This window comes from Streptomyces poriticola (assembly GCF_036689765.1).
In the GTDB taxonomy this organism is placed as follows: Bacteria; Actinomycetota; Actinomycetes; order Streptomycetales; family Streptomycetaceae; genus Streptomyces; species Streptomyces poriticola.
The window spans coordinates 56,528-111,364 of sequence record NZ_JBAGKH010000012.1 but is presented as its reverse complement, the minus strand read 5'-3'; the positions used below and the strand labels follow the sequence as shown (position 1 = coordinate 111,364).

The 54,837-nt window shown below is 73.0% G+C and carries 54 protein-coding genes and 7 tRNA genes (2 of these 61 only partly in view); 22 read left to right on the top strand and 39 right to left on the bottom strand.

What is annotated here, in order from left to right; translation table 11 throughout:
• Together V5O46_RS18025 and V5O46_RS18020 are read left to right on the top strand one after the other, a co-directional pair.
• A protein-coding gene (locus V5O46_RS18025; RefSeq protein WP_332885624.1) for an elongation factor G-like protein EF-G2 crosses the window boundary here: on the top strand, positions 1–1,317 show its 3' portion. It extends 882 nt beyond the left edge of the window; 1,317 of the gene's 2,199 nt are visible here — the last part of the coding sequence; the start codon falls outside the window, past its left edge; its stop codon occupies positions 1,315–1,317.
• Between the two features lie 250 nt (positions 1,318–1,567).
• Positions 1,568–3,229 (top strand): hypothetical protein, encoded by a 1,662-nt coding sequence (locus V5O46_RS18020; RefSeq protein WP_332885623.1) that lies wholly within the window; start codon positions 1,568–1,570, stop codon positions 3,227–3,229.
• A gap of 15 nt (positions 3,230–3,244) precedes the next feature.
• Here the strand turns inward: V5O46_RS18020 and V5O46_RS18015 are convergent, their stop codons facing one another.
• The 4 genes from V5O46_RS18015 to V5O46_RS18000 form a co-directional block, all read right to left on the bottom strand.
• Entirely contained in the window at positions 3,245–3,793 is a 549-nt protein-coding gene (locus tag V5O46_RS18015) for an HIT family protein (RefSeq protein WP_332885622.1), read from the bottom strand.
• A gap of 130 nt (positions 3,794–3,923) precedes the next feature.
• Entirely contained in the window at positions 3,924–5,900 is a 1,977-nt protein-coding gene (gene thrS / locus V5O46_RS18010; RefSeq protein ID WP_332885621.1) for a threonine--tRNA ligase, read from the bottom strand.
• A 126-nt stretch (positions 5,901–6,026) separates the two neighbouring features.
• Positions 6,027–7,247 carry a hypothetical protein gene (locus tag V5O46_RS18005; RefSeq protein ID WP_332885620.1) on the bottom strand — a complete coding sequence of 407 codons (1,221 nt, stop codon included), beginning with the start codon at positions 7,245–7,247 and terminating at the stop codon, positions 6,027–6,029.
• On the bottom strand, positions 7,244–7,810 hold the full coding sequence (locus V5O46_RS18000) for a DUF4365 domain-containing protein (protein WP_332885619.1): 567 nt from the start codon (positions 7,808–7,810) through the stop codon (positions 7,244–7,246). The genes V5O46_RS18005 and V5O46_RS18000 overlap by 4 nt, the downstream gene beginning before the upstream one ends.
• 168 nt (positions 7,811–7,978) lie before the next feature.
• On the opposite strand from V5O46_RS18000, the gene V5O46_RS17995 reads away from it, so the two are divergent.
• Entirely contained in the window at positions 7,979–8,707 is a 729-nt protein-coding gene (locus V5O46_RS17995; RefSeq protein ID WP_332885618.1) for a 3'-5' exonuclease, read from the top strand.
• Between the two features lie 73 nt (positions 8,708–8,780).
• Here the strand turns inward: V5O46_RS17995 and V5O46_RS17990 are convergent.
• The 4 genes from V5O46_RS17990 to V5O46_RS17975 form a co-directional block, all read right to left on the bottom strand.
• A tRNA-Val gene (locus tag V5O46_RS17990) sits at positions 8,781–8,852 on the bottom strand.
• 39 nt (positions 8,853–8,891) lie between these two features.
• The gene (locus V5O46_RS17985) at positions 8,892–9,338 is read right to left on the bottom strand and encodes an SRPBCC family protein (RefSeq protein WP_332885617.1); all 447 of its coding nucleotides are present in this window, start codon (positions 9,336–9,338) and stop codon (positions 8,892–8,894) included.
• A gap of 76 nt (positions 9,339–9,414) precedes the next feature.
• Positions 9,415–9,486 (bottom strand) — tRNA-Val (locus V5O46_RS17980).
• 99 nt (positions 9,487–9,585) lie between these two features.
• Entirely contained in the window at positions 9,586–10,038 is a 453-nt protein-coding gene (locus tag V5O46_RS17975) for a TIGR02611 family protein (RefSeq protein WP_332885616.1), read from the bottom strand.
• A gap of 191 nt (positions 10,039–10,229) precedes the next feature.
• On the opposite strand from V5O46_RS17975, the gene V5O46_RS17970 reads away from it, so the two are divergent.
• Complete coding sequence (locus V5O46_RS17970; protein WP_004002642.1) at positions 10,230–10,643, top strand: SsgA family sporulation/cell division regulator; 414 nt, start codon at positions 10,230–10,232, stop codon at positions 10,641–10,643.
• Positions 10,644–10,993: 350 nt separating this feature from the next.
• A complete protein-coding gene (locus V5O46_RS17965) occupies positions 10,994–11,554 on the top strand; it encodes a CGNR zinc finger domain-containing protein (protein ID WP_332885615.1) in 561 nt (186 codons plus the stop codon).
• A gap of 74 nt (positions 11,555–11,628) precedes the next feature.
• Here the strand turns inward: V5O46_RS17965 and V5O46_RS17960 are convergent, their stop codons facing one another.
• Together V5O46_RS17960 and V5O46_RS17955 are read right to left on the bottom strand one after the other, a co-directional pair.
• Positions 11,629–11,823, bottom strand: coding sequence for a hypothetical protein (locus tag V5O46_RS17960; protein WP_332885665.1), 195 nt, complete (start codon positions 11,821–11,823; stop codon positions 11,629–11,631).
• A 171-nt stretch (positions 11,824–11,994) separates the two neighbouring features.
• Positions 11,995–12,438, bottom strand: a complete 444-nt coding sequence (locus V5O46_RS17955) for a hypothetical protein (protein WP_332885614.1) — start codon at positions 12,436–12,438, stop codon at positions 11,995–11,997.
• A 207-nt stretch (positions 12,439–12,645) separates the two neighbouring features.
• Between V5O46_RS17955 and V5O46_RS17950 the strand changes: the two genes are divergently transcribed.
• On the top strand, positions 12,646–13,167 hold the full coding sequence (locus V5O46_RS17950; protein WP_332885613.1) for a DsbA family protein: 522 nt from the start codon (positions 12,646–12,648) through the stop codon (positions 13,165–13,167).
• A gap of 25 nt (positions 13,168–13,192) precedes the next feature.
• Here the strand turns inward: V5O46_RS17950 and V5O46_RS17945 are convergent, their stop codons facing one another.
• From V5O46_RS17945 to V5O46_RS17935, 3 genes are all read right to left on the bottom strand, one after another.
• Entirely contained in the window at positions 13,193–14,017 is an 825-nt protein-coding gene (locus V5O46_RS17945) for a GNAT family N-acetyltransferase (protein WP_332885612.1), read from the bottom strand.
• 73 nt (positions 14,018–14,090) lie between these two features.
• Positions 14,091–14,912, bottom strand: coding sequence for an aminotransferase class IV (locus V5O46_RS17940; protein ID WP_332885611.1), 822 nt, complete (start codon positions 14,910–14,912; stop codon positions 14,091–14,093).
• Positions 14,913–14,932: 20 nt separating this feature from the next.
• Positions 14,933–16,036: a chorismate-binding protein gene (locus V5O46_RS17935; protein ID WP_332885610.1), complete on the bottom strand. Its 1,104-nt coding sequence runs from the start codon at positions 16,034–16,036 to the stop codon at positions 14,933–14,935.
• A gap of 178 nt (positions 16,037–16,214) precedes the next feature.
• Between V5O46_RS17935 and V5O46_RS17930 the strand changes: the two genes are divergently transcribed.
• The 5 genes from V5O46_RS17930 (at position 16,215) to V5O46_RS17910 (ending at position 16,677) form a co-directional block, all read left to right on the top strand.
• Positions 16,215–16,287, top strand: a tRNA-Gly gene (locus V5O46_RS17930).
• A 37-nt stretch (positions 16,288–16,324) separates the two neighbouring features.
• Positions 16,325–16,398: transfer RNA gene (locus V5O46_RS17925), tRNA-Cys, on the top strand.
• A gap of 1 nt (position 16,399) precedes the next feature.
• Positions 16,400–16,471, top strand: a tRNA-Val gene (locus V5O46_RS17920).
• Between the two features lie 19 nt (positions 16,472–16,490).
• A tRNA-Val gene (locus tag V5O46_RS17915) sits at positions 16,491–16,562 on the top strand.
• 43 nt (positions 16,563–16,605) lie between these two features.
• Positions 16,606–16,677 (top strand) — tRNA-Val (locus tag V5O46_RS17910).
• 46 nt (positions 16,678–16,723) lie between these two features.
• On the opposite strand, the gene V5O46_RS17905 is transcribed toward V5O46_RS17910, so the two are convergent.
• The 3 genes from V5O46_RS17905 to V5O46_RS17895 all read right to left on the bottom strand — a co-directional run bounded on the left by V5O46_RS17905 (position 16,724) and on the right by V5O46_RS17895 (position 18,916).
• The gene (locus tag V5O46_RS17905) at positions 16,724–17,011 is read right to left on the bottom strand and encodes a TFIIB-type zinc ribbon-containing protein (RefSeq protein WP_332885609.1); all 288 of its coding nucleotides are present in this window, start codon (positions 17,009–17,011) and stop codon (positions 16,724–16,726) included.
• 81 nt (positions 17,012–17,092) lie between these two features.
• Positions 17,093–18,016, bottom strand: a complete 924-nt coding sequence (locus tag V5O46_RS17900; RefSeq protein WP_332885608.1) for a phosphotransferase — start codon at positions 18,014–18,016, stop codon at positions 17,093–17,095.
• A gap of 732 nt (positions 18,017–18,748) precedes the next feature.
• Positions 18,749–18,916 carry a hypothetical protein gene (locus V5O46_RS17895; protein WP_332885607.1) on the bottom strand — a complete coding sequence of 56 codons (168 nt, stop codon included), beginning with the start codon at positions 18,914–18,916 and terminating at the stop codon, positions 18,749–18,751.
• A 566-nt stretch (positions 18,917–19,482) separates the two neighbouring features.
• Here V5O46_RS17895 and V5O46_RS17890 point away from each other — a divergent pair.
• A complete protein-coding gene (locus V5O46_RS17890; RefSeq protein ID WP_332885662.1) occupies positions 19,483–20,976 on the top strand; it encodes a serine/threonine-protein kinase in 1,494 nt (497 codons plus the stop codon).
• A 114-nt stretch (positions 20,977–21,090) separates the two neighbouring features.
• Here V5O46_RS17890 and V5O46_RS17885 read toward each other — a convergent pair whose 3' ends face one another.
• The 8 genes from V5O46_RS17885 to V5O46_RS17850 all read right to left on the bottom strand — a co-directional run bounded on the left by V5O46_RS17885 (position 21,091) and on the right by V5O46_RS17850 (position 32,105).
• On the bottom strand, positions 21,091–21,909 hold the full coding sequence (locus tag V5O46_RS17885) for a TrmH family RNA methyltransferase (RefSeq protein ID WP_332885606.1): 819 nt from the start codon (positions 21,907–21,909) through the stop codon (positions 21,091–21,093).
• Positions 21,910–21,963: 54 nt separating this feature from the next.
• Positions 21,964–23,205, bottom strand: a complete 1,242-nt coding sequence (gene cobA / locus V5O46_RS17880; RefSeq protein WP_332885605.1) for a uroporphyrinogen-III C-methyltransferase — start codon at positions 23,203–23,205, stop codon at positions 21,964–21,966.
• Positions 23,206–23,370: 165 nt separating this feature from the next.
• Positions 23,371–26,988 (bottom strand): nicotinate-nucleotide--dimethylbenzimidazole phosphoribosyltransferase, encoded by a 3,618-nt coding sequence (cobT, locus tag V5O46_RS17875; RefSeq protein WP_332885604.1) that lies wholly within the window; start codon positions 26,986–26,988, stop codon positions 23,371–23,373.
• A gap of 346 nt (positions 26,989–27,334) precedes the next feature.
• Positions 27,335–28,555 carry a precorrin-6y C5,15-methyltransferase (decarboxylating) subunit CbiE gene (gene cbiE, locus V5O46_RS17870; protein ID WP_332885603.1) on the bottom strand — a complete coding sequence of 407 codons (1,221 nt, stop codon included), beginning with the start codon at positions 28,553–28,555 and terminating at the stop codon, positions 27,335–27,337.
• Positions 28,556–28,678: 123 nt separating this feature from the next.
• Positions 28,679–29,323: a GNAT family N-acetyltransferase gene (locus V5O46_RS17865; RefSeq protein WP_332885602.1), complete on the bottom strand. Its 645-nt coding sequence runs from the start codon at positions 29,321–29,323 to the stop codon at positions 28,679–28,681.
• Between the two features lie 155 nt (positions 29,324–29,478).
• A complete protein-coding gene (locus tag V5O46_RS17860; RefSeq protein ID WP_332885601.1) occupies positions 29,479–30,306 on the bottom strand; it encodes a MetQ/NlpA family ABC transporter substrate-binding protein in 828 nt (275 codons plus the stop codon).
• Between the two features lie 63 nt (positions 30,307–30,369).
• Entirely contained in the window at positions 30,370–31,044 is a 675-nt protein-coding gene (locus V5O46_RS17855) for a methionine ABC transporter permease (RefSeq protein ID WP_332885600.1), read from the bottom strand.
• A complete protein-coding gene (locus tag V5O46_RS17850; RefSeq protein WP_332885599.1) occupies positions 31,041–32,105 on the bottom strand; it encodes a methionine ABC transporter ATP-binding protein in 1,065 nt (354 codons plus the stop codon). The genes V5O46_RS17855 and V5O46_RS17850 overlap by 4 nt, the downstream gene beginning before the upstream one ends.
• Positions 32,106–32,704: 599 nt before the next feature.
• On the opposite strand from V5O46_RS17850, the gene V5O46_RS17845 reads away from it, so the two are divergent.
• Together V5O46_RS17845 and V5O46_RS17840 are read left to right on the top strand one after the other, a co-directional pair.
• Complete coding sequence (locus V5O46_RS17845) at positions 32,705–33,064, top strand: hypothetical protein (RefSeq protein WP_332885598.1); 360 nt, start codon at positions 32,705–32,707, stop codon at positions 33,062–33,064.
• Position 33,065: 1 nt separating this feature from the next.
• The gene (locus V5O46_RS17840) at positions 33,066–33,506 is read left to right on the top strand and encodes a hypothetical protein (RefSeq protein WP_332885597.1); all 441 of its coding nucleotides are present in this window, start codon (positions 33,066–33,068) and stop codon (positions 33,504–33,506) included.
• Positions 33,507–33,525: 19 nt separating this feature from the next.
• Here V5O46_RS17840 and V5O46_RS17835 read toward each other — a convergent pair whose 3' ends face one another.
• From V5O46_RS17835 to V5O46_RS17825, 3 genes are all read right to left on the bottom strand, one after another.
• Positions 33,526–34,023, bottom strand: coding sequence for a GNAT family N-acetyltransferase (locus tag V5O46_RS17835; protein WP_332885661.1), 498 nt, complete (start codon positions 34,021–34,023; stop codon positions 33,526–33,528).
• 57 nt (positions 34,024–34,080) lie between these two features.
• Positions 34,081–34,575, bottom strand: a complete 495-nt coding sequence (locus tag V5O46_RS17830; protein WP_332885596.1) for a sigma-70 family RNA polymerase sigma factor — start codon at positions 34,573–34,575, stop codon at positions 34,081–34,083.
• Between the two features lie 74 nt (positions 34,576–34,649).
• Positions 34,650–35,822, bottom strand: coding sequence for a glycerophosphodiester phosphodiesterase (locus V5O46_RS17825; protein ID WP_332885595.1), 1,173 nt, complete (start codon positions 35,820–35,822; stop codon positions 34,650–34,652).
• Positions 35,823–36,233: 411 nt separating this feature from the next.
• On the opposite strand from V5O46_RS17825, the gene V5O46_RS17820 reads away from it, so the two are divergent.
• Positions 36,234–36,908, top strand: a complete 675-nt coding sequence (locus V5O46_RS17820; protein ID WP_332885594.1) for a lysophospholipid acyltransferase family protein — start codon at positions 36,234–36,236, stop codon at positions 36,906–36,908.
• Positions 36,909–37,093: 185 nt separating this feature from the next.
• Here the strand turns inward: V5O46_RS17820 and V5O46_RS17815 are convergent, their stop codons facing one another.
• From V5O46_RS17815 to V5O46_RS17795, 5 genes are all read right to left on the bottom strand, one after another.
• Positions 37,094–38,626, bottom strand: coding sequence for an MFS transporter (locus tag V5O46_RS17815; RefSeq protein WP_332885593.1), 1,533 nt, complete (start codon positions 38,624–38,626; stop codon positions 37,094–37,096).
• Positions 38,623–39,174, bottom strand: a complete 552-nt coding sequence (locus V5O46_RS17810) for a TetR/AcrR family transcriptional regulator (protein WP_332885592.1) — start codon at positions 39,172–39,174, stop codon at positions 38,623–38,625. Before V5O46_RS17810 ends, V5O46_RS17815 begins: the two co-directional genes overlap by 4 nt.
• 83 nt (positions 39,175–39,257) lie before the next feature.
• On the bottom strand, positions 39,258–40,229 hold the full coding sequence (locus V5O46_RS17805; protein ID WP_332885591.1) for an aldo/keto reductase: 972 nt from the start codon (positions 40,227–40,229) through the stop codon (positions 39,258–39,260).
• Positions 40,230–40,294: 65 nt separating this feature from the next.
• The gene (gene argH / locus V5O46_RS17800; protein WP_332885590.1) at positions 40,295–41,722 is read right to left on the bottom strand and encodes an argininosuccinate lyase; all 1,428 of its coding nucleotides are present in this window, start codon (positions 41,720–41,722) and stop codon (positions 40,295–40,297) included.
• A 101-nt stretch (positions 41,723–41,823) separates the two neighbouring features.
• Positions 41,824–43,017: an argininosuccinate synthase gene (locus V5O46_RS17795; protein WP_332885589.1), complete on the bottom strand. Its 1,194-nt coding sequence runs from the start codon at positions 43,015–43,017 to the stop codon at positions 41,824–41,826.
• Between the two features lie 141 nt (positions 43,018–43,158).
• Here V5O46_RS17795 and V5O46_RS17790 point away from each other — a divergent pair, with 141 nt between their 5' ends.
• From V5O46_RS17790 to V5O46_RS17770, 5 genes are all read left to right on the top strand, one after another.
• Positions 43,159–43,746: a pyridoxamine 5'-phosphate oxidase family protein gene (locus V5O46_RS17790; RefSeq protein WP_332885588.1), complete on the top strand. Its 588-nt coding sequence runs from the start codon at positions 43,159–43,161 to the stop codon at positions 43,744–43,746.
• A 3-nt stretch (positions 43,747–43,749) separates the two neighbouring features.
• A complete protein-coding gene (locus tag V5O46_RS17785) occupies positions 43,750–44,454 on the top strand; it encodes a L,D-transpeptidase family protein (RefSeq protein WP_332885587.1) in 705 nt (234 codons plus the stop codon).
• A 102-nt stretch (positions 44,455–44,556) separates the two neighbouring features.
• On the top strand, positions 44,557–45,939 hold the full coding sequence (locus tag V5O46_RS17780; RefSeq protein ID WP_332885586.1) for a ferredoxin reductase family protein: 1,383 nt from the start codon (positions 44,557–44,559) through the stop codon (positions 45,937–45,939).
• A gap of 25 nt (positions 45,940–45,964) precedes the next feature.
• Entirely contained in the window at positions 45,965–46,717 is a 753-nt protein-coding gene (locus V5O46_RS17775) for an FMN-binding protein (RefSeq protein ID WP_332885585.1), read from the top strand.
• On the top strand, positions 46,710–47,510 hold the full coding sequence (locus V5O46_RS17770) for an FAD:protein FMN transferase (RefSeq protein ID WP_332885584.1): 801 nt from the start codon (positions 46,710–46,712) through the stop codon (positions 47,508–47,510). Before V5O46_RS17775 ends, V5O46_RS17770 begins: the two co-directional genes overlap by 8 nt.
• 88 nt (positions 47,511–47,598) lie before the next feature.
• Here V5O46_RS17770 and V5O46_RS17765 read toward each other — a convergent pair whose 3' ends face one another.
• The 5 genes from V5O46_RS17765 to argC are packed head-to-tail and all read right to left on the bottom strand — an operon-like array spanning position 47,599 to position 52,432.
• The gene (locus tag V5O46_RS17765) at positions 47,599–48,144 is read right to left on the bottom strand and encodes an arginine repressor (RefSeq protein ID WP_332885583.1); all 546 of its coding nucleotides are present in this window, start codon (positions 48,142–48,144) and stop codon (positions 47,599–47,601) included.
• A 7-nt stretch (positions 48,145–48,151) separates the two neighbouring features.
• Positions 48,152–49,357 carry an acetylornithine transaminase gene (locus V5O46_RS17760; RefSeq protein ID WP_332885582.1) on the bottom strand — a complete coding sequence of 402 codons (1,206 nt, stop codon included), beginning with the start codon at positions 49,355–49,357 and terminating at the stop codon, positions 48,152–48,154.
• Positions 49,354–50,259: an acetylglutamate kinase gene (argB, locus tag V5O46_RS17755; protein ID WP_332885581.1), complete on the bottom strand. Its 906-nt coding sequence runs from the start codon at positions 50,257–50,259 to the stop codon at positions 49,354–49,356. The genes V5O46_RS17760 and argB overlap by 4 nt, the downstream gene beginning before the upstream one ends.
• Positions 50,256–51,407: a bifunctional glutamate N-acetyltransferase/amino-acid acetyltransferase ArgJ gene (argJ, locus tag V5O46_RS17750; RefSeq protein ID WP_332885580.1), complete on the bottom strand. Its 1,152-nt coding sequence runs from the start codon at positions 51,405–51,407 to the stop codon at positions 50,256–50,258. Before argJ ends, argB begins: the two co-directional genes overlap by 4 nt.
• Positions 51,404–52,432, bottom strand: coding sequence for an N-acetyl-gamma-glutamyl-phosphate reductase (gene argC, locus V5O46_RS17745; protein WP_332885579.1), 1,029 nt, complete (start codon positions 52,430–52,432; stop codon positions 51,404–51,406). Before argC ends, argJ begins: the two co-directional genes overlap by 4 nt.
• Positions 52,433–52,589: 157 nt before the next feature.
• Here argC and V5O46_RS17740 point away from each other — a divergent pair, with 157 nt between their 5' ends.
• Together V5O46_RS17740 and V5O46_RS17735 are read left to right on the top strand one after the other, a co-directional pair.
• Positions 52,590–53,294 carry a DUF6215 domain-containing protein gene (locus V5O46_RS17740; protein WP_332885578.1) on the top strand — a complete coding sequence of 235 codons (705 nt, stop codon included), beginning with the start codon at positions 52,590–52,592 and terminating at the stop codon, positions 53,292–53,294.
• Positions 53,295–53,427: 133 nt separating this feature from the next.
• Positions 53,428–53,877, top strand: a complete 450-nt coding sequence (locus V5O46_RS17735) for a DUF6314 family protein (protein ID WP_332885577.1) — start codon at positions 53,428–53,430, stop codon at positions 53,875–53,877.
• Here the strand turns inward: V5O46_RS17735 and V5O46_RS17730 are convergent.
• Both V5O46_RS17730 and V5O46_RS17725 read right to left on the bottom strand, forming a co-directional pair.
• The gene (locus V5O46_RS17730) at positions 53,859–54,452 is read right to left on the bottom strand and encodes a histidine phosphatase family protein (RefSeq protein WP_332885576.1); all 594 of its coding nucleotides are present in this window, start codon (positions 54,450–54,452) and stop codon (positions 53,859–53,861) included. The two genes, V5O46_RS17735 and V5O46_RS17730, sit on opposite strands and share 19 nt — an antisense overlap.
• Before the next feature lie 73 nt (positions 54,453–54,525).
• On the bottom strand, positions 54,526–54,837 hold the 3' portion of the coding sequence (locus V5O46_RS17725; RefSeq protein ID WP_332885575.1) for an aminotransferase-like domain-containing protein. The gene runs 1,149 nt beyond the window's last position; 312 of the gene's 1,461 nt are visible here — the last part of the coding sequence; its start codon lies off the right edge, out of view; the stop codon is at positions 54,526–54,528.

Below are 54,837 nucleotides of genomic sequence, written 5' to 3'. Positions count from 1 at the left end.
ACGGTGGAGCTGCTGGAGCTGGTCACCCGCGGCTTCCCGACCCCGCTGGAGGGCGAGGCGCCCCGGGTGACCACGCCCGACGGCAAGCCGCGCGAGGTGGCGGCGTGCGACCCCGACGGGCCGCTGGTCGCGGAGGTGGTGAAGACCTCCTCCGACCCCTACGTCGGCCGGATCTCGCTGATCCGGGTGTTCTCCGGCACGCTGCGCGCCGACCAGACGGTGCATGTCTCCGGGCACGGGCTGGCCGACCGCGGCCACGAGGACCACGACGTGGACGAGCGGATCGGCACCCTGTCGACACCGTTCGGCAAGCTGCAGCGGCCGGTCTCGCACGTCATCGCGGGTGATCTGGCGTGCGTGGCCAAGCTGGGCCGCGCCGAGACGGGCGACACCATCTCCGCCAAGGACGATCCGCTGCTGATGGAGCCGTGGGAGATGCCCGACCCGCTGCTGCCGCTCGCCATCCAGGCGCACAGCAAGCCGGACGAGGACAAGCTCTCCCAGGGCCTGGCGCGGCTGGTCGCCGAGGACCCGACGATGCGGCTGGAGCAGAACCAGGACACCCACCAGGTGGTCCTGTGGTGCCTGGGCGAGGCCCACGCGGACGTCGCCCTGGAGCGGCTGCGCAGCCGGTACGGCGTCCAGGTCGACGTCGTCCCGCACCGGGTGTCCCTGCGGGAGACGTTCGGAGCCAGGGCGGAAGGGCGCGGGCGGCACGTGAAGCAGTCGGGAGGGCACGGCCAGTACGCGATCTGCCAGATCGAGGTGGAGCCGCTGCCCGGCGGTTCCGGCATCGAGTTCGTCGACAAGGTGGTCGGCGGCGCGGTGCCGCGGCAGTTCATCCCGTCGGTCGAGAAGGGCGTGCGGGCGCAGGCCTCCCGGGGCGTGGCCGCGGGCCATCCGCTGATCGACGTGCGGGTCACACTGCTGGACGGCAAGGCGCACTCGGTGGACTCCTCCGACGCCGCGTTCCAGACCGCGGGCGCCCTGGCGCTGCGGGAGGCCGCCGCCGACGCGAAGATCCATCTGCTGGAGCCGGTGGCCGAGGTGAGCGTCCTGGTCGGCGACGACTACGTGGGCGCCGTGATGAGCGATCTGTCCGGGCGGCGCGGCCGGGTCCTGGGCACCGAGCAGACGCCGGGCGGACGCACCCTGATCCGGGCCGAGGTCCCGGAGATGGAGATCGGCCGGTACGCGGTGGACCTGCGGTCCCTGTCCCACGGCACCGCGCGCTTCAGCCGCCGGTACGCGCGGCACGAGCCGATGCCGCCGCAGGTCGCGGAGCGAGTCCGGGAGGAGGCGCGCGCCGGCGCGTAGGGGCCGGCGCGGTACGCGCCCGCCCGCCGGTGCGCACGCCGCCTGCGCGTGCGGGCGGGCCGGCCTCGGCCGCGTCACCGGGGCCCCGGCCCCGTCGGTGGGGGCTTCGGCTCCGTCGGTGGGCGGCTTCGGCCGTCCGCCGACGTACGGCGGTGCCTGCCGATACGCTGATGACCTGATCAACAGGTGTGCGGAGCACGGAAGTCGGGAAGGCCGCCCTGAACGGGTGCGGCTGCGTTGGGGGGCGGGATTGACCGTGGGCAACGGTTACGCGGACTTCTTCGGGCCACAGGTGCCGCGTACGGGAGACACTAGCCAGACGGCCACGTTCGCGCTGGCTTCCGCGGCCTACCGGGACAACCCGGTCGAGGACATCAAGAAGGCCGACAACGAGTGGCACCGGACGACCGTCAACCCCGGCCGGTCCTGGGCCACGCTCTTCAGGCCCAATCTCGGCGAGGCCTTCTCCCGCGCGGTGATCGACCGCATGCTGGGCAAGGACCGCAGTCCGCTCATCCAGTCGTTCGGCACCGAGCCGCAGGTGGTCGTCGAGCACTGTCTGGCCGCCCACCGCATCCGCAAGGAGCGGGACAGCCGGCTGACCTTGGTGATGGCGGTGTGCGGCCTGCTGTTCCTGCCCGGCATGCTGGCCTGGCTGCTGGTCTTCCAGATCCGCGCCTTCGTCGTCAAGTCGGACAACAAGCAGGCCGGTGCGCTGGCCACCGCCCTGCTGGTCGGGGTCGGCGCGCTGGCGGTGCTGTTCCTGGTCAAGCTGCCCTTCTCCGGATTCGGGGGCTGGTACGTGCGCGCCGCGGTCGTCGTGCCGGTGATCGGCTGGTTCTGGGCCAAGCGGATCTGCGAACGCACCGCCAGGGACATGCGGGAGCGCTGGGACAGCCTGCTGACCGGCAGCAGTGTCGGCGCCAAGGTGCCCGAGGCCGTGCCGAGCAACCCCAACGAGACCGCGGCCGAACAGCTGCGCCAGTCCCTGGCCCGGCTGGGCGCGGAGCAGCAGTCCAACTCGGTCTTCTACGCGGGCCCGAAGGGCATACTCGGCATGGGCACCCGCTGGGGCAGCTGGCAGCTCGCCGAGGATCTGGTGCCGGCCGACCCCGACCGGGAGATCCACCCGTTCCGCAGCTGGGACGTGGTCCGGTCCATCCATGACCAGCTGGCGCTGCTGGAGCGCGGCCCGCTGAACACCGGGGGCTTCCCCAAGCCGTCCATCCGGCACTGGATCGTCACCCCGATCGGCGAGAACGCCAAGGCGGTCTCCCGGCCCGAGGGCACCGACGTCGAGGCGTACCAGGTGAAGCCGCACGCGATACAGGACATCTGCAACAAGCAGCAGTTCGGCGCCGGTGACCGGCACTATCTGGGCGTGCAGTGGACGCTGTGGGACGGACAGCTGGTGATCACCATGCTGATCACGGTGACGGTGCTGCACTCCACCCTGCGGATCGAGGTCACCGGGCATGCGCTGGGGCCGGTGAACCCGCTGTTCACCGGCAAGTCCGAGGCGCCCTCCAAGCAGGTGGCCAAGTCGTTCAAGCCGTGGGAGACGCGCACGGTGATGCTGCCGCTGGTGACCACCCAGGAGGTGGTGCGGCTCGCCGTGCGCGCCCCGCTCACCTGGTACCCGCCGCTGCTGAAGTGGCTCGGCGGCACCATCGCGCTGCCCGAGCCGTTCGGGCTGCGGCATGCCTGGGCCGACCAGCCCTGGCGGCACCGCTTCATGACCGACGACGCGCTGCGGGCGGCCACACCGGTGCTGCGCGTGGTACATGCGGCGGCGCTGCGGGTGCTGAAGGAGAACGGGGCGGACACCGAGAAGTTCGGGACGCGGTCGGCGGTGCTCAGCGGGCAGGTGCAGGACGTCTCGCCGAAGAAGGCGGACGTCTACGACGCCTAGGGCCGGTGCCGGCGGTCAGGCCGCCGGCCACGCCTCCGCCAGCATCTTGCGGGTGTCGCCCAGGAGCTGCGGCAGCACCCTGGTGTGGCCGACGACCGGCATGAAGTTGGTGTCGCCGCCCCAGCGGGGGACGATGTGCTGGTGCAGGTGGGCGGCGATGCCCGCGCCGGCCACCGTGCCCTGGTTCATGCCGATGTTGAAGCCGTGGGCTCCGGAGGCGGCACGGAGCGCGGTCATCGCCTGCTTGGTCAGCTCGGCCAGCTCCACCGTCTCCGAATCGGTCAGATCGGTGTAGTCGGCGACGTGCCGGTAGGGCACGGTCATCAGGTGGCCGCCGGTGTACGGGTAGAGGTTGAGCACCGCGTACACCTGCTCGCCGCGCCGGACGACCAGCCCGTCCTCGTCGGACTTGGCCGGGATCGAGCAGAAGGGGCAGCCGTCGTCGGCACCGGGGCCGCTCGGCTTGTTCTCGCCCTGGATGTACGCCATCCGGTGGGGCGTCCACAGGCGCTGGAAGGCGTCCTGCGTGCCCACTCCCGACTGCTGCTCCGGCTCACTCGTCATGCGTGCAGCATATGGCGTCCCGCGGGGCCGACGGGAAAGGCCCCCGCGATCTCCCGGGGGCCTTTCCCGACAGCTGCCGACGGACGCCGGTGATGCCTGTGATGCCTGTGATGCCTGTGATGCCTGTGGATCAGACCTGTACCCGCTCCTCGACGACCTTCGCGATCTTGGCGATGGCCTCGTCGACGGGGATGCCGTTCTCCTGGGAGCCGTCGCGGTAGCGGAACGAGACGGCGCCGTTGGCCATGTCCTCGTCGCCCGCGATGACCATGAAGGGCACCTTGGCACGCTGGGCGTTGCGGATCTTCTTCTGCATGCGGTCCGAGGAGGAGTCGACCTCGACCCGCAGCCCCTGCTTCTTCGCCGCCGCGGCGAACTGCTCCAGGTACTCGACATGGGCGTCGCCCACCGGGATGCCGAGCGCCTGGACCGGGGCCAGCCAGGCCGGGAAGGCACCCGCGTAGTGCTCGAGGAGCACCGCGAAGAAGCGCTCGATCGAGCCGAACAGTGCACGGTGGATCATGACCGGGCGCTGCTTGGTGCCGTCCGCGCCGGTGTACTCCAGGTTGAAGCGCTCCGGCAGGTTGAAGTCGAGCTGGATCGTCGACATCTGCCAGGTCCGGCCGATGGCGTCCTTGGTCTGGACGGAGATCTTCGGGCCGTAGAAGGCGGCGCCGCCCGGGTCCGGGACCAGTGGCAGGCCCTGCTTCTCGGCGACCTGGGCCAGCGTCTCGGTGGCCTCCTCCCAGGCCTCGTCGGAGCCGACGAACTTCTCCGGGTCCTTGGTGGACAGCTCCAGGTAGAAGTCGGTGAGGCCGTAGTCGCGCAGCAGGTTGAGGACGAAGGTGAGGGTCTTGTCGAGCTCCTCGGACATCTGCTCGCGGGTGCAGTAGATGTGCGCGTCGTCCTGGGTGAAGCCGCGGGCACGGGTCAGGCCGTGCACGACGCCCGACTTCTCGTACCGGTACACGGTGCCGAACTCGAACATGCGCAGCGGCAGTTCGCGGTAGGACCGGCCGCGCGCGTCGAAGATCAGGTTGTGCATCGGGCAGTTCATGGGCTTGAGGTAGTAGTCCACGCCCTCGTCGAGCTGCATGGGGGGGTACATGCCGTCGGCGTACCAGTCCAGGTGGCCCGAGGTCTCGAAGAGCTTCCCCTTCGTCGCGTGCGGGGTGTAGACGAACTCATAGCCGGCCTCTTCGTGCTTGCGGCGCGAGTAGTCCTCCATGACCCGGCGGACGATGCCGCCCTTGGGGTGGAAGACGGCGAGGCCGGAGCCGATCTGCTCCGGGACGGAGAACAGGTCCAGCTCGTGGCCCAGCTTCCGGTGGTCGCGCTTCTCGGCCTCGGCGAGGAACTCCAGGTGGGCCTTGAGCTCGTCCTTGGTCGGCCAGGCGGTGCCGTAGATGCGCTGGAGCATCGGGTTCTTCTCGCTGCCGCGCCAGTAGGCGCCCGCGTTGCGCATCAGCTTGAACGCCGGGATGTTCCGGGTGGTGGGCAGGTGGGGACCGCGGCAGAGGTCCTTCCAGCACAGCTCGCCGGTCCTGGCGTCCAGGTTGTCGTAGATCGTCAGCTCGCCGGCGCCGACCTCGACGTCCGCGCCGTCGTCGTGGGAGGCGGCGCCCTTGAGGCCGATCAGCTCCAGCTTGTACGGCTCGTCGGCGAGCTCCTCGCGGGCCTCCTCGTCGCTGACGATCCGGCGGGAGAAGCGCTGGCCGCGCTTCTGGATCTCCTGCATCTTCTTCTCGATGGCCTTGAGGTCATCGGGATGGAAGGGCTGGGCGACGTCGAAGTCGTAGTAGAAGCCGTCCTTGACGGGCGGGCCGATGCCCAGCTTGGCCTCGGGGAACAGCTCCTGCACGGCCTGCGCCATGACGTGCGCGGTGGAGTGGCGCAGGATGTCGAGGCCGTCCGGGGAGGAGATCTCGACGCCTTCGACGGTCTCGCCGTCCCTGACCTCGTGAGCGAGGTCCTTCAGCTCGCCGGCCACGCGCGCGGCGATGATCGAGCGCTCGCCGGCGAAGAGCTCGGCGGCCGTAGTGCCCGTCGTCACCACGCGTTCTTCCCGCTCGGAATCGCGTTGGATGATCACACGGACGTCTGACACCGGTCTCTCCTGACTGAAGGTGGGGCTGCGGCGCCGTACCGGAGCGCACGCTTGCATGGGATCGTACCGACCCGGGGCCACCGACCGCGAAATCATTCCCCTGGTCCGCGCACCGCCGCGGTCGCCTCAGTCCCCTCCGCAGGCCTCCTCGAAGAAGTCGAGGTCCTCCTGGAGGGCCTTCACCAGCCGGTCCCGCTCGGCGTCGTCGACCTGCACGGGGATCACCGGCCCGGCACCGGTCAGCCGCCGGAAGCCGCCGCGGCTCTCCAGCCGTCCGTGCACCCGCACCGGCAGTCCCACGAGGTGGGCGTGGCCGGCGATGCGGTAGGCCTCCTCGTCCAGCGCGATCCGCACATGCGGGATCTCGGCCCCGGCCAGCACCCGCAGCCGTACGGTGCCCGCGCCGCGCGGGCCGGACCTGCGCAGCCGCACCACGGCGCCGGTGATCCGTACCGGCACCGAGGGCTCGGCCTGCAGGTAGCGGACGCCGGCCTCGCGCAGGGCGGGCAGGTCGCCGGGGGTGAACTCGACGGGTTCGGCCGGGGCGGCGCAGCCCGCCGGGATTCCGGCGGCCGGGGCCCACTCGACCGCGATCCGCGCCCCCTCGGTGCCCCGGACCAGGGAGACGAGGGCCTCGGTGAGCTCGTGGCTGACGCCCGACTCGACGGCGGAGTCGAAGGCGTCCATGCCGCCGGTGGCCCGCCGGTAGTCGACGGCCTCGCGGGTGGCGTGCAGTGCCTGGTGGAGGCGGACGGAGAGGGGGCGGCCGGGCGCGACGGGGACGAATGCGGTCAGGTGGCGGCCGCCGGGGGCGGGGCCGACCAGGACGTTCTCCAGGGACGCGGTGGCGGCGCGGCGGTGCCGGGCGCCGAAGTACCCGGCACGCGCGCGTGTGGCGAGTGCGGCGGCGAGCAGCACGGCGCGGGCGGCGGTGCGCATCCCTTCCTCCACGGTCCAGGTCGTGGTGTCCCCGGGTCCGGCCGGGACGTCGCGCGACCAGTGGATCTCGTCGCTGGGTACGGCCAGGGCCAGGAGGACCTCGCGGGCGGAGGGGGTGCCGCTGCGGGTGAGGGCGAGGAGGGCCTCGCCGAGCAGGTCGTCGCTGTCGGGGAAGGCCCGGGTCTCGGGGACCAGCAGGCTGGTGCCGCCGCGGCCGGGTCCGGGCGGGGTCCAGCGGCCGTAGCGTCCGGGGGCGCCGCCGCGGCGCTGCCAGCCGTGCCGGTGCAGCAGGGCGGCGAGCACGGCGGGATCGACGTCGGCGGGCTCGGGCGGCGGGCCGTCCCAGGGGGTGTCGGCAGGGTGCGGGCGGGCGGGCCGCAGGGGCTCGTCGGTCGGTCGGTGCGTCATGGTTTCCCTCCCGTCCCGACCCGCGTCATGATCTCGCAGAGCGCCCGGTCGTCGAAGATGCGTGAGGTCGGTATGCGCACGGTGGTGCGGCGGCGGCCGGTGACGGGGTGTCCGGCGAGGTTGGTCCAGTAGCAGCAGTGTCTGAGGTCGAGCCGGTCGTGGCCGGCCCGGAGCCACTGGTCCCGGGAGCGGGGGACGATCATCACCACGAGGATCTTGTGCACGGAGACGGGGGTGCGGGCGAGCTTGGCCAGGTGGTCGTTGTCGAGTGTGAAGGAGAAGGAGCGGCCGGGCGGGCTCGGCGGAATCTGGTAGGTGGCCTTGAGCTGCACCTTGATCGTGACCTCGTCGTCGACCGTGTGGCCGGGCGCGCTGTGGCTGACGTGCCAGTCGATGCCGTTGTCCGGGAAGGGCTGGGACAGTGAGCAGCCTGCCGCGGCGGCGACCGCGTGGAGATAGCCGACCTGCAGAGTCTCCATGCAGGCGGTGGTTGCGAGAGAGCCGCGAGCGGACGCCGTGCGCTCGGGCAGCAGCCCGCCCCGCTCGGGCTGCGCTATGGCCATGGCCAACAGCCTTCCAGAACTGGTGATTCCCCGCTCGTCCCGCTGAACTGCGCGGAACCGTACTCCTGTTGTGTCCTTCCGGCGTACGGCGCAAACAGCCCGGGTATCACCGGATCGGGCAGCGGACGGTACGTCGACTGCCGAGGGTGAACGAGGGGTTGTGGGACCATGACGTGCTGGTTCGAGGGGCCGTTGGCCGCTTTCGACACGGAGACCACGGGTGTCGATGTCGAGACCGACCGGATCGTGTCGGCCGCCGTCGTCGTGCAGGACGCCCCGGGCCTGAGGCCGCGGGTGAGCCGCTGGCTGGTGAACCCGGGTGTGCCGGTGCCCGAGGCGGCGACGGCGGTGCACGGGCTGACGGAGGAGCACCTGCAGCGCAACGGCCGCTGGCCGGCGCCGGTGATGTACGAGATAGCGGAGGCGCTGGCGGAGCAGGCCCGTGCGGGACGCCCGCTGGTGGTGATGAACGCGCCGTTCGACCTGACGCTGCTGGACCGCGAGTTGCGCAGGCACCGGGCCTCGTCGCTGAGCCGCCGGCTGGAGCGGACGCCGCTGTGCGTGCTGGATCCGCGGGTGCTCGACAAGCATCTGGACCGCTATCGCAAGGGCCGCCGCACCCTCACCGATCTGTGTGCGCACTACGGCGTCCCGCTGGACGACGCGCATGACGCGGCGGCGGACGCGCAGGCCGCTCTGGAGGTCGTACGGGCGGTGGGGCGGCGTTTCACGGGGCGGCTCGAGCGGCTGTCCGCCGCCGAGCTGCACACGCTGCAGGCGGTGTGGCACGCGGCCCAGGCGCGGGGGCTGCAGGCGTGGTTCGCGCTGAGCGGTACGGAGGAGGCGGTGGATCCGGCCTGGCCGCTGCGTCCGGATCAGCCGGCTGCGGCCGCGTGAGCGCCCCGGGCACCGCCGGTGCCCGGGGCACAAGGAAAACCGGTCCGTCGTAGGACGGACCGGTCTCTCCGGGTGGGCGATACTGGGTTCGAACCAGTGACCTCTTCGGTGTGAACGAAGCGCTCTCCCACTGAGCTAATCGCCCGGGAACGCACTGAACCATACAGGTCCCCGCGCGTTCGGTTCAAACCGCGTTCAGACGGTGGGCCAGTCCGCGCCGGCCCGCCCGCATCATCAGCGTGTGGTTGGCGCGGAAGAACGCCCGTCCGGGTACGGCCAGCCGCCGCAGCAGCGGCTTGCGGACGTCGACCTCCTGCTCGTAACGGGCGAGGCTGCCGGAGGCGTGCGGGGTGACGGTCCATCGGGCCCAGCCGTCGATGTCGCCGGACAGGGCGACCTCCAGCACCCCGGCGTCCGGGTCCCGGCGCCGCTCGCGCATCGTCGAGGTGAGGTCGTACGGCAGGAGGGAGCGGATCCGGATCAGCCCCGCGGTGTCGCCGAGCCGGGTGACCTCGCGCACCTGGGGCCACCAGCGGGGGTAGTCCTCGATGCGTTCCAGGGCCTCGTACACGGTGGGGACGGGCGCGGGCAGGACCCACAGGCTGAGGAAGCGGTAGTGGTTCCAGTCCATGGCGACAGTGTGCCCCGCCGCATACACGAAGACGGCCCGCCTCACCATCGGTGAGACGGGCCGTCCTGCGGTCCGGTGGGCGATACTGGGTTCGAACCAGTGACCTCTTCGGTGTGAACGAAGCGCTCTCCCACTGAGCTAATCGCCCGGGCGCAGGAAGAACATTACCCCATGTCAGGGGCGCTCATGACCATGGACCGGAGCAGCGGCGCCCGGTGCCCGGGCCGGCGGTCGACCGGCCCGGGACTCACTGGTCCTCGATCTTCCACGGCATGACGAATCCGAACTCCCACAGATAGAAACCGGCCAGCCCCCCGAAGATCACCAGGCCGACGGCCGTGAGGATCATGTTCCGGCGGCGCACCCGGGGGTCGAGGGCGCGATGGGCGGCCTCGGTGACCTTGCGCTTGGTCCAGCGCAGCACCAGCTGGGCCCAGACGAACTCGGTCGCCCAGATCGCCATGCCGCCGAAGATCACGACCCAGCCGGGGCCGGGCAGGGGCAGCATGATCACACCGGTCACGACGACCGCGAGACCGATGATGAAGACGCCCACCTGCCAGCTCAGGTGGAGCATGCGGCTGGCCTTGATGAATTCCGGCGCCCGGGAGCCGAGAGCCCGCTCGCCCTCCGCCTTGTCCGCCCTGGTGTGGTCCGACGCCACGGCCACCTCGCCCGGCTCGCTACTCCCCGTGTTCATACGGCCAAACCCTACCCGAGCCGATCGAGTCACCGGAATGGCCGCACCGACACAACGATCCCTCCGCCGGAAGAGTTACGTAAACACACGCAAAACACTCAGAGGGGTTTACAACGGCACCGTAGGTGGCATGTCGATTTCGCCGACGTGCGAATCCCCGAGCGCACACTGAGCGAAAGGCCCTGGCGCTTATGAACACCACGGTCAGCTGCGAGCTGCACCTGCGCCTCGTTGTGTCGAGCGAGTCCTCCCTGCCTGTCCCCGCAGGCCTGCGGTACGACACGGCCGACCCCTACGCCGTGCACGCCACCTTCCACACCGGAGCCGAGGAGACCGTCGAGTGGGTGTTCGCCCGCGACCTCCTCGCCGAGGGGCTCCATCGCCCCACCGGCACCGGCGACGTCCGCGTCTGGCCGTCGCGCAGCCACGGCCAGGGCGTCGTGTGCATCGCCCTGAGCTCCCCGGAGGGAGAGGCCCTGCTCGAGGCCCCGGCGCGGGCCCTGGAGTCCTTTCTGAAGCGGACCGACGCCGCCGTGCCCCCGGGCACGGAGCACCGGCACTTCGACCTCGATCAGGAGCTCTCGCACATCCTGGCGGAAAGCTAGGGCGAGGCCCCCTCAGCAGCCCGGCGCCGTCGACTCGGGGTGACGGCTCGGGCCCGGACAACCGCACAGTGCACACACGGCGCCGCCACCGCGGATCCCCGCGGCGGCGGCGCCGTGTGTGCGGTCCGGACGCGCCCACGGGGAACCGGTGGCCGGCGCCCGCCGTTGTACCTGCATCCGCCGTACCTGCATCCGCGCGGCTGCACCGGCTCCGCGCAGCGTGACCGGAACCGCCCGCCGGCTGGGGCGAGTGTGATCAGGACGGGTCCGGCGGCCGGAGGGAGCCACTACCATCGGCCAGCACCGGCGGACGCCCGCCGGGGGACACGGCCGAGGCCAGGGAGTGAAACGTGCTGATCACCCACGACACCCGGTGCGCGCTCGACGCCGTGGTCGATCTGGTGAACACCGCACCGGAGGACGGGACGACGCCGGACGGACTGCCGGACGTAGCCGCTCTCGAGAATTTCGTACGAAGCCACGACATCAGTGATGTCGGCACCCTCTCGGAGTTCGACCTGTCCGCGGTGCGCAAGATCCGCGGCCGGTTCGCCGCGGTCTTCGCGGCTGCCGACACCCGGGTCGCCGCCGGACTGATCAACGAACTCGTGGCCGCCGCGGGCACCACCCCCCGGCTCACCGACCACGACGGCTACGACCTGCACGTCCACTACTTCGCCCCGGGCGCCTCCATCGCCGACCACCTGGCCGCCGACTGCGGGATGGCCCTGGCGTTCTTCCTGGTCGCCGGGGAGCGGGAGCGGCTGCGGCGCTGCGAGGCCCCGGACTGCCGAAGGGCCTTCGTCGACCTCTCACGGAACCGCTCACGGCGGTACTGCGACAGCCGGACCTGCGGCAACCGGCTCCATGTGGCCGCCTACCGCGCGCGCCGCAAGGAGGCCGCGGGCTGACCCGGGCCACACGGCGCGGGCGACACCGGTCCGACGCGCCCCCGACGGGTGGCGCCGGGGAACGCGGGTACGGCTCACAGCAACAGCAGGTCGTGCAGGGAAGCCATGAGCAGCAGACACCCGATCACCGCAAGGAAGATCATCAGCGGTGGCTGGGAAAGGGCGAAGAGGCAGCCGCGCGGCTCGTCCTTCGGCGGCGCGGCATGACTCTCTGTCGTGTCCGGCTGCGTCGTGTCCAGCATCTCGCGGGCGATGATGGCGCAGTCCATGCCCTCGGCGCGATCAACACACCCGGAATTCCGCGGAGTTCGCCGTAACGGTGATCTTCGGTTCGGGTTGTGATCACTTCCGGACGCGGCCGGACCCACTGTGTCGTTTCATCCGGCACGGGACGGCGCACGTGACCGCGCGCTACGACTGCCGTCCCCGGGGGACAGCCGTCAGATGCCGTGCTTCTTCAGAATCGCCTCGATGTCGCTGAAGTCCTCGTCGCCGCCCTGCTTGCCCGCGGGCTTCGCGGCCGGGCGGGACTCGGACCGGGAGCCCAGGGAGGGCGCCGAGGCCGCGGGAGCCACCGCCTCGCCCTGCGCGGCGGCCCGCGCCTGCTTGCGCTCCTTGCGGGTGCCACCCCGACGGCGCTCCACACCGCGGGTGGTCATGAACAGCGCCCAGGAGGCGCCCAGCACCCCGAAGCCCGCCCAGGCCATGGGGCTGAAGGCGGTGTCGGCGAGCCAGTCGATGACACCCGTCATCACCAGGCCGAGGGGGATCAGCGAGTAGGCGGCGATGCGGGTCGCGGTGAGAAAACGCCTGCGGTACGCGGTGATCGCCGCGATGCCCAGGCCCGCCGCGGCCACGGCAGAGCAGATGGTCTCGGCAATCATCCGGTCCTCCAGGCTGGGCTCGCTCGGACAGAGGGGTACTTCGTCCCTTCCATCCTGCACCGTCCACACCCTCCGGGGCCATGCCGCGGGTGGAGATCAGGGACATCTCCGGGTCGGCTCCTCCCCAGGTCCCGGTGGTGCCGTACGGCAGCGGCCGGTGCGAGGGCCGTCTTGGGCCGCCCCGGCCGGGGCTGGGAGACTGGCCCCATGAGCGACTCCTCCCCCGCCCGTCCCACCGCGGTCCTCGACGTCTGGTGCGAGCTGCAGTGCACCGACTGCCGCACCGCCCTGGACGACCTCCGCGCCCTGCGTGCCCGCTACGGCGACCGGCTCGAGCTGCGGCTGCGGCACTTCCCGCTGGACAAGCACAAGCACGCCTTCGCCGCCGCACAGGCCGCGGAGGAGGCCGCCGCCCAGGGCCAGGGCTGGCCCTACGTGGAGGCGGTGCTCGGCCGGGTGGCGGAGCTGGACCGGGCCGGCGAGCGCATGCTGGTCGACACCGCGCGGGAACTCGGCCTGGACGCCGAGGAGTTCGACACGGCGCTGATCGACGGCCGGCACATCCTGATCGTCGACGCCGACCAGGCCGAGGGCAAGGCGATCGGCGTCACCGGTACGCCGACGTACGTCATCGGCGGGGAGCGGCTCGACGGCGGCAAGAGCCAGGAGGGGATCCGCGAGCGCATCGAGGAGATCGCGGACCGTCTGCTGGCGGCCCCCCGGGCGTAGCACCCGCCCCGCTCGTCCGGCCCGCCTACAGCAGCGGCTTGGCGAAGCTGAACCGGGTGGTCCGGAAGCCCAGGGAGTCGTACAGCCGCTCGGCCGGGGTGTTGCCCGCGAACACGTTGAGGCCGAGGGCGCGCAGGCCGGCGCCGATCGTCTGCTGCTCCGCCAGCAGCATCAGGGCCCGGCCGTGGCCCCGCCCCCGGTGGGCCGCGTCGACCTCGACGTCGTAGACACGGGCGAGCTCCGCGTACCGCGCCAGCCACAGCACGCCGACCCGGGTCCCCTCCTGCTCCAGGACGCTGAACAGCATGTTCTCGGTGTCCGCGCCCCGCGGCAGGAGGGTCTCGTGGTCGCGCCGGGCCTTGGCGTGCGCGTCGGCCCCGGACACCCCCTGGGCGATCCAGGTGCGCGCGTACTCTTCGGTCTCATGGACCCGCCAGGTCTCGAACTCGGCCGGTGTCATCGGACGCGCCCGGCTGCCCGCGGGCAGCGGCGCCGGGGTGTCACCGAGCCGTTTGCGCATGCCGCGGGCGCGCAGGACGTAGCCGAGCGCCCGTGCGAGGTGCAGCGCCGCCTCGGCGTCCGCGGGCAGGCTCACCTCGATCATGCGGCAGCCCCAGCCGCGGGCCACCTCCTCCGCGGCGAGCGCGGCCACGGTGGCCCGGCCGCGCCGCCGGTCGGGTTCGTCGATGCGCAGGCTCAGGATCCGCGCCGCGGAGTCACCGAAGACCGGCGAGGTACCGAGGTGTACCGCGCCGACGGGCCGGCTGTTCACACACACCTGGTAGCGGCGTGAACGCGTCCCGTCGGCCGCGCGCTGGAGCGGCTCGGTCGGCCGCAGGGTCGTGGTCATCACCCGGTTTCTACCCGGCGGCGGGCCCGGCGTCAGCCTGATTTCCGTGGGCGGCTCGGGATCCCGGCTGCGGTCAGGGGTCCTGGTCGTCCCCGGCGCGCTCCTCGAAGATCCGCATCGCCTTGGCCGTGACGGGCCCCGGGGCGCCGGGCAGATCGCGGTCGTCGACCCGGTGCACGGCCTGTACATCGCGCAGCGTGGAGGTGAGGAAGACCTCGTCGGCCCGCTGCAGCACGTCCAGCGGCAGGTCGGTCTCCCTGGCCCCCGCCCACTCCACGGCCAGGGCGCGGGTGATGCCCGCGAGACAGCCGGAGGCGAGCGGCGGGGTGTGGATCTCACCGTCCAGGACCACGAAGACGTTCGAGCCCGTGCCCTCGCACAGCTGCCCCACGGTGTTGCCGAACAGGGCCTCGGAGGCACCGTGTTCGTGGGCACGGGCGAGGGCGACGACGTTCTCGGCGTACGAGGTGGTCTTCAGGCCGGTCACCGCGCCGCGCTCGTTGCGGGTCCAGGGCACGGTGACCACGGCCGTGGTGTCGGGCCGGCGGGCGGTCTCGCCGAGGGCGACCACGAGCGTGGGGCCCTGGTCGCCCCGGTCGGAGCCGAGCGGGCCGTGTCCGCCGGTGTAGGTGATGCGGAGCCGGCCGAGCGGCATCGGATTGGCCCCGAGAACGGCGGTGCAGGCGCGGCGCACCTCGTCCTGGTCGGGATCGGGCAGTCCGAGCCCGCGGGCCGAGCGGGTGAGCCGGTCGAGATGCCGGGTCAGCGCGAAGGGCCTGCCGCCGACCGCCTTCACGGTCTCGAACACGCCGTCGCCCACGGTCAGCCCGTGGTCGAACACGGAGACCCGGGCGGCCTCGACCTCCTGAAGTCCGCCGTCGAGCCAGAGTTTCACCGAACGCCACCTCACCTGAATCACCGGGGACGGCCGGGGGTCCGGAGCGCGTCCCCCGTTCCGGCAGCGTACGCCTGCAGTCCCTCGCCGCTCACCTCGTACGCCCCCGACGCTACCGCGAGCAGCCGCGACGCCTTCAGTTCCGTCTCGCGCCACTCCCCCTCGGGGTCGGAGCCCCAGGTGATGCCGGCCCCGGTGCCGAACCGGAGCAGCGCGCCGGCCCCGTCCGTCCGGTCGATCCAGAACGTACGGATACCGACCGCGAGCTCCCCCACGCCGCGGTCGGCGTCGACCCAGCCGATGCCCCCGCAGTACGGCCCCCGGGGCGCCGTCTCCAGCGCGTCGATGATCCGCAGCGCGCTGGACTTGGGTGCGCCGGTGACCGAGCCGGGCGGGAAGGCGGCGTCGAGCAGCTCCGGCCAGCCGGCGTCGGCGCACAGTTCACCGCGCACGGTGGACACCAGGTGCACCAGCCCCGGGTGCTTCTCCACCGCACACAGGTCGGGCACGGTGACGCTGCCGGTGGCGCAGACCCGCCCGATGTCGTTGCGGACCAGGTCGACGATCATCACGTTCTCGGCGTAGTCCTTCTCCAGGAGGTCCGCCTCGGTGCGTCCGGTGCCCTTGATCGGCCCCGACTCGACGGTCCGCCCGGCACGGCGCAGAAACAGCTCCGGCGAGGCGGTGGCCGTCTCCACCCCGTGCGCCGGCAGCCGCACCGTTCCGGCGTACGGCGCCGGGTTGCCGCGCGCCAGCAGGGCGGTCAGGGCGTCCACGTCGGCACCGGACGGCACGGGCGCCGACAGCACCCGGCAGAGGTTGGCCTGGTAGACCTCCCCGGCCGCGATGTGCTCGCGGATGCGGCGTACGGCGGCGGTGTACTCCGCGCGGTCGAGCGAGGACGTCCAGTCACCGACGGCCGGTCCCCGCCACCGGCCCGGAACCGGCGCGGGTACCGGCTCCTCGCGCACGTCGGCGAAGCGGGCGCAGGTCAGCCGCCCTTCGAAGTCGGCGCACACGGCCCAGAAGCCGCGGGAGTCCAGGGCCGCGGGGTCGTCCGTGACGTCGCGGAGACCGGTGGCGAGCCGGTCGCCGAAACGGGCCAGAGGGGGGAGGTCATGCACGCCGTCGAGTCTATGACCGAAGTCTCGACGGGCGCTCGAACGCACCCCTCCGCACTCCCCGACCAGGTCGGCGGCGGGGCGCACCGCAGCACGCTGCACAAACGCGTTTTTGTACTGGCCCCGGAATCCGCTAGAGTTCAACACGTCGCCGGGCCGCGGGAGCGGACCGAAACGACAAGCGGACGTAGCTCAGTTGGTAGAGCGCAACCTTGCCAAGGTTGAGGTCGCGAGTTCGAGCCTCGTCGTCCGCTCGAAGGAACAGGGGTCTTCCCGGTCCCCTACACTCCTGGTGGAGTGGCCGAGAGGCGAGGCAACGGCCTGCAAAGCCGTCTACACGGGTTCAAATCCCGTCTCCACCTCCAAGGACGATTAGCTCAGCGGGAGAGCGCTTCCCTGACACGGAAGAGGTCACTGGTTCAATCCCAGTATCGTCCACTGGTCCGCAAGGATCTCCGCGCGATTAGCTCAGCGGGAGAGCGCTTCCCTGACACGGAAGAGGTCACTGGTTCAATCCCAGTATCGCGCACGCAGTGCCCGTGATCCGCTCCATACGGTGATCGTGGCCCCGAGGACGATTAGCTCAGCGGGAGAGCGCTTCCCTGACACGGAAGAGGTCACTGGTTCAATCCCAGTATCGTCCACACCCCGAAGCCCCCGGCCGTCTCACGACCGGGGGCTTCGCCATGCTCAGCTGGAGAAGAGCATCCGCCCGAACCCCTTGTTCTTGCGGTGGCCGTGGTGATGACCGTGACCGTGGTGCGGAGCACCCCAGGCCGGTGCCGCCGGTGCCGCGGGGTAGCCCTGCGGGGCGGGCGGAGGCGGCGGGGCGGCCTGGGACCACTGCGCCTCCAGACGGGTCAGGGCCTCCAGTTCGCCGTAGTCGAGGAAGATCCCGCGGCAGCCGCTGCACTGCTCGATCTGGACGCCGTTGCGGTTGTACGTGTGCATCGGTGCACGGCACTTGGGACACTGCATCGTCGGCTCAACTCCTCGCCGGTCGGTCCTGCTTCGCGTATCGCCGGGACAGACTCCGTCCGGCCGCGGTCCGGTTGCACCCTACTGGGCAGAACTTCCGCCGACCATGCGGGCGCAGGCGTCGACCAGTGCGTCCTCCACGTCGTCCAGCGGCCGGCCGGCCGCATGCGCCTTGGTGAGGGCACGTGCCGCGGTCTGCACAGTGAGGGCGCGGGCGGGGACGTCCAGGGCGGCCCAGGGGTCGCCGTTCCGCGGAACGGCCGGGCCGCCCGCGGCACGGTAGGCGGCCAGGAGACGCGCCCACGCGTCCGCCGGGAGCAGCCCGCAGGCGAACCAGGCGGCGGGGCGTGCGAGGTCCCAGGCCGGTGGGCCCGTGCCGAGGTCGTCCACGTCGATCAGCAGCCAGGGGCCGTCCTGAACGGGATGGCGTATGAGCTGGCCGAGGTGGAAGTCCCCGTGGCACAGGGCGCGGCGGCCCGGCGCCGCTGCCTCGCCGCGCGCCCAGGCGGGCAGTGCCGCCCAGGCACACAGCACGAGGGCGGTACCGGGATGCCGGGGGCCGGCGTCACGGAGCCGGGCGACTGCTGCGGCGGCCTTCGCGGGGCCGCGCATGGGCGGTACGGACTGCAGGGCGGAGGCAGGGGTGCTGTGCAGCCCCGCGAGGAGAGCCCCGGCGGCCTCCCAGGGGGCGGCGGCGGGGTCGTCCGGATCGACGGGGCTGCCGTACGGCCAGAAGGTCACGGGGCGGCCGTGCAGCGCGGCGGGCGTCGGGGTGAGCGGAGGGAGGAGGCCGGGGAGGTGCGCGGCGAGGGTGAGGCGGAGGGCCAGCTCGGTCGGGTCGGTGCCCGGGGCGTGAGCCTTGGCGACGGTGTCCGCGTGCCGGACGAGGGTCGCGTCGGGGCGGTCGGCGAGGGTGCCGGTGGCGCAGGGGCAGGCGGGCGGGGCGGTGGCGCGGGGGTGGGCGGTGGACTTGGCCTGGCGGGCGAGGGCGGGGAGGAGGCTCACGGGGTGAGAGTACGAGGGGGTCGCCGGGGCCCGGGGGTGCGGTTCCCCTCGACGACTGCGCGATGGGGTGACCGCGGCCGGGCGGATCCGCGCGCCGGGCGGGCCGCCGTCCCGGCGACGTGAGCGGCTGCGGTTGGGCGGGTAGCAGGAGTGGGTTGCGCGGCCCGGCGCCGCCCGCGCCGCCCCTGGGGTACCTCCCGGGCCGTCCAGGCGCTGGGGGGGAGGCACGACTGTCCGCGGAGGGGCGGGTTCTGCCGCCCGCGTGGGTGGGTCGGTGCAGCGCCACCATCGCCGGCGGTCGGGTGGAGTGGGACGACTGCCCGCGGATGGTGCGGCCGGACGGGCCCGAGGACGCGTACGGCGAGCAGGGGTCGGGCCGGGGGGTGGCCACCCGCAGCGGTTGGCGCGTCCACACCCCTCAGATCCCGACCCACCGATTCCGCGCCGTTCCGAGGACGGCCACCCCCCGGCCCGGCCCCGACCCACGACACACCCGCACCCCCACCCAACCCGCACAGGCCACCGCAGGCACAACGCGCACCCCCGACCACCCGCACAGGCCGCCGCAGGCATCGCACCCGCCACGAACCGCCGGAGGCACCCCGCACAGCAATGCCGGCGCAGCTCCCCAGCTGCGCCGGCATCTGTGCCGTCCGCCGCACCCCCGTCCCCACGGGGTTTCATGGGTGGATGTCCCCGCCCGGACCGCTCTTCCGGGCCTGGGGTCGCCGCTCAGCGCCCCAGCATCACACCCACGGACGACGCCTGTGTGGCCACTGTCTCCCATCCGTCGAAGACGACGAGGAGCAGGGCCGCCAGGGGAAGGGCCATCACCGTCGCCACCAGCGGGTGGCGACGGCCCTGCCTACGGACCGGCGTCCGCGATGCCGTCCCGGCCATGGTCCCTCTCCCGACCTTGCGTGTTTGTCCTTGTGGTTTGCAGCGGCGGGTGCCTGACCTCGGGGGACGAGTGCTGCACCCACCGCTTGACCTCAAATCTAGGCGTCCGGCTCCCCCGGGACGTCATGCCCTCGTACCGATTGCCGGGCCTCCCGGAGGATGAGCCGCCCGCCGCCGAGTACTCCCCTGGGTGGAGACGACCGCCCACGCCTCGGGGTCTTCCCGGAGGGGAGCCCGCGTGACTTCCCTCACTGCAGCAGTCCCGCGGCACACCCGCCACCGCCCGCGCCCGCCCCTCCCCCGGCCTCTCCCCGACCGGACCGCCCTCGCCCCCGGCCTCCCCGGCGAACGGCCCGTGATCGTTCCGCCCGTAACCAATCCCCCCCGCACGACGGCCGGTTGACGCAGCTCCCGACACCAACCCACCGAGCCCCGAGGCGCCCTGAGCCCCCTTCAACTTTCCTGTCCGCCCCGGACAATCGACCGGGCCGAGAGGGCGCGGCCTCTGCGCGCAGGCGCCCGGGGAAACGTAAGCTGTGGCACGTCACAGGGACCGGGCAGCGGGGATGAACATGGCGATGATGCGCCTGAGGCGCGAGGACCCGCGCGTCGTCGGCTCGTTCAGGCTTCACAGGCGGCTCGGCGCGGGCGGAATGGGCGTGGTCTACCTCGGCTCCGACAAGAAGGGGCAGCGAGTCGCGCTGAAGGTCATCCGGCCGGACCTGGCGGAGGACCAGGAGTTCCGCTCCCGCTTCGCCCGCGAGGTCTCGGCCGCCCGGCGGATCAGGGGCGGCTGCACCGCCCGGCTGGTGGCCGCGGACCTGGAGGCGGACCGTCCGTGGTTCGCCACCCAGTACGTCCCCGGCCCCTCCCTGCACGACAAGGTCGTCGACGAGGGCCCCCTCTCCGCGGCCGACGTCGCCGCCGTCGGTGCCGCCCTCTCCGAGGGCCTGGTCGCCGTGCACGAGGCCGGTGTGGTCCACCGCGACCTCAAGCCGTCGAACATCCTGCTCTCCCCCAAGGGCCCGCGGATCATCGACTTCGGCATCGCCTGGGCCACCGGCGCCTCGACCCTCACCCACGTCGGCACGGCGGTCGGCTCCCCCGGCTTCCTCGCACCCGAGCAGGTGCGGGGCGCGGCCGTCACCCCGGCCACGGACGTGTTCTCGCTCGGCGCCACCCTCGCCTACGCCTCGATGGGCGACTCACCCTTCGGGCACGGCAGTTCCGAGGTGATGCTGTACCGCGTGGTGCACGAGGAGGCTCAGCTGCACGGCGTCCCGGACGCACTCGCCCCGCTCGTACAGGCGTGCCTGGCGAAAGACCCGGAGGAACGGCCCAGCACGCTGCAGCTTTCCCTGCGACTGAAGGAGATCGCCGCCCGCGAGGCGCAGGGTCTCACCGACGTCCGCCCGCCCGCGCCCCGCACCGCGGAGACCGACCGGCCCGCGGCACGGCTGGCCGACACCTACCCCGAGACGTACCCGGACACCTATCCGGACCGAGCCCCGCGCCGTCCGAACGGCCGACGCGGCGCGCCCGGCACCCCCGTCCCGCGCACCCCCGTCCCGCCCCGCACGGGCGGTGCCGACGGCCGGGGCGCCCCCACCCGTAACACTCCCGCGCGCAACACCCCCACCCGGGACCCGGCCTCCTCCCGTACCGGCGGTGCCGGCTCCCGCCCCGGCGTGCGCCCGACGGCCCGTCCGACGCCCGCCTCCCCCCGCCGCACCGGCGGCAGCAGCACGGGCCGGAACACCCGCCCGGGCAGCGGCAACGGCGGCCGAGCCGCACCGCACCGCAGCGGCCCCGGCCGACCCGCACCGCGCCCGACGGGGACCGGGCGCCGGCCCGCGAACCCCCGCCTGCTGCGCCAGCGGCTGTTCGTGTTCGTCGTGGTGACGCTGCTCGTCGCGCTCGGCATCGCCCTGGCGCAGGGCTGCCAGGGCCCTGCCCATGGGCTGGGCGGAGGCCGCGCCGACGTACGAGCGGAGCAGCACCACCCGATGTCACACCACCCGGTTCAGCACACCCCTGAGCAGCACACCCCTGAGCAGTAGCCGAAACAGGCTCAGCCGCCGAAAGCGGCAGGGCTCCGGGAACCGGCGAAGCACCCGGAGCCGGGAACCGGCGACCGGAGCACCACCCGGCGGCTCATCCGGCCGAAAGACCGCTCACCCCGCAGGCCGCCCCGTGGCGACCGCGTAGAAGGCGACCGCCGCCGCCGCGCCGACGTTGAGCGAGTCGACCCCGTGGGTCATCGGGATGCGCACCCACTCGTCCGCGGCGACCAGGGCCTGCGTGGACAGCCCGTCGCCCTCGGCGCCGAGCATCAGGGCCACCCGGTCCATCCGGTGCGGGGCTGCCTCGTCGAGCGCCCGGGCCTTGGCGTCGGGGGTCAGGGCGAGCAGCGTGAACCCGGCCTCGCGGACCGTCTCCAGGCCCTTGGGCCAGGTGTCGAGCCGGGCGTACGGCACGGAGAAGACGGCGCCCATCGAGACCTTGACGCTGCGCCGGTAGAGCGGGTCGGCGCAGTCCGGGGAGAGCAGGACCGCGTCCATGCCGAGGGCGGCGGCGGACCGGAAGATCGCGCCGATGTTGGTGTGGTCGTTGACCGATTCCATCACCACCACGCGGCGGGCGGCCCGCAGCAGTTCGGCCGCGGTGGGCAGCGGCTTGCGCTGCATGGAGGCGAGCGCGCCGCGGTGCACGTGGTAGCCGGTGACCTGTTCGGCCAGTTCCGGGCTGACCGCGTACACGGGCGCGGGGAGTTCGTCGATGACGTCGCGCATGACGTCGACCCACTTGGCGGAGAGCAGCATCGAGCGCATCTCGTAGCCGGCGTCCTTGGCCCGCCGGATGACCTTCTCGCCCTCGGCGATGAAGAGTCCTTCGGCGGGCTCGCGCTTGCGGCGCAGTTCGACGTCGGTCAGGCCCGTGTAGTCGTGCAGGCGCGGGTCGTCGGGGTCCTCGACGGTGATGAGATCGGCCACAGGGTGATACTGCCTTGTCCCGGGATCGGTGCCAACGGTTCGGATCGGTCAGTGTTACCGGGGGTTACGCGTAGCCGCCGGGCCCACCCCGACCACGTTCCCGACGACGATCACGGCCGGCGGCCTGACCTCCTCGGCCACGACCGTCCCGGCGACCGTCGCCAGCGTCGCGTCGACCCGGCGCTGGGCGGCGGTGGTGCCCTCCTGGACGAGGGCGACCGGGGTGTCGGGGGACTTGCCGTGCGCGACGAGGGTCTCGGCGATCTGCCCGATCTTGTCGACGCCCATGAGGATCACGAGCGTGCCGGTGAGCCCGGCCAGCGACGGCCAGTCGACCAGCGAACGCTCGTCGTCGGGGGCGACATGCCCGCTGACCACGGTGAACTCATGGGCGACCCCGCGGTGGGTCACCGGGATCCCGGCGGCACCCGGCACCGAGATCGAGCTGGAGATGCCGGGCACCACCGTGCACGGGATGCCGGCCTCGGCGAGCGCCTGCGCCTCCTCCATGCCGCGGCCGAAGACGAAGGGGTCGCCGCCCTTGAGCCGGACCACCGACCTGCCCTGCCTGGCGTGCTCGATCAGGGCGTTGTTGATGGCCTCCTGGGCCATGAACCGGCCGTAGGGAATCTTCGCCGCGTCGATCACCTCGACGTGCGGCGGCAGCTCGGCGAGCAGGTCACGGGGGCCGAGGCGGTCTGCGATGACCACGTCGGCCTCGGCCAGCAGCCGACGCCCGCGGACGGTGATCAGGTCAGGGTCGCCGGGGCCGCCGCCGACCAGGGCGACTCCCGGGGTGCGGGTGCGGTGGTGCGGGGCGACCAGGGTTCCGTCGCGCAGGCCCTCGACGACGGCGTCCCGGACGGCCGCGGTGTGGCGGGGGTCGCGACCGCGGGCGTCCGTCGTGAGGACGGCGACCGTGACGCCCTCGCTGTGGCCGGTCGCCGGGGTCCACGCGGTGGCCTGATCCGCGTCGTCGGAGCGGACGCACCACACCCGGTGCCGTTCGGCCTCGGCGGAGGCGGCCTGGTTGGCCCCCGCGTCGTCGGTGGCGATCAGCGCGTACCAGGCGTCGGCGAGGTCGCCGTCGGCGTACCTGCGCCGCTCCCAGGTGATCTCGCCCGTGTCGGCCATGGCCTCGACCGAGGGGGTCGCCTCGGGAGACACCAGGAGGACGTCCGCGCCGGCCGCGATGAGGGCCGGGAGGCGGCGCTGGGCGACCTGGCCGCCGCCGAGGACGACCACTCGGCGGCCGGCGAGGCGGAGGCCTACGGGGTAGGCGGGGTGTTCGGCCATGAGGGTGCGGCTCCTGGTCCGGGCGGGGCGGGCGGCGGGGCGCTGCGGCGCTGGAGCGGCCCTGACGTGCGGATTTTACGAGACGGGTTCAGCGTACGGCGGAGGCGGGGCGGCTGCGACGGTTCGCCCCCGCCGCGGTCGCCCCCGTCCTCGCTCCCCCGGGCGCTACTTCTCGGTGACGCCCGCCGAGTCGAACGTGGCCACCTCGTGCATGGCCCGTGCCGTGCTCTGCACCATGGGCAGGGCCAGCAGCGCGCCGGTGCCTTCGCCGAGCCGCAGGTCGAGGTCGACCAGCGGGCGCAGGCCCAGCTTGTTGAGCGCGGCGACATGGCCGGGTTCCGCGCTGCGGTGGCCGGCGATGCACGCGGCCAGGACCTCGGGTGCGATGGCGCGGGCGACCAGCGCCGCCGCGCCGGCGCTGACGCCGTCCAGGATCACCGGCGTACGCAGCGAGGAGCCGCCGAGCAGCAGACCGACCATGGCCGCGTGTTCGAAGCCGCCGAGCGCGGCGAGGACGCCGATGGGGTCGGCGGGGTCGGGCTGGTGCAGCTCGATCGCGCGGCGCACGACCTCGGTCTTGCGGGCCAGGGTCTCGTCGTTGATGCCGGTGCCGCGGCCGGTGACCTCGGCGGGGTCGGCGCCGGTGAAGACGGAGATCAGCGCGGCGGAAGCGGTGGTGTTGGCGATGCCCATCTCCCCGGTGAGCAGCGCCTTGTTCCCGGCGGCGACCAGATCGCGGGCGGTCTCGATGCCGACCTCGATGGCCTGCTTGGCCTCCTCGCGGGTCATCGCGGGACCGGTGGTCATGTCGGACGTGCCGGCCCGGATCTTGCGGGGCAGCAGGCCGGGGGTGGCGGGCAGGTCGGTGGCGACTCCGACGTCCACGACGCAGACCTCGGCGCCGACCTGGCCGGCGAAGGCGTTGCAGACCGCTCCCCCGCCCAGGAAGTTGGCCACCATCTGGCCGGTGACCTCCTGGGGCCAGGGGGTGACGCCCTGGGCGTGCACACCGTGGTCACCGGCGAAGATGGCGACGGCAGCGGGTTCGGGGACCGGCGGCGGACACTGCCGGGAGAGGCCGGACAGCTGGGCCGAGATGATCTCCAGCATGCCGAGCGCGCCGGCCGGCTTGGTCATGCGCTTCTGCCGCTCCCAGGCCTCGCCGAGCGCCTTGGCGTCCAGCGGGCGGATCTGGGCGACGGTCTCGGCGAGCAGGTCGTGCGGGTCCTCGCCGGGCAGGGCGCGGCGGCCGTACGTCTCCTCGTGCACCACCCAGGAGAGCGGGCGCCGCTTGGACCAGCCGGCCTGCATCAGCTCGGGCTCGTCCGGGAACTCGTCGACGTACCCGACGCACAGGTAGGCGACGACCTCGAGGTGCTCGGGCAGGTCGAGGGCGCGCACCATCTCGCGCTCGTCGAAGAAGCTGACCCAGCCGACGCCGAGGCCCTCGGCGCGGGCGGCGAGCCACAGGTTCTCGACGGCGAGCGCGGAGGAGTAGGGCGCCATCTGCGGCTGGGTGTGCCGGCCGAGGGTGTGCCGGCCGCCGCGGGTGGGGTCGGCGGTGACGACGATGTTAACCGGGGTGTCGAGAATGGCCTCGATCTTCAGTTCCTTGAACTGCTTGGCCCGGCCCTTCGGCAGCGACTTGGCGTAGGCCTCGCGCTGGCGCATGGCGAGTTCGTGCATGGCGCGCCGGGTGTCGGCGGAGCGGATGACGACGAAGTCCCAGGGCTGCGAGTGCCCGACGGACGGAGCGGTGTGGGCGGCCTCCAGGACGCGGAGCAGCACCTCGTGCGGGATGGGGTCGCTGCGGAAGCCGTTGCGGATGTCGCGCCGTTCCCGCATGACCTTCAGGACGGCCTCGCGCTCGGCCTCGTCGTAGGCGGGCGCGGCGGGCCCCGGGTCACCCGGGGCCCTCGGGTCGCCGGCGTCGCCGGGGTCGCCGGGGTCGCTCAACTCGCGGACGTCGGAGGCGTCCTGGACCTGCGGGGCCTGCTGCTCGTGCGGGCCGGACTCGGCTTCCCGGCCCCCGGGCCCCTGCCGGCCCTCGTGGTCCGGCCGGCCCTGCCGGCCCTCCGGCAGTTCCTGCTGGTGGTCCCGCTCGTGGTCCCGCCGTTCCTGCTGGGGGTTCTGCTGCTCGTGCGGGTGCTCCTGGCCGGCGGCGGCCCGGGTGTCGAGGTCGTCCGCGCGCTGCACGGGTTCGGGGTCCGGCTCCGGGACGGCCTCGCGGGGACCCGGAACCACCGTGGCCGGGTCCTCCGGAACCGGGTCCTGGGCGGCGGGCTCCGCCGCCGGCGGCAGGGTGATCGGCTGCGGAGGCGTCGGCGCCAGGTGCGGGGTGGTGGGCACCTGGCCCTCGACCGGGACGAACCGGCCGAGGGTCCCGTCGGGCTGCAGCGGATCCGCCGGGACGGGGTCCACCACGGACTGGGGGCCCTGGGCGGGCTGCGCCTCCGGCTGCCCGGCGGCTGCCTCCTCGGCGACGGCCGGATCGGGCGCGGGAACGGCCTCGGGGGCAGGGCCGGGAAGGGGGGCCGGGGCCTCCTCGGCACCGTCCTCGGTGGCCCGGACGGGCTCGGGCGTCGCAGCGGGTGCACCGACCGGCTCGGGCTCGAACGCCTCGGTGACGACGGCAGGCGGCGCTGGAGCCTCCGGTGCCACCGCCTCCGGCATCGCGGGGCCCTCGGCGTCCTCCGGCGCCTCTGGAGCCTCCGCGGACTCCTGGGCCTCCGCGGGCTCCGGGGCAGCGGGGACGTCCGGAGCGACCGGCTCCGCCACGGCCTCGGCGGTCTCCGGCCCGGCATCGTCCGCGGGCAACGGCGCGCCGGCGCCTTCCCCGGCCGGCCGCGCATCCTCCGACGTGGCGGAGTCGGCGGAGATCCCGGACTCCACCGCATCGACAGGGGCCACCGGGCCGGCGGAGCCCGCGGGATCTCCCGCGGCGTCCACGGCATCCGCACCGCTCCCGGCGCCCTCGGCGTTCTCGGAGCCGTCCGTGGCGAGGGCCGCACCGCCGTCCCGCGGTGTCCCGCCCGTCGCCGCGACCGCTTCCGTGGCCACGCGGGCGACGACGGCCTGGGCCGCGCCCGCGGACTCGGCGGTGGTGTCCGGTGTCGGGACAACCGTTTCGGCAGCCGCTGCCCCGCCGCCGATCCGGCCCTGTTCCCGAGCCTGTTCCTGTTCCTGTTCCCGTTCCCGAGCATGCTCATGGTCCCGGACCTGGACAGGCTCCTGGGTAGGGACCTGCTCCTGCGCCGTGGCCTGCGCGCCCCAGGGTGCCGCTCCCTGCGGGGGCATGGCGGCGGTCTGCGGCACGTCGAGGTACTCGGGACCGGGTGCCGGGACCGGAGCGGGAGCCGGGGCGGGCGTGGGCGCCTGGCGCATCGGGGCGTCGGCCGGGCCGCGGTCGGCGAGGGAGCGGACCGGGCTCGCGGACGCGTCGGGGATCGGCGGGCCGAGGTGCAGCGGCCGGCGCGGCGGGGCGACCTGGGCGGGGTCCGGGGCCGGCGGGCGGACGCCACCGAGGTCGACGGAGCCGCTGTCCCGGCCGGAGACCTCGTGGGCATCCGGCCGCTGCAAGGTCTCGACGACCGGTTCGGGCACGGGTGGGGCGACCTCGTTGCCCCAGGCGCCCTGGGCTCCGGGCAGCAGCAGGAGGTCGTCGTCCTCGGCGGTGGACTCGGAGAGGTAGGCGTACGCGTCGGGCGCGGGGGCGCCCGGCTGCTCCGCCGTGCCTGCGTTCTCCGGCAGTCCCTCGCCCGGGACCTGGCCGGTGTCGGTCATGCGTACCCCTCGCCCATCGGTTAGTGCTTCTACGACCAGCTCACCCGGAACGGCGCACCGACCGCCCCGCAGTGAAGAACGAGCGTGCGTGCCCAGCGGCACGAACGACCCGCCGGAAAAGGCGACAAAGCCATTGAGTGGCATTCTGGCGGTCGTTCGCCCGCCACGACAGCTCGATCCGCGACGGTCCGCTGTGGACTGCGCCACTTTGCGTGTCCTCAGGTTCTGCCGTACCACACCCGGCCCGAAACGGGTGGGTTTCCTTGGACATTGGCCGACGAACGGCCGGGTGCCCGGGTGCGGTACAACGATCGGCCAGCCTACCGCGCGCGGTACGACAAACGGATCACGGGGCGCGGTCCGGCAGTGCCCCGCTGAGCAGGAACGCGACGCTCCGATCCGTCTCCGTCCACTCCCGGGTGTCGAGGCCGACGGACTGGAGCAGGGCGCACTCGACCCGGTATCCGTGCTCGGTCAGGTCCCGGCCGACGATCTCGGCCCCGTCGCGGGTGGCGGCGTGCGCGACGATGCGCCGGGGGCGTCGGTCGGCGACCGCGGAGACCACCGCCGCTCCGCCGCCGCCGACCCTGACGACGTCGGGCTCGGGGAGGTTCTCCAGGACGTGCGGTGCGGTGCCGTGCACGACCTGGAGCTGCACCCCGTGGCGGCGGGCGGAGGCCGTGGTGCGGGCGCAGGCGTCCGGGTCCCGGTCGACGGCGATGACGGCGGCGCCGGCGCGGGCGGCCTCGGTGGCGAAGGCGCCGCTGCCGCAGCCGATGTCCCACACGAGGTCGCCGGTGCGCGGTCCGAGCCGGGCGAGTTGGGCGGCGCGGAGCAGGTCCGTCTCGCCCTCGCCCAGGCCGCCGCCGTAGGCCTCGGCCGGCAGTACCCAGCCGCGCGGTCCGGCGGCGGGGTCGCGGCCGGCGATCCAGCCGCCGCCCTCGCCGGGGCCGCCCCGCCCGGCGGGGCCGCCGACGACGATGACGACGTTGGGGTCGCGCCAGGTGTGGTCGGCGGCGTTCTCGGAGGTGACGACGGTCACCTGCTCGCGTGCGGTGCCGAGTTCCTCGCAGATGACGAAGGTGCGGTGGACGCCCTCCAGCAGCAGGCCCAGTTCGGCGGGTCCGGCGCCCGGGGCGGTGAGCACGGCGACCTTGGGGTGGGCGCGGCAGACGTTCACCGCACGGCGCAGGGTGCGGGGGTGGGCGACCACCACGTGCGCGTCGTCCCAGGGCATGCCGGCGCGGGCGAAGGCGGCGGCGACGGAGGAGACGGCCGGCACGACCTCGACCTCCAGGCCGTACTCGGGTGCGCGCAGGGTGCGGACGACGCCGAAGAAGCCGGGATCGCCGTCGGCGAGCACCACGGCGGTGCCGCGGTGCCCGGCGATGCGCCGGGCGGCGAGGGCGACGCTGCCGAGGCGGATACGTTCGGCACCGGCCGGCACCTCGGGCAACGCCAGGTGGTGGCCGGCGCCCGCCACCAGCGTGGCGGCACCGAGGGCGGAGCGTGCCGCGGCCGTCAGCGGCGAACCGTCCCAGCCGATCACCGTGACCCGGTCGGCCATCGTTGTCAGTCTCCAGGGTCTTCGCAGGTCGTTACGGGCGCGGGCGACGGGGGGCCGCGCGCGGCGGCTCCGTGAGGGTACCCGGTGCGGCCCGGCCGGGCTGCGGGGGTCCCGCGGGTCCGGTCAGTTCCAGTCGGTGAAGGTGGTGAAGGTGGTGAAGCCGGCGTCGGCCGGCTGCTCGCCGGCGCCCTCGAGGTCCTCCGGCAGGAGGCTCCAGACGATGAAGTCGGTACGGACGTCGGTCCAGCTGCCGTCGTCGGTGCGGACGTGCGCTATACAGGCGTTGCGCAGGACGCCCTCGCTGATGCAGCCGATCTTCTGGGCGACCTGCTGGGAGGCGGTGTTGCCGGCGGCGGTGCGCAGTTCGATGCGCTCGAACTTCTGGTCGCGGAAGAGCCAGTGGGCGGTGGCGAGGGCGGCCTCGGAGGCATAGCCCTCGCCGCGGGCCCAGGGGGCGACGATGTACGCCAGTTCGGCCGACCGGACGTGCCAGTTGGTCCGGGTGAGCCGGACGACGCCGACCAGGCGCTGGGTGAGGAACTCGGTGACGGCGAGGTCGAGTCCGCCGCCCGCGGTGCGTTCGGCGGGGGCGTCCTCGGTGATCCAGGTGCGGGCGGCCTGTTCGGTGAAGGGCTGGGGGGTGTCGGTCCAGGCGGCGACCTGCTCGTCGTTCATCATGGCGGCGAGGGCGGGGACGTCGTCCTCGTCGAGGGGACGCAGCACCAACCGCTCCGTGCTGATGGAGATGCTGGGGAAGGTGCTCGTCATCGCCGCTCCGTAACCGTCGATAGCCGTCGACGGCCGAGTCCGCCGACACCGTTGGGTCCTGCTGAACTGCCCAGCATGCAGTATGAAAGCACCGAACCGCACCACGGGGTCCGCACGGCGCGGTGCGGACCCCGTGGGCGGCCGGCGGGGCCGGATCAGAAGGAGGCGACCACGGAACCGGCGTACTTGTCCTCGATGAACTTCTTCACCTCGTCGGAGGTGAGCAGCTCGGCGAGCTTCTTCACACGCGGGTCGTCCTCGCGGCCCTCCTTCACGGCGAGGAGGTTGCTGTTCGGGTTGCCCTTGGCGGATTCCAGGACCAGGGCGTCCTCGGACGGCTCGAGGTCGGCCTCGATGGCGTAGTTGCCGTTGACGACCGCGGCGTCCACGTCGTTCAGGGCGCGCGGCGTGGTGGCCGCCTCCAGCTCCCTGAACCTGAGGTCCTTCGGGTTGCCGGTGATGTCCGCCGGGGTGGCCGCGGTGCCGACGCCGTCCTTGAGGGTGATGAGCCCGTTGGCGGCGAGCAGCTGCAGGGCGCGGCCCTCGTTGACGGTGTCGTTGGGGACGGCGACGGTCGCACCGCTCTTCAGGTCGTCAACCTTCTCCACCGTGTTCGAGTACAGGCCGAGCGGCTCCAGGTGCACGTCGACGACGGACACGATGTGGGTGCCGTTCTTCTTGTTGAAGTCGTCGAGGTACGGCTTGGTCTGGAAGAAGTTGGCACCCACGGAGCCGTCCTCGGTCGCCGTGTTCGGCGTGACGTAGTCCGTGAACTCCTTGACCTCCAGGTCGAGGCCGGCCTCCCGGGCCAGGTTGTCCTTGACGAAGGTGAGGATCTCCGCGTGCGGCACGGGGCTCGCGGCGACGATCAGCGGGCCGGAGCTGTCGGAGGCGGTGTCCTGGTCCGCGCCGCAGGCGGTGAGCCCGAGGGTGAGGGCTCCGGCGACGAGGGCGACGGTGGTGATCTTGGCGGTGTTACGCACGAAAAGTGCCTTTCCTGATGGGTGGTGCGACCCCGTCTCGGGTACGACGGGGAGTTCGGAGAGTCAGGCGGTCTTGCTCGCGCCGCGGCGGTGCAGGGAGCGGGCGGCAAGGTCGCCGGCGAACTGGACGAGGGAGATGACGACCGCGAGGATCGCGACCGTGACCCACATCAGGCCGGACTCGAAGCGCTGGTAGCCGTAGCGGACGGCGAGGTCGCCGAGGCCGCCGCCGCCGACGGTGCCGGCCATGGCCGAGTAGCCGATGAGGGCGATGACCGTGGTGGTGGTGGAGGCGAGCAGGGACGGCAGGGCCTCGGGGACGAGGACCTTGCGGACGATGGTCCAGGTGCTCCCGCCCATCGACTGGACGGCCTCCACGAGCCCGTGGTCCACCTCGCGGACCGCGGTCTCGACCAGCCGGGCGAAGAACGGGATGCCGCCGATGGCGAGCGGCACGATCGCGGCCGTGCTGCCGATGGTGGTCCCGGTGATCCAGCGGGTGAAGCCCATCAGGGCGACCATCAGGATGATGAACGGCATCGAGCGGCCGACGTTCACGATCTGCCCGAGCACCTTGTTCGTCAGGGTGTTCTGCAGCAGGCCGCCCTTGTCGGAGAGGACGAGCAGGACGCCGACGGGGAGACCGGCGACGACGGCGATCAGGGTGGACCAGCCGACCATGACCAGCGTCTCCTGACAGGCCTGGGTCAGCAGGGGCTGCATCTCGGACCAGGTCACCGGGCACCTTCCTTCGCCGGGACGGGCCCGGTCGCCACGGGTCCGGCCGGTACGGGCTCGGCGCTCACCACGTCGATCTGCAGGCCCTGTTCCCGCAGGAAGCCGATGGGCACGACGTTCTCCTCGTAGCGGCCGGGCAGTTCGATGCGCATCCGGCCGACCTGGAGGCCGCCGACGGTGTCGATGGCGGCGCCGAGGATCGATATGTCGACGTTGTAGGTTCGGGCCAGCTGCGAGATGACCGGCCGGGTGGCGGCCTCGCCGTGGAAGGTGACGTCGAGGACGGTCCGGTCCTCGGCGGAGGCGTCGCCGCCGACCGGGAACAGCGCGGCGGCCAGTTCGGAGCCGGGGGTGGCCAGCAGGTCGGCCACGGTGCCGGACTCGACGATGCGGCCCTTCTCCATGAGGGCGGCCGAGTCGCAGACGCTCTTGACGACGTCCATCTCGTGGGTGATGAGCAGGACGGTCAGGCCGAGCTGCCGGTTCAGGTCGCGCAGCAGCTGGAGGATGGAACGGGTGGTCTCCGGGTCGAGGGCGCTGGTGGCCTCGTCGGAGAGCAGCACCTCGGGGTCGCCGGCCAGGGCGCGGGCGATCCCGACGCGCTGCTTCTGGCCGCCGGAGAGCTGGGCGGGGTGGGCGGCGGCCTGGTCGGCGAGGCCGACCAGGTCGAGCAGCTCCAGGGCCTTGCGGGAGCGTTCCTTCCCGGTCCAGCCGAGGATCTCCAGGGGGAGTTCGACGTTGTCCCGCACGGTCCGGGAGGACAGCAGATTGAAGTGCTGGAAGACCATGCCGATACGGCTGCGCGCCCGCCGCAGCTCCCTGGTGGCGCGAGGACCGCGGCCGGCAAGCGCGGTGAGGTCCTGGCCGGCCACGGTGACCGTGCCGGAGGTGGGGCGCTCCAGGAGGTTGATGCAGCGGATGAGCGAGGACTTGCCGGCGCCGGACTGGCCGATGACGCCGTACACCTCGCCTTCGCGGACGTGCAGGTCGACACCGTCGAGGGCGGTGACCTCACGGCCGCGCGAGCGGTAGACCTTGCTCAGGCCCGTGGTGGTGATCACGTGGGTTTCCGTCACTGTCGAGTGCCGGGCGCGGGTGTGCCCGGCACGGGTGTTTTCGGTCAGGGACGCGGCACGGTTCTCGCGGTGGCGGTGGAACCGGGGAGAAGCGTGTGCGCGGGGCGGGGGCTCAGTCGCGTGCGCGGGGCGCGGCGGCGGACATGAGCGGGCTCTCGCTTCGGGGCGCGAGGCTCAGACGATGGTGCAGGGGCCCTCTAGCAGGCGCACATTCGACGCATACAGCAACGAGCACCGGGCGTCATGGTCGCCTCGGTCGCAGGGGTGCGGTCGCTCGTCGTGGTCATGCGATCAGTAAAGCAGACGTGTACCTCTGACCGGACATCACTGTCCGGATGATGGACACCCGCGGCCACGGAGTGGACGCGCAGCGCCCGGTGCACCGGGAACCGGACGGCCCGTCACGCGGCCCGCCGGCCCGCTGATGACCGGCGGCAGAGCCGCCGGGCGGCCCGGCCACCCGGTGGCCGGCGCGGGGAGCAGCGGGACGCGCGGCGGGGCGGGCTGTGGCCGACGCCACGGTGGCGCGGGGCTGCCCGGGGCCGCCGCCGACGCGCCGGCCCGGCCGTAATAGGCTCGCCGGCATGCTTGACGTGCTGACGCTGGCGACCGGTGTCGCCGCGCTGCTGCTCGCCGCGTGGTGCGGCTGGGCCGCCTACCGTGACCAGCCGACCAAGGACTGGCACTTCGCCGGCATGGCCGTGGTCACCCTGCTGGCGCTCGTCCAGCTGGTGGTCGGAGTCGTGCAGCTGGCGCGCGGACAGGAGCCGGCGCAGGGCACGACGATCTTCGTGGCGTATCTGCTGGGCGCCTTCGCCTGTGTCCCGGCGGCCGGTCTGATGTCGCTGGCCGAGCGCACCCGCTGGGGATCCGTGACGGTGGCCGCCGGCGGCTTCGTCCTCGCCGTCCTCCAGGTGCGGCTGTACGACATCTGGGGAGGCTGAGATGGGCGCGTCCGAGGGGAACGGGGCGGCCGCGACGCAGCGGACACCGGGCCGGGAGCGGCTGATCGGCGGGCCCGGGATCGTACTGGTGTGGCTGTACGGCGTGATGGTGGTCGGCGCGGTGTCGCGGTCGGCGTACCAGATCGCGACCGAGTTCGGCCGGGCGCCGCTCGCGTACACCCTGTCGGCGCTCGCGGGACTGGTCTACGGGTTCATCACCTACACGCTGGTGCGCGGCGGGGAGCGGGCCCGCAGGGCGGCGCTGGTGTGCTGCGCCGCCGAGCTGGTGGGCGTGCTGACCGTCGGCACCTGGACCCTGGTGGATCCGTCGGCCTTCCCGGACGCGACCGTGTGGTCGGACTACGGGATGGGATACCTCTTCATTCCGGTGCTGCTGCCGCTGACGGCGCTGTACTGGCTGCGGCGGGCGCGTGGCGCGTGACGGGCGCCGGGACCGCCCGTCACGCCGTGGCCGCGTACGTCCCCGCGCTCTTCTCCAGGACGATCATCGGGACGCCGTCCGCGCCCCGGGCGGTGCCCACGGTCTCGTAGCCGACCCGCCGGTACAGGCGCAGGCCGCTCTCGCTGCGGTGGCCGGTGTGCAGCCGGAACCGGGTGGCACCGCGCTCGTCGGCGAGGGCCGACTCGGCGGCGCGCAGCAGACGCGCGCCGATACCGTGCCCCTGGAGGCGGGGGTGGACGCAGAGCTTGCCGATGGCCGCCGCGCCGTCCTCGGTCACCCGGCCGCGCACCGAGCCGACGACCTCCTCGCCGAGCCGGGCGACGAAGACACAGTCCTCGGCGACCTCCTCGCGCACGGAGTCGAGGGTCTGGACGAGCGGGTCGATGCGGTAGTTGCCGTACAGCGCCGCCTCGCTCTGGAAGCAGAGGTACTGCAGCCGGAAGATCTGCTCGGCATCCTGGTCGGCCGCCGCCGAGATGGTCACGCTCATGCCCATGTGCGCATGCCTCCCGCTCATCTGATCACCTGTGGTCCCTCACTCCTATCCCCGCCGTCAGCGGGCCGCAACCTCCGGTGCAAGCAATCGCCGCAGACATCCCAGACATCGGGAGCGTTCCGGCCCAAGACTCCCTTGTGAGATACCCAACTCCCCCGCGATCTCCCGGTATGTCAGGTCCTTCGGCGACAGCAGCGCCTCGATCAGCCGGGGGCAGCGGCCGGGCAGCCGGCGCACCGCCTCGCGCAGGGCGCGGTGGCGGGCGGCGGCGAGGGCGAGCTGCTCGGGTCCGTGGTCGGCGGCGTCGGCGGGTTCGGTCTCGTACGGACGCTCCAGCCGGCTGGTGCGGCGGGTGCGGCGGGCCTCACTGCGGACGGCGCGGCGCAGCCAGCGGTGCGGGTCGTGGGGAGGGCCGTCGGCCTGCAGGCGTTCCAGGAGGCGGAGCCAGACCGCCTGTTCCAGATCGCCGGGCTCGGCCCCGGACGCGTAGCCCTCCGCGGAGGCCTCGGCGGTGAGCAGCGGGCGCAGGGTGGTGACCAGGTCGTGCGTCATATGCAGAGCGACGCGGCCGCCCGGGCGGCGGTTGCCCCGGACGGCCGAAGGTCACCCCAACCGGGGCCTGGTGCTCAGCGGTTGACGAACTCCTCGCGGGCCAGCAGCCCGGTGTCCGGGTGGTCGGTGAAGACGCCGTCGATGCCGGTGGCGAAGTAGGTGCGGTAGGCGCCGAAGACGTCCCCGTAGGCGTCGGGGTCGGTGCCCCTGCGGAAGTCGGCCGGAAGGAAGGGGTTCTCGTTGCGCATCGTGTAGGGGTGCAGGATCAGGCCCGCGCGGTGGGCGTCGCGGACCAGGGTGGTCGGCTCGGTGAGCCGGCCGGCCGTGTCACGCGGGATGACCAGGTCCAGGGTCGGGCCGATGCCCTGGGCGTAGGAGGCGATCTCGCGCAGGCCCTCCGGCGTGATCAGATCGGCCACGGTGCGCGGGTCGCCGGTCTCGACGAAGTCCCAGGGGCGGCTGTCCGCGGTCCACAGCAGGACCACCAGCGGGTTGCGGACCAGCCGGTTCAGGCGCTGGATACAGGTCGGCTCGAAGGACTGCAGGATCACCGGCGAGTTCCGGCGGTCCCGGCCGTGGCGGCGCAGCGCCCGGGCGACCCGTTCCTCCAGACCGAGGCCGAGGCCGCGGAAGTAGCTGGGGTGCTTCAGCTCGGGGTAGATCCACACCTGCTTGCGGCGCCTGCGGCTCTCCTCGTGCTGCCAGCGCAGGACCTCCTCGAAGGTGGGGATCTCCCAGCGGCCGTCGTAGAGGGTGTTGTGCGGACGGTTGGCGGGGATCCGCTCGGTGGCGCGGAGGGTCTTCAGCTCGGCGAGGGTGAAGTCCTCGGTGAACCAGCCGGTGACGGAGATGCCGTCGAGCACCTTGGTGCGCCTGCGGTCGGCGAACTCGGGGTGCTCGGCGACATCCGTGGTGCCGCCGATCTCCGGCTCGTGCCGGCAGACCAGGTGGCCGTCCCTGGTGGGCACCAGGTCGCCGGCCTCGATGATGTCGGCGCCCATGTCGAGGGCGAGCCGGTAGGCGGCGAGGGTGTGCTCGGGGCGGTAGCCGCTGGCGCCCCGGTGGCCGATGATCGTGGGCACCGGCAGGTCGTCCAGGCCACCGTGGCCGTGACCGTGCCGGGCGCCGGCCGCGTGCGCCGTGCCGGACAGGCCGAGTGCGGCGCCGCCCGCGCCGAGCACCGCGGCACCGAGCAGCGCCCGCCGTCCGGTCCCGCCCGTCCGCTCGTCCGTCTCCCGCGTTCCCATGTGTGCCCTCCCGGTCGGCTGGTCGATGCGGGCCGATCGTAGGGGCGCGTACATGACGTACGCGAGACAGCGCGCGGAACGCGCCGGTGACTGGGGATGTCGTACGGGCGTGTGGGGCCGAACGGCTGACGGGGCGTCGGTTCCGGAACGCCGCGGCCGGGTACCCGTCCGGCGGCCCCGCCCGCGGTGCGCCGACGAGCGACGAACGGGTGCGGCACGCCGCACGTCACGGCGGCGGGCGCGGTGTGCCTCACATCGTTCCGGGCGTGTTTCCGGCGCGCGGCGTGCCGCCACCGCAGGTGAACACGCGTCAACATCCGGTAAGACCCGGGTGACCCGACGTGCGCCGCCCCGGCCGCCACGAGTAATGTCCTCACCTGCACAGACTCATACCCGACCACGGAGGGCCCGGTGTCCCGCTTCGCGCTCATCAAGGCAGTGCTCGGTCCGATCATGCGCCTGATGTTCCGTCCACGGGTGGAGGGTGCGGAGCACATCCCGGGCGACGGCCCGGTGATCCTGGCCGGCAACCACCTCACCTTCATCGACTCGATCGTCCTGCCGCTGGTCACCAGGCGGCAGGTGTTCTTCATCGGCAAGGACGAGTACGTCACCGGCAAGGGCCTCAAGGGCCGGCTGATGGCCTGGTTCTTCACCGGGGTCGGCATGATCCCGGTCGACCGTGACGGGGCGAACGGCGGTGTCGCGGCACTGATGACCGGTCGCCGGGTCCTGGAGGAGGGCAGGATCTTCGGCATCTACCCCGAGGGCACCCGGTCCCCCGACGGCCGCCTCTACCGCGGTCGCACCGGTATCGCCCGGCTCACCCTGATGACCGGCGCACCCGTCGTGCCGTTCGCGATGATCGGCACCGACAAGCTCCAGCCGGGCGGCGCGGGCCTGCCCCGGCCGGGCCGGGTCACGGTGCGGTTCGGCGAGGCGATGGAGTTCTCCCGGTACGAGGGCATGGACCGCGACCGGTATGTGCTGCGGGCGGTCACCGACTCCGTGATGACCGAGGTGATGCGGCTGTCCGGGCAGGAGTACGTGGACATGTACGCCACGAAGGCGAAGAAGGCCGCCTGAGCGCTCCGCTGGAAGTGCCGCGCTGTGCCGTCGCTCGTCCGCGGCGCCGTCGTGGCCGGTCGCGCCGTTCCCCGCGGCCCTTCAGCGCTGCCGAACCGCGGCGGACTTCGCCCGACTGCTCAGGGCGGACGGGGCAGACGAACGGCCGGTGACCGCGGGCCGGGACCCGGCGGTCACCGGGCGGGTCACCCGTGCTCCACGTCCTCCAGGCGCTGTCCGCGCAGCAGGAACCAGGCCGCGACGGCGGCGGCCAGCAGTACCGCCGCGCCGACGCCCGCGGCGAGGGTCAGACCGTCGACGAACGACTGCCGGGCGGCGTCCAGCATCGCCGAGGCCGTGTCGGCGGGCAGCCGGGCGGCGGCCTCCACGGCACCACCGAGCGACTCGTGCGCCTCGGCCGGGGTGCCGGCGGGGCCGGCGAAGTCCCGGTAGACGCCGGTCACGATGGAGCCGAGCAGGGCGATACCGAGGGCGGCGCCGAGTTCGTACGCCGTCTCGGAGACCGCGGAGGCGGCGCCCGCCTGCTCCTTGGGCACGCTGGAGAGGATCACGTCGGCGGTGACGGTGAAGGAGAAGCCGGCGCCGACGCCGACGACCAGCAGGGACGCGCCGAGCAGCGGATAGCCGGTGGACTGGCCGATGACGGTCAGCGCGGCCAGCGCCAGGCCGACGGCCGCCAGACCGCCGGAGACCACGGCCCGGACCGAGAACCGCCGGGCAGCCCGGCCGGCGATCAGACCGGCCGCCACCGCGCCGATCGCGGCGGGCAGCTCGGCGAGGCCGGCCTCCAGTGGCCGCCTGCCCTGCACCAGCTGCAGGTACTGGGAGAGGAAGAACACCAGGCCGGACAGGCCCAGGATGGTCAGCAGGTCGGCCAGGACGGCACCGCTGAAGCCGCGGCTGCGGAACAGCCGCATGTCCAGCAGCGGGACCGGCAGGGTGAGCTGGCGACGGACGAACCCGTACAGGGCGCCGGCACCGAGCAGGCCGGCGGCGAGGGTGGTCCACGCGAATCCGTGCGCCGCGGCTTCCTTGATCCCGTACACCACGCCGACCATGCCGACGAGTGACAGCATGACGCTGGCCAGGTCCCAGGGGCCGGGGTTCGGGTTGCGGGACTCCGGCAGGAGCTTGGCACCGACGACGACCAGGACGGCCATCACGGGCAGGTTGATCAGAAAGACCGATCCCCACCAGAAGTGCTCCAGCAGGAAGCCGCCCGCGATCGGGCCGACGGCCGTGCCGGCGGAGGCGGTGGCGCCCCAGATTCCGACGGCGAGGCTGCGCTCGCGGGGATCGTGGAAGAGGTTGCGGATCAGCGCCAGGGTGGCCGGCATCAGGGTGGCACCGGCGACGCCGAGCAGCGCGCGGGCCACGATCATCAGCTCGGGCGTGGTCGCGTAGGCGTTGAGCACGGACACCGCGCCGAACGCGGTGGCGCCGATCAGCAGGATCCGCTTGCGGCCGATGCGGTCGCCGAGGCTGCCCATGGAGACGAGCAGACCGGCGATGACGAAGGAGTAGACGTCGCCGATCCACAGCAGCTGGGTGCCCGACGGAGCCAGGTCCTCGCTGATGTAGGGGGTCGCGAGACCGAGGACGGTCGCGTCGACGGCCACCAGCAGCACGGCCAGGACGAGCACGGACAGCGCCAGCCAGCGTCCGGGGCGCTTCACCACCGTCTCGTCGGTGCCGGCCGGCCGCAGGGTGCTGGTCATGATTCCTCTCTCCGGATCGCGCCGCCGAGCAGCAGCTCGACGATCATGTGGGTGAAGTCGTTCCGGGCCACGCGGCCCTCCGCCACGGCCCAGGCGCCCGAGGCCAGCAGGCCGTACAGCGCCTCGGTGAGCCAGACCGGGGTGAGGTCGAGCCGGAACTCGCCGTCCTCCTGGCCGCGGCGGAACAGCGCGGCCAGCCGGGCGTCCAGGCGGGCCCAGCCGTCGTTCTGCTCCTCGCCCTCGAACAGCTGGTTCTCGCTGTAGAGGAAGGCCAGCAGTCCGGCGGAGGGTTCGATCTCCCGGACCAGCCGGCGCACCGCCTCGGCGGCCGGACCCTCGTCGGGGCGGGCCGCGGCGAGGGCCGCCTCGCACTCGGCGAGACCGAGCGCCTCCAGCGCTCTGACGAGCGCGTCGCGCCCGGCGAAGTGCCGGTGCAGGGTGGCCCGGCTGATCCCGGCGGCCCGGGCGACCTCGTCCATGGTCGCGGTGGATTTTCGGGTCAGCAGGGCGGCGGCGGTGCGCAGTACGTGGTCACGGTCGACAGCCATGAGACGACCATACCCCATATGAGACATGATTGTCTCACGCTGGGCATGGGCGGCTCATTCCCGCAGATGGTGCCGGATGGTTCTCAGTGCCAGGGCAGCTGCCCCCGCCGCTCCCAGTACTCGGCGGGGTCCTCGACCAGTTCGGCGAGCCCGGCGAGCTGGTGGTCGTCGAGATCGACGACTGCGGCGTGCAGATTGGAGCCGAGCTGGGTGACGGTCGCGGCACCGGAGAGGACCACACCGGCCCAGGGCTGGCGCAGGATCAGCGCCAGGGCGACCGCGTCGCAGCCGAGGGTGGTCTCCTCGGCCACCGCCCTCAGGGCCGCCGGTGCGTTCGGCTCGGCCAGCCGCCCGTTGGCCATGCCCTCCTTGACGATCACCGTGAGCCCGGCGGCGTGCGCCTCCGCGAGCGCCGGTCCGGCCGAGGTCTCCAGCGCGTTGTAGGTCGACTGGACGGTACGGAAGAGGGGCTCGCCGTCGACGGTCACCGCCAGGGCGGCGCGGACGGCGTCGGCCTGGGCGGGGCCACTGGTCGAGAAGCCGACGGTGACGCCCCGGGCGGCGGCCTCGGCGAGCCGGGCGTGCAGGTCCTTGTCGGTGAGCGCCGGACTGTCCGGGGTCACCGAGTGGATCTGGTACAGGTCGAGCCGGTCGCCGAGCAGGGCGTCGGTCTCGGCGCGCTGGCGTTCGTAGGTGGCGAGGCCGTGGTCCTTGACCTCGTGCTGCTCGGCGTCGGCGGACCAGTCGGCGGTGTAGGTGTAGCCCCACTTGCTGCCGACGACCACGTCGGCGACGTCGGGGCGGGACTTCAGCCAGTCCGCGAGGAACTCCTCCGACCGGCCGTAGGAGCGGGCGACGTCGAAGTAGCGCACGCCCTGCGCGTAGGCGGCGTCGAGCAGGTCGTGGGTGCGCTCGCGCAGCGCCTCCACGCTGCGCTCGGCCGGGAGGTCCCGCGCCCGGCCGAGGTTGATGTAGCCGGGGCGTCCCACGGCGGCGAGCCCCAGGCCGATGTGGCAGGTCGGGGTCGTCGCGGTGGCCAGGCGGGCGAAGGGCATCGCGGGCTCCGTTCGGTCGGCTCCTGAAACCGGCTGACGACCAACTTACCCACGACGCCCCCGGGTCACTTCTTCGCGGTCGCCCACTCGTGCTGGGCCGCCACGTCCACCCTGACCTCGGCGAGCTGGACGGCGACCGCGCTCGGCGCCGTACCGCCCCGGCCGCTGCGGGAGGCGAGGGCGCCGGGGACGTTCAGCACGCCGCGCACCTCCGGGGTCAGCCGGGCGGAGATCTTCGCGAACTGCTCGTCGGTGAGTTCGCCCAGCTCCTTGCCCTCGGCCTCGGCGACCTTGACGCACTCGCCCGCCACCTCGTGCGCGACCCGGAAGGGCACGCCCTGCCGGACCAGCCACTCGGCGATGTCGGTGGCGAGCGAGAACCCGGCCGGGGCCAGCTCCTCCATCCGTTCGCGGTGCACGGTGAGGGTGGCCGTCATACCGGTGAAGGCCGGGAGCAGGATCTCCAGCTGGTCGATGGAGTCGAACACCGGCTCCTTGTCCTCCTGCAGATCGCGGTTGTACGCCAGCGGGAGCGCCTTGAGGGTCGCCATCAGGCCGGTCAGGTTGCCGATCAGCCGGCCGGACTTGCCGCGGGCCAGCTCGGCGATGTCCGGGTTCTTCTTCTGCGGCATGATCGACGAGCCGGTGGAGAACGCGTCGTGCAGGGTCACGAAGGAGAACTCCTTCGTGTTCCAGATGATGATCTCCTCGGCGATCCGGGAGACGTTCACCCCGATCATCGCGGTGACGAAGGCGAACTCCGCGGCGAAGTCCCGGGAGGCGGTGCCGTCGATGGAGTTGCCGGAGCTGCCGTGCTCGAAGCCGAGGTCGCGGGCGACGGCCTCCGGGTCCAGGCCGAGCGAGGACCCGGCCAGGGCGCCCGAACCGTAGGGCGACACGGCGGTCCGCTCGTCCCACTGACGCAGCCGCTCGGCGTCCCGGGACAGCGCCTGGACATGGGCCAGGACATGGTGGGCGAAGAGCACCGGCTGTGCGTGCTGGAGATGGGTGCGGCCGGGCATGGCCACGTCCGGGTGGGCCTCGGCGAGGCCGATCAGCGCGTCCTGGAGGTCGGCGATCAGCCCGCCGATGATCCGGGCATGGTCCCGCAGATACATCCGGAAGAGGGTGGCCACCTGGTCGTTCCTCGACCGCCCGGCGCGCAGCTTGCCGCCGAGGTCGGGGCCGAGCCGCTCCAGCAGACCGCGCTCGAGGGCGGTGTGCACGTCCTCGTCGGCGACGGTGCCGGTGAAGTCACCCGATGCCACGTCCGCCTCGAGCCGGTCCAGCCCGGCGAGCATCCGGGTCAGCTCGTCCGGTGTCAGCAGCCCGGCCTTGTGCAGCACGCGCGCGTGCGCCCGCGAACCGGCGATGTCGTAGGGCGCGAGCCGCCAGTCGAAGTGGACGGAGGCGGACAGCTTCGCCAGGGCCTCGGCGGGGCCGTCGGCGAACCGGCCGCCCCAGAGCCGGACGTCACCGCTGTTGCTGCTCACTTGCGTTGCTCCTCAGAGGGGTTCCGGATGTGCCGCCGCCTCCCCACCCGCGGGTGGGGAGGCGGCGGCCAGGCTACTGCGTACGGAGGGTTGCCGGAGGGTTACGCCAGGTCCCGCTTGGCGGCGATCTTCGACGACAGGCTGTAGATGTCGATGAAGCCCTTGGCCGCGGACTGGTCGAAGGTGTCGCCGGTGTCGTACGTGGCGAGGTTGAAGTCGTACAGCGACTGCTCGGAGCGCCGGCCGGTGACGACCGCCCGGCCGCCGTGCAGGGTCATCCGGACGTCGCCGCTCACGTGCTGGTTGGCCTCGTCCACGAAGCCGTCCAGGGCGCGCTTGAGCGGGGAGAACCACAGGCCGTCGTAGACCAGCTCGCTCCAGCGCTGCTCGACGCCCCGCTTGTAGCGGGCGAGCTCGCGCTCGACGGTGACGTTCTCCAGCTCCTGGTGGGCGGTGATCAGGGCGATCGCGCCGGGGGCCTCGTAGACCTCGCGGGACTTGATGCCGACCAGGCGGTCCTCGACCATGTCGATGCGGCCGATGCCCTGGGCGCCGGCCCGCTCGTTGAGCTGCTGGATCGCCTGGAGCACGGTGACGGGCTTGCCGTCGATCGCGACCGGGACGCCCTCCTTGAAGGTGACGACCACCTCGTCGGGCTCCCGGGCGACGGCCGGGTTCTGGGTGTACTCGTAGATGTCCTCGATCGGGGCGTTCCAGATGTCCTCCAGGAAGCCGGTCTCGATGGCCCGGCCGAAGACGTTCTGGTCGATGGAGTACGGGGACTTCTTGGTGGTCGCGATCGGCAGGCCCTTGTCCTCGCAGAAGGCGATGGCCTTGTCGCGTGTCATGGCGTAGTCGCGGACCGGGGCGATGCACTTCAGGTCGGGGGCGAGGGCGACGATGCCGGCCTCGAAGCGGACCTGGTCGTTGCCCTTGCCGGTGCAGCCGTGGGCGACGGTGGTGGCGCCGTGCTTCTGGGCGGCGGCGACCAGGTGCTTGACGATCGTCGGCCGCGACAGCGCGGAGACCAGCGGGTAGCGGTCCATGTAGAGGGCGTTGGCCTTGATCGCCGGGAGGCAGTACTCCTCGGCGAACTCGTCCTTGGCGTCCGCGACCTCGGCCTCGACGGCACCGCAGGCGAGCGCGCGCTTGCGGATGACGTCCAGGTCCTCGCCGCCCTGGCCGACGTCCACGGCAACGGCGATGACCTCGGCGCCCGTCTCCTCGGCGATCCAGCCGATGGCGACGGAGGTGTCCAGACCGCCGGAGTAGGCGAGTACGACGCGCTCGGTCACGGGTTTCTCCTTACAGTGCAATCGCTGACATGCATGAGTATGCAGAACTCCGCATGATTCGTCAATCCGGGTCGGGCAGGACAGGGTGAGCGGCGAGAACTCCGGGACGGAACTGATGCGCGTCGGCCATAATCGTTAGACATGGGAAAGACTTATGAGCGCATAGACGGCCGGCTCCGCTCCTTCATCGAGGAGCAGCCCCTGTTCTTCACCGCCACGGCTCCGCTGGCCGCCGACGGCACGGTCAACCTCTCCCCCAAGGGCCTGAAGGGCACCCTCGCCGTCCTCGACGAACACACCGTCGCCTACCTCGACTTCGCCGGCTCCAACGCCGAGACCATCGCGCACCTGCGGGAGAACGGCCGGATCACCCTGATGTGGTGCGCCTTCCAGGGCCCGCCGAACATCGTCCGGGTGCACGGCCGCGGCGAGCCCGTCTTCCGCGACGACCCCCGCTTCCCCGGACTCCTCGCCCGCTTCCCGGACGTCGACCCGGGCAACCACGGGCTGCGCGCCGTCATCGTCGTGACGGCCGAACTCGTCCGGGACACCTGCGGCTACGCCGTGCCCTTCATGGCCTACGAGGAGGACCGCGACCTGCACGCCAAGCGCTTCGCCCGGGAGGACGACGCCTCCCTCGACGCCTACTTCACCAAGAAGGAGCACATCGCGACCAGCCTGGACGGACTACCCGGGCTGCCGCTCCCGCTGCCGCCGTCTACGGTCTGAGCCATGCGCCCCGGTGTCGTCGCCCTCGTGTCCGCCTCCCTCCTCGTGCTCGGCGCCGCGCCCGCCGAGCACCGGCCGCGCGGGCCGCTGCCGGCCCGGATGGCGGACACCGGCGGCGGCACCCAGCTGATCACCGCCGTCGCCCGGCACACCGGCTCCACCACCGGCACGGTCGCCTGGTGGCACCGGGAGCGCGGCCGGTGGGTGCAGGCCGGTTCCGCACCTGCCCGCTTCGGTGTCAACGGACTCGTCGACGGGACGAAGCGCAAGCAGGGCACCTCCACCACCCCCACCGGGCTCTACGACCTGCCGTACGCCTTCGGCACCGAACCGGCGCCGCCCGGGACGGCCTACCCCTACCGGCCGGTGCACGAGGACTCCTGGTGGTGCCAGGACAACGCCTCCCGGTCCTACAACCGGTGGACCGAGCCGCGCCCCGCGGACTGCGCCGCGGCGGAGTCCGAGCACCTCGTCACCTACCGGCCGCAGTACACCCACGCCCTGGTCATCGGCTTCAACTACGACCGTCCGGTGCGCGGGCGCGGCGCGGGCATCTTCCTCCATGTCAACGGGCGCGGGGCGACGGCCGGGTGTGTGTCGGTGCGGGCGGACGTGATGCGCCGCATCCTCGCCTGGGCGGATCCGGCCGCGGCACCCCACATCGCGATCGGTACCAGGGGCGGCGCGACCGCGATCACCCGCTACTGAGCACGCGCCACCGAACACCCGCCGCCGGGCACCCGCCCGCGCTGAACACTCCGCGGGCACGGCACGTATCTGTGGGCCAAGGGTCCTGTCCACGGAGGAATCGTGACCACCACGCTCGCCGGCGGCCGTGCCGCCCGACGCCAGACGATGCGCCGCATCCGGCCACGACGCTCTCCGGCCGTCCCTCTGCTGCTCGCCGTGTGGGCGGGCGCGGCGGGCGTGTTGTGGCTGTGGTGGCGCAACACGCCCGCCATCTCCGACGACACCGGCCGGATCCTGAACGCGGGGCGGATCACCGGTCTGCTCGCCGGCTATCTGATGGCGCTGGTGGTGCTGCAGATGGCCCGGGTGCCCGCGCTGGAGCGGCGGGTGGGCTCGGACCGGGTCGCCCGCTGGCACGCGATGACCGGCCGCTACACGCTCTTCCTGATGCTGGCGCACATCTTCCTGATCATGTGGGGGTACGCCCTGCAGTCGGGCAGGGGCCTCGGCGACATCGTCACGCAGACCGTCGACTCCATCAACCAGCTGCCGGACATGGGCAAGGCCGCCATCGGCTCCGGCCTGCTGGTGGTGATCGGACTGCTCTCGGCCGGCCCGGTGCGCCGCCGGATCCCCTACGACGCCTGGTACCACGTGCATCTGCTGACCTACGTGGCGGTGTTCCTGACGTTCTGGCACCAGCTCACCACCGGGAACGACTTCGCCGTCGAGCCCGTGGCCAAGACCGTCTGGTACGTCCTGTACGGCTCGGTCACCGCGCTCGTGTTCTGGTACCGGATCCTCACCCCGCTGCGGCTGAACCTGCGGCACCGGCTGCGGGTCGAGGCGGTCATCGAGGAGACACCCGGCATCGTGTCGGTGCTGATCGGCGGGCGCAGACTGCACCGGATGGGGGCGGAGGCCGGGCAGTTCTTCCGGTGGCGGTTCCTGGCGCCGGGGATGCGGTTCAGCTCCCACCCGTACTCGCTGTCGGCGGCGCCGCGGCCGGACATGCTGCGGATCACCGTGAAGGCCATCGGCGACCACAGCACCCGGCTGCGCGAACTGGAGCCCGGCACCCGGGTGTGGGCGGAGGGCCCCTACGGGGCGCTGACCGCGCAGCGCCGCAGCCGCGGCAAGGTGCTGCTGGTGGCGGGCGGGGTCGGCATCACCCCGATGCGGGCGCTGTTCGAGACGCTGCCCGGCGCGGCCGGTGACATCACCCTGCTCTACCGGGCCAACAGCACCCAGGACCTGGCCCTGTGGACCGAACTCGCCGCGATCGCCGACGAACGCGGGGCCCGGCTGATGTACGCGGTGAACAGCCCCGACGGGGAGCGCCCGGACATCTCGGCCGAGACCCTGGGCCGCAAGATCCCGGACATCGACCGGCACGACGTGTTCCTGTGCGGGCCGCCCGGTTTCGCGCAGTCGGTCTACGAGTCACTGCGCGGCGCGGGCGTACCGGCCCGCCGCATCCATCACGAGTCGTTCGCGATGTGAGCGAGAGTCAGGAGCTGAAGGGAAGATGAGGAAGAGCCATCCCATCCGGCGGGCCGTGCTCGCGGGCGCCGCGACGGTGTCCGGGGTCGTGCTGCTGCTGTCGCTGAAGCCGGCCTCCGACCCGGGCTCCGCCGCCGCGGGTGGCGCGGCACCGCCGGTGGCGGCCCAGTCGCCGCAGGGCGGCCGGGGCGACGCCACCGGTACGGTCGTCGGCGACGTGGCCGACACCCAGTACGGGCCCGTCCAGGTCCGGCTGACGGTGGACGGCGGCCGGATCACCGGCGCGGAGGCGGTCCAGGCACCCAAGGGCGGCCAGTCCGACCGCATCACCGCCGACGCCGTCCCCAAGCTCAACCAGGCCGCCGTCGCCGCGGGCGGCGCCGACATCGACACCGTCTCCGGCGCCACCTACACCAGCAACGGGTACCGGCAGTCGCTGCAGTCCGCGCTGGACAAGGCGGCGGCGTCCGGTCCGTCCCAGGGCTCCCAGGAAGGGACCCAGGACGCGCGCACCGTCACCGGGGACGCCGCGCAGACGCAGTACGGGCCCGTACAGGTGCGCATCACCGTCAGCGGCGGCCGGATCACCGGCGCGGAGGCGGTCCAGGCACCCAAGGGCGGCCAGTCCGACCGCATCACCGCCGACGCCGTCCCCAAGCTCAACCAGGCCGCCGTCGCCGCGGGCGGCGCCGACATCGACACCGTCTCCGGCGCCACCTACACCAGCAACGGGTACCGGCAGTCGCTGCAGTCCGCGCTGGACCGGGCCGGTGGCTGACACGGCGGCCGGGCCGGCCGAGGCCCCCGCCGCGGTACGTCACGTGGAGGAGGCGATGGGGACCGTCTTCTCCTTCGACGTCCGCGGCGGGGAACCCGGCTCCGTCCGTACGGCGCTGGCCGAGGCGGTGGCCGGGCTGCACCGGGTGGACGAGGTGTTCAGCACCTACCGGGACGACAGCCAGGTCAGCCGGCTGGCCCGGGGCGAACTGACGCTCGGGCAGTGCGATCCCGAGGTCGCCGAGGTGCTGGAGCTGGGGGCCGAGGCGGAGCGGGTGAGCGACGGCTGGTTCAGCACCTCGTACCGGGGCCGGCTCGACCCGACCGGGATCGTCAAGGGCTGGGCGGTGGAACGCGCCGCGCGGGAACTGGCTGCGGCGGGCGCACGCGGGGTGAGTGTGAACGGCGGCGGGGACGTGCAGCTGCTCGGCTCGCCCGGGGACGAGCGGCCGTGGCGGGTCGGGGTGGCGGATCCGCTGCGGCCGGGCGGGCTGGCGGCGGTGGTCTCCGCGGCGGGGGCGGAGGAGCTGGCGGTGGCGACGTCCGGGACGGTGGAGCGGGGTGCCCATGTCGTCGACCCGCGCACCGGGCGGTCCGCGGTGACCGACCTGGTCGCGGTGACGGTGGTGGCGCCAGGTCTGACCTGGGCGGACTGCTGGGCGACGGCGGCGTTCGCGATGGGGGCGCGGGCGGGGCTGCGGTGGCTGGAGTCGCTGGAGGGGGTGGAGGCGCTGCTGGTCACGGCCGGGGACGAGGTGCGGTGCACGGAGGGGCTGGCGGCACGGCTGGGCTGACGTACCGGCGAGCCGCCGGCCGGCGTTCGCGGGTCCCGTCGCGCCCGCCCGTGCCCGCCCTGCCCGCAGCCACGGCGGTCCCGCCCCCTCAGTTGCCGTTCTGGGCCAGCCTCAGCAGGTGCTCGGCGAGGGCCTGGCCGCCGGTCGGGCGGCGGCTGATCAGCAGCAGCGTGTCGTCGCCTGCGATGGTGCCCAGGATGTCGTGCAGCTCCGCCTGGTCGATCGCCGAGGCGAGGAACTGCGCGGCGCCCGGCGGGGTGCGCAGGACCACGAGGTTGGCCGAGGCCTCCGCGGAGATCAGCAGCTCCGCGGAGAGCCGCCGCATCCGCTCCTCCTTCGCCGACTCCCCCAGCGGCGCCCGGGGCGTACGGAAGCCGCCCTCGCTGGGCACCGCGTAGATGAGGTCGCCGTCGGTGTTGCGGATCTTCACCGCGTTCAGCTCGTCCAGGTCCCTCGAGAGCGTCGCCTGGGTGACGGTCAGTCCGTCGTCGGCGAGCAGCTTCGCCAGCTGGCTCTGCGAGCGCACCGGCTGCCGGTTGAGGATGTCCACGATCCGGCGGTGACGTGCCGTGCGGGTCTGTGGCACGGCGGGCCCCGCGGCCCCCGGGCTCCCGTGGTCCTGCGCCTGACTCATCGTCGTCTCATTCTCCGGATCGTCCGTCCCCGCCTGCCTCGTCCAGGATGCCGGGCAGTGCCCCGAGGAAGGCGTCCACCGCGTCGTCGCCCAGCGTCAGCGGCGGCATCAGCCGTACGACATCGGGCGCGGGCGCGTTCACCAGGATTCCGGCGTCCTGAGCCGCCTGCTGCACCTTCGGTGCGGACGGCTCGGTGAGCACGATACCCAGGAGCAGGCCGGCACCCCGGACATGGCTGATCAGCGGGTGGCCGAGCGCCTCGATCCCGTCGCGCAGCCGGGCGCCCTGCCGCTTGACGTTCTCCAGCAGCCCGGCGTCCGCGATGGTGTCGAGGACGGCGAGTCCGGCGGCGCAGGCGACCGGGTTGCCGCCGAAGGTGGTGCCGTGCTGGCCCGGCCGGAGCAGCTGGGCGGCGCGCCCGAAGGCGACGGTGGCGCCGAGCGGCAGCCCGCCGCCGAGACCCTTGGCGAGGGTCACGACGTCCGGCAGGACGCCTTCGTGGGCCTGGTACTCGAACCAGTTCCCGGTACGTCCGATGCCGGTCTGCACCTCGTCCAGCACCAGCAGCGACCCGGTGGCCGCGGTGATGGCGCGGGCCGCCTTCAGATATCCGGCGGGCGGGACGACGACGCCGTTCTCGCCCTGGACCGGCTCGATGATCACCATGGCGGTGTCGTCGGTGACCGCGGCGGCCAGCGCCTGGGCGTCCCCGTAGGGCACGTGGGTGACGTCGCCGGGCAGCGGGCGGAAGGGCTGCTGCTTGGCGGGCTGGCCGGTCAGCGCCAGGGCGCCCATGGTGCGGCCGTGGAAGCCGCCCTCGGTGGCGACGACGTGGGTGCGCCCGGTCAGCCGGCCGATCTTGAAGGCGGCCTCGTTGGCCTCGGCGCCGGAGTTGCAGAAGAACACCCTGCCGTCCCGGCCGAAGAGCTGGAGCAGCCGTTCGGCGAGGGCGACGGGCGGCTCGGCGACGAACAGGTTGGAGACATGGCCCAGCGACGCGATCTGCCTGCTGACGGCCGCGACGACCGCCGGATGGGCGTGGCCGAGGGCGTTGACCGCGATACCGCCGACGAAGTCCAGGTACTCCCTGCCGTCGGCGTCCCACAGCCTCTCGCCCGCGCCGCGCACCAGCGGCAGCCGGGGGGTGCCGTAGTTGTCCATGAGCGCGCCCTGCCAGCGGACGGTCAGTTCCTGGTTGCCGTTGCCCGTCATGCCTGGTCCCCCTGTGGTTCGTCGGGCACGACCATGGTGCCGATGCCCTCGTCGGTGAAGATCTCCAGCAGGATCGAGTGCTGAACCCGGCCGTCGATGACGCGGGCCGTGGTGACGCCGTTGCGCACGGCGTGCAGGCAGCCCTCCATCTTCGGCACCATGCCGCTGGCCAGGTCGGGCAGCAGCTTCTCCAGCTGGGCGGCGGTGAGCCGGCTGATCACCTCGTCGGAGTCCGGCCAGTCCTCGTAGAGACCCTCCACGTCGGTGAGGACCATCAGGGTCTCGGCGCCCAGTGCCGCAGCGAGTGCCGCGGCCGCCGTATCCGCGTTGACGTTGTAGACGTGGTGGTCGTCCTGGGAGCGGGCGATGGAGGAGACGACCGGGATGCGGCCGTCGGCGAGCAGCGCCTCGATGACGCCGGTGTCGATCTCGGTGATCTCGCCCACCCGTCCGATGTCGACGAGCTCGCCGTCGACGCGGGGCTGGTGCTTGGTGGCGGTCAGGGTGTGCGCGTCCTCGCCGGTGAGGCCGACGGCCAGCGGGCCGTGCCGGTTGAGCAGTCCGACCAGCTCGCGCTGCACCTGACCGGCCAGCACCATCCGTACGACGTCCATGGCGTCCTCGGTGGTGACGCGCAGGCCGGCCTTGAACTCGCTGACGATGCCGTGGGTCTCGAGCGCCCGGCTGATCTGGGGGCCGCCGCCGTGCACGACGACGGGCCTGAGGCCGGCGTGCCGGAGGAAGACGACGTCCTGGGCGAAGGCGGCCTTCAGGTCCTCGTCCACCATGGCGTTGCCGCCGAACTTGATGACGACCGTCCTTCCGTGGTGCCGGGTGAGCCAGGGCAGTGCCTCGATGAGGATCTCGGCCTTCGGCAGGGCCGTGTGCTTACGCGTGCTCATGATGAATAGGCGCTGTTCTCGTGGACGTAGTCGGCGGTGAGGTCGTTGGTCCAGATGGTGGCCGTCTCGGAGCCGGCCGCGAGGTCGGCGACGATGTGCACCTCGCGGTAGCGCATGTCGACCAGCTCACGGTCCTCGCCGACGCCGCCGTTCTTGCACACCCAGACGCCGTTGATGGCGACGTTCAGCCGGTCCGGTTCGAAGACCGCCGACGTGGTGCCGATGGCGGACAGCACCCGGCCCCAGTTGGGGTCCTCGCCGTGGATGGCGCACTTGAGGAGGTTGTTGCGGGCGATGCTGCGGCCCACCAGGACGGCGTCCTCCTCGGTCTCGGCGTTCACCACCTCGATCCTGATGTCCTTGCTGGCGCCCTCGGCGTCCCGGATCAGCTGCTGTCCGAGGTCGTCGCAGACCGCCCGGACGGCCTCGGCGAAGGCGTCGTACTCCGGTGTGATGCCGGAGGCGCCGGAGGCGAGCAGCAGCACCGTGTCGTTGGTGGACATGCAGCCGTCGGAGTCGACCCGGTCGAAGGTGACCCTGGTGGCCGCGCGCAGTGCCCGGTCCAGGTCGCCCGCCGCGACGTCGGCGTCGGTGGTGAGGACGACGAGCATGGTGGCCAGGCCGGGGGCGAGCATGCCTGCGCCCTTGGCCATCCCGCCGACGGTCCAGCCCGCGTTCGTCACCACGGACGTCTTGTGCACCGTGTCGGTGGTCTTGATGGCGATCGCGGCCTTCTCACCGCCGTGCTCGGACAGCCCGGCGGCGGCCGTCTCCACGCCGGGGAGCAGCTTGTCCATGGGGAGCAGCACGCCGATGAGGCCCGTGGAGCACACGGCGACCTCACCGGCGCCGATCCCGAGGACGTCGGCGGTCTTCTCGGCGGTGGCGTGGGTGTCCTGGAAGCCCTTGGGGCCGGTGCAGGCGTTGGCGCCACCGGAGTTGAGGACCACGGCGGCCAGCTGCCGGGACTTCAGGACCTGCTCGGACCACAGCACCGGGGCGGCCTTGACCCGGTTGGAGGTGAAGACGCCCGCGGCGGCGCGTCGGGGGCCGTTGTTGACCACGAGGGCCAGGTCGGGGTTGCCGTTCTCCTTGATCCCGGCGGCGATGCCCGCCGCCGTGAATCCCTGTGCTGCCGTCACACTCACGGCGCAACTCCGATCGTCGTCAGTCCCAGGGTCTCGTCGAGGCCCAGGGCGAGGTTCATGCTCTGGACGGCACCGCCCGCGGTGCCCTTGGTCAGGTTGTCGATGGCGGCGATGGCGATGATGCGGCCCGCGGCGGCGTCGTACGCGACCTGCACCTGAACGGCGTTGGAACCGTGGACGGACGCGGTGGCGGGCCACTGCCCCTCGGGGAGCAGATGGACGAAGGGCTCGTCGGCGAAGGCCTTGGCGTAGGCGGCGCGCAGCGACTCGGCGGTGACACCGGGCTTCGCCTTGGCGCTGCAGGTCGCGAGGATGCCGCGGGGCATGGGGGCGAGGGTGGGGGTGAACGAGACGGAGACGGGCTCGGCTGCCGCCGCGGAGAGGTTCTGGATCATCTCCGGGGTGTGCCGGTGCACACCGCCGACGCCGTACGGCGACATCGAGCCCATGACCTCGCTGCCCAGCAGGTGCGGCTTGGGCGCCTTGCCCGCGCCCGAGGTGCCGGAGGCGGCGACGACCACGGCCTCGGGCTCGGCGAGGGCGGCGGCGTAGGCGGGGAAGAACGCCAGGGACACCGCCGTCGGGTAGCAACCGGGCACCGCGATGCGCTTGGACCCCTCCAGCGCAGCGCGGGCACCCGGTAGTTCGGGGAGGCCGTAGGGCCAGGTGCCGGCGTGCGGGGAGCCGTAGTAGGTCTCCCAGTCGGCGGCATCCTCGAGCCGGAAGTCGGCGCCCATGTCGACGACGAGGACGTCCGGGCCGAGCTGTTCGGCGACGGCGGCGGACTGCCCGTGCGGCAGTGCGAGGAAGACGACGTCGTGACCGGCGAGGACGTCGGGCACGGTCGGGTCGAGCACCCGGTCGGCGAGCGGAAGCAGATGCGGCTGCAGTGTGCCCAGCCGCTGCCCGGCGTTGGTGTTGCCGGTCAGGGCGCCGATCTCGACCTCGGGGTGCGCGAGGAGCAGACGCAGCAGCTCTCCGCCCGCGTATCCGCTCGCTCCGGCCACCGCCGCACGTACCGCCATGGAAGTCCTCCTCCTCGATGGCATGACTATACGTTTCGCTGCACGTTTATGCAACGTCGTCCCGGGAAGATCAATTCCCTTGTCCACGCACCGGCCACGGGTTAGGGTCCCCGGGCGCACCAGGGGATCAGGGGGATCGGAGCAGGTGGGGGAAGGCATGACCGACCGGGACGACGCGTCCGCGACCACAGCGGGCGCATGGGGGCAGGCGGTGGCGGCCGTGGCCGTGGTGGGGGCGCTCGGCGCCGGCCTCTGGGCGCTCGGGGAGACCGAGAACACCTCCTCCGAGCGGGCGCCGCAGGCCGCCGCCTGCTCGGAGGAGGAGCCGGAGGAACGGCAGGCCGAGGATGCGCGGCGGCTCTCCGGGGCGCAGTTGTGCGCGGTGCTGAACCGCCCCGACCTCGCCGCGCTGCTGGGCACGCCCGGCGAGCTCGCGCAGAGCGCCGGGGGCGGCGACGGCTCCTTCGGGACCGGGAGCAACGAGATCGCCACCCCTTCGGCCCGGGTCGAGTTCGACACGTACACCGTGACGCTGACGGCCACCTACGACGATCTTCCGGTGGACGGGTACGCCACCCTCCTCGGACCGGACGCCCACCGGCGGACGGTGCTGGAGCGCCCGGCGGTCCTGTACTCGCAGCGCACCATCAGCATCGGTTTCCGCCTCGACGGCAGCGACGCCCAGGCCGACTCCGGCGTCCCCGCCCGGGTCGTCTCGGTGGCCCAGGACGCCCGGGACCGCGGCGGCTCCTTCGAGCTGGCGGTGTGGCGCTCCGACGGTGTGGTGCCCGAGGACGCGGTCCTGCTGCGGGTCGCCGAGCGGGTGCTGCCGACGATCCCGGGGTGGGACGCCGCCGGCTGACGCCCGGTCCGGGGGAGGTCCGCCCGGTCCGCGGGAGGTCCGCCCGGTCCGCCACCATGGAGAGGCGAGCGCGTCCCGTGGGGCGGACGCGGCGGCGACGGCGGGCGACGGCCGGGAAGGAGGCCTGGCACCGATGGGCGAGTTCTGGCCGGTGCCGGACGTGCTGGCGTATCTGGCCGGACGGTGGCGGGTACGGCGGACCGTGCGGGACCTGACCGACGGCACCGAGGGCCGGTTCGAGGGCACGACGGTGTTCGCTCCGGCGGACGGCACGGGCGGCGGACTGCTGCACCGGGAGACCGGTGATTTCGTCTGGCGGGGGGTGACCCGGCCCGCCGAGCGGACGCTGCGGTTCCTGCCGGGTGCCGCGCCCGGCACGGCCGAGGTGCGGTTCGCGGACGGGCGGCCCTTCCACGACCTCGATCTGACCGGCGGGCGGCACACCGCCGGCCATCCGTGCGCCGCCGACTTCTACCGGGGCGAGTTCACCGTCCTCGACGCCGCCCGCTGGCGGACGGTGTGGCGGGTGCGCGGACCGGCCAAGGATCTGCTCCTGACCACCGACTACACCCGGGAGGGCTGATCCGGTCCGCCGTCGAAGCGCAGGTTCCAGCGGCCCGCGCGGCCGGTGAGGGTGGTCGTCGACAGCGGACGGACGTCCAGGTTCCAGTAGGTCCCGGGCGGCGCCTGCAGCGCGTACACGAGCGCCGCCCGGATCACGGAGGGCTCGGCCACGGCGACGATGGTGCCCTCGTCCTCCATGGGCCGGGTGTCCAGCCAGCCGCCGACCCGGCGGATGAAGACCGGCAGCGGCTCGCCGCCGTGCGGGGCGCAGCGCGGCTCGGCGAGCCAGGCGTCCACCGCCTCCGGCTCGCGGGCCATCGCCTCCCCGAGGGTCAGCCCGCGCCAGCGGCCCATGTCGCACTCCCGCAACGCGGGCTGCACCAGCGGCGCGTAGCCGAGGCCGTCCCCGGTGGCGCGGCTGCGCGGCGTCGGCGAGCAGTAGCGCAGCTCGGCCGCGGCGAGCGGCAGCAGCGCGTGGGCGACACTGAGCACCTGCTCCCAGCCGGCCTGGTCCAGCGGCCGGTCGTCCCCGAAGCGCTCCGCCAGCAGCGGGTAGCTGCGCGCGGAGGCGACGAATGTGACCCGAAGCGACATGCGGCGATCGTGGAGGGCGGAAGTGCGCAGGTCAAGAGGCGTTACCTGGGGGTTACCGAGAGTGCCGCAGACTTCACTGGCCGCCCCCGCGCGCGTTCACTTCCCCGTAGGCGGCGCGCAGCCTGCGCACGCCTTCGCCGATCTCCCCGCCGCCCGCGACCGCGGCGAAACTCAACCGGAGGTGCGGGGCGGGGGGTTCGGCACTGAAGTAGGGCCGCCCCGGGGTGATCGCGACGCCGGCGCGGAGCGCCGCCGAGGTGAGCGCGCCCTCGTCGGTGCCGTCGGGCAGCCGCAGCCACAGGTGGTAGCCGCCGGACGGGACGTGCGGCAGCGAGACGTCGGGCAGTTGCAGCCGGAGCGCGGCGGTCATCGTGTCGCGGCGGGC

Excerpts from the sequence above, each read along its gene's own strand:
- cbiE (WP_332885603.1), bottom strand. The coding sequence starts at position 28,555 with ATGGCCGACCGGGTCACGGTGATCGGCTGGGACGGTTCGCCGCTGACG.
- V5O46_RS18000 (WP_332885619.1), bottom strand. The coding sequence starts at position 7,810 with ATGGCCATAGCGCAGCCCGAGCGGGGCGGGCTGCTGCCCGAGCGCACG.
- V5O46_RS17730 (WP_332885576.1), bottom strand. The coding sequence starts at position 54,452 with ATGTCGCTTCGGGTCACATTCGTCGCCTCCGCGCGCAGCTACCCGCTG.
- V5O46_RS17865 (WP_332885602.1), bottom strand. The coding sequence starts at position 29,323 with ATGACGAGCACCTTCCCCAGCATCTCCATCAGCACGGAGCGGTTGGTG.
- V5O46_RS17790 (WP_332885588.1), top strand. The coding sequence starts at position 43,159 with ATGGGAAAGACTTATGAGCGCATAGACGGCCGGCTCCGCTCCTTCATC.
- V5O46_RS17970 (WP_004002642.1), top strand. The coding sequence starts at position 10,230 with ATGAACACCACGGTCAGCTGCGAGCTGCACCTGCGCCTCGTTGTGTCG.
- V5O46_RS17995 (WP_332885618.1), top strand. The coding sequence starts at position 7,979 with ATGACGTGCTGGTTCGAGGGGCCGTTGGCCGCTTTCGACACGGAGACC.
- V5O46_RS17785 (WP_332885587.1), top strand. The coding sequence starts at position 43,750 with ATGCGCCCCGGTGTCGTCGCCCTCGTGTCCGCCTCCCTCCTCGTGCTC.
- V5O46_RS17805 (WP_332885591.1), bottom strand. The coding sequence starts at position 40,229 with ATGCCCTTCGCCCGCCTGGCCACCGCGACGACCCCGACCTGCCACATC.
- argB (WP_332885581.1), bottom strand. The coding sequence starts at position 50,259 with ATGAGCACGCGTAAGCACACGGCCCTGCCGAAGGCCGAGATCCTCATC.
- V5O46_RS17950 (WP_332885613.1), top strand. The coding sequence starts at position 12,646 with ATGAGCGACTCCTCCCCCGCCCGTCCCACCGCGGTCCTCGACGTCTGG.
- cobA (WP_332885605.1), bottom strand. The coding sequence starts at position 23,205 with ATGGCCGAACACCCCGCCTACCCCGTAGGCCTCCGCCTCGCCGGCCGC.
- V5O46_RS17760 (WP_332885582.1), bottom strand. The coding sequence starts at position 49,357 with ATGACGGGCAACGGCAACCAGGAACTGACCGTCCGCTGGCAGGGCGCG.
- V5O46_RS17775 (WP_332885585.1), top strand. The coding sequence starts at position 45,965 with ATGAGGAAGAGCCATCCCATCCGGCGGGCCGTGCTCGCGGGCGCCGCG.
- V5O46_RS18005 (WP_332885620.1), bottom strand. The coding sequence starts at position 7,247 with ATGACGCACCGACCGACCGACGAGCCCCTGCGGCCCGCCCGCCCGCAC.
- V5O46_RS17835 (WP_332885661.1), bottom strand. The coding sequence starts at position 34,023 with ATGGGCATGAGCGTGACCATCTCGGCGGCGGCCGACCAGGATGCCGAG.
- V5O46_RS17985 (WP_332885617.1), bottom strand. The coding sequence starts at position 9,338 with ATGGACTGGAACCACTACCGCTTCCTCAGCCTGTGGGTCCTGCCCGCG.
- V5O46_RS17905 (WP_332885609.1), bottom strand. The coding sequence starts at position 17,011 with ATGCAGTGTCCCAAGTGCCGTGCACCGATGCACACGTACAACCGCAAC.
- V5O46_RS17825 (WP_332885595.1), bottom strand. The coding sequence starts at position 35,822 with ATGGGAACGCGGGAGACGGACGAGCGGACGGGCGGGACCGGACGGCGG.
- V5O46_RS17810 (WP_332885592.1), bottom strand. The coding sequence starts at position 39,174 with ATGGCTGTCGACCGTGACCACGTACTGCGCACCGCCGCCGCCCTGCTG.
- V5O46_RS17960 (WP_332885665.1), bottom strand. The coding sequence starts at position 11,823 with ATGGACTGCGCCATCATCGCCCGCGAGATGCTGGACACGACGCAGCCG.
- V5O46_RS17740 (WP_332885578.1), top strand. The coding sequence starts at position 52,590 with ATGACCGACCGGGACGACGCGTCCGCGACCACAGCGGGCGCATGGGGG.
- V5O46_RS17815 (WP_332885593.1), bottom strand. The coding sequence starts at position 38,626 with ATGACCAGCACCCTGCGGCCGGCCGGCACCGACGAGACGGTGGTGAAG.
- V5O46_RS17765 (WP_332885583.1), bottom strand. The coding sequence starts at position 48,144 with ATGAGTCAGGCGCAGGACCACGGGAGCCCGGGGGCCGCGGGGCCCGCC.
- V5O46_RS17895 (WP_332885607.1), bottom strand. The coding sequence starts at position 18,916 with ATGGCCGGGACGGCATCGCGGACGCCGGTCCGTAGGCAGGGCCGTCGC.
- argC (WP_332885579.1), bottom strand. The coding sequence starts at position 52,432 with ATGGCGGTACGTGCGGCGGTGGCCGGAGCGAGCGGATACGCGGGCGGA.
- V5O46_RS17975 (WP_332885616.1), bottom strand. The coding sequence starts at position 10,038 with ATGAACACGGGGAGTAGCGAGCCGGGCGAGGTGGCCGTGGCGTCGGAC.
- V5O46_RS17845 (WP_332885598.1), top strand. The coding sequence starts at position 32,705 with ATGCTTGACGTGCTGACGCTGGCGACCGGTGTCGCCGCGCTGCTGCTC.
- V5O46_RS18015 (WP_332885622.1), bottom strand. The coding sequence starts at position 3,793 with ATGACGAGTGAGCCGGAGCAGCAGTCGGGAGTGGGCACGCAGGACGCC.
- V5O46_RS17840 (WP_332885597.1), top strand. The coding sequence starts at position 33,066 with ATGGGCGCGTCCGAGGGGAACGGGGCGGCCGCGACGCAGCGGACACCG.
- V5O46_RS17945 (WP_332885612.1), bottom strand. The coding sequence starts at position 14,017 with ATGACCACGACCCTGCGGCCGACCGAGCCGCTCCAGCGCGCGGCCGAC.
- cobT (WP_332885604.1), bottom strand. The coding sequence starts at position 26,988 with ATGACCGACACCGGCCAGGTCCCGGGCGAGGGACTGCCGGAGAACGCA.
- V5O46_RS17890 (WP_332885662.1), top strand. The coding sequence starts at position 19,483 with ATGAACATGGCGATGATGCGCCTGAGGCGCGAGGACCCGCGCGTCGTC.
- V5O46_RS17955 (WP_332885614.1), bottom strand. The coding sequence starts at position 12,438 with ATGATTGCCGAGACCATCTGCTCTGCCGTGGCCGCGGCGGGCCTGGGC.
- V5O46_RS17735 (WP_332885577.1), top strand. The coding sequence starts at position 53,428 with ATGGGCGAGTTCTGGCCGGTGCCGGACGTGCTGGCGTATCTGGCCGGA.
- V5O46_RS17830 (WP_332885596.1), bottom strand. The coding sequence starts at position 34,575 with ATGACGCACGACCTGGTCACCACCCTGCGCCCGCTGCTCACCGCCGAG.